Origin of the sequence: Cognatiyoonia koreensis (assembly GCF_900109295.1) — a bacterium.
In the GTDB taxonomy this organism is placed as follows: domain Bacteria; phylum Pseudomonadota; class Alphaproteobacteria; order Rhodobacterales; family Rhodobacteraceae; genus Cognatiyoonia; species Cognatiyoonia koreensis.
Genome location: NZ_FOIZ01000001.1, coordinates 399,223 through 453,475, shown reverse-complemented (window position 1 = coordinate 453,475; position 54,253 = coordinate 399,223). Strand labels below are relative to the sequence as shown.

General features: G+C 60.2%; 63 protein-coding genes (2 of these 63 running past the window's edge). 37 read left to right on the top strand and 26 right to left on the bottom strand.

Annotation, left to right across the window (positions count from 1 at the left end):
* The 6 genes from BMY44_RS02200 to BMY44_RS02175 all read right to left on the bottom strand — a co-directional run.
* A protein-coding gene (locus BMY44_RS02200) for an SPOR domain-containing protein (RefSeq protein ID WP_089989729.1) crosses the window boundary here: on the bottom strand, positions 1-1,439 show its 5' portion. Its footprint begins 7 nt before the window's first position; only the first 1,439 of its 1,446 coding nucleotides appear in the window; the start codon lies at positions 1,437-1,439; the stop codon falls past the left edge of the window.
* Between the two features lie 69 nt (positions 1,440-1,508).
* Positions 1,509-2,141 (bottom strand): uracil phosphoribosyltransferase, encoded by a 633-nt coding sequence (gene upp, locus BMY44_RS02195; protein ID WP_089989726.1) that lies wholly within the window; start codon positions 2,139-2,141, stop codon positions 1,509-1,511.
* Complete coding sequence (locus BMY44_RS02190) at positions 2,138-3,124, bottom strand: adenosine deaminase (RefSeq protein WP_089989722.1); 987 nt, start codon at positions 3,122-3,124, stop codon at positions 2,138-2,140. Before BMY44_RS02190 ends, upp begins: the two co-directional genes overlap by 4 nt.
* Positions 3,121-4,332: a phosphopentomutase gene (locus tag BMY44_RS02185; RefSeq protein WP_089989719.1), complete on the bottom strand. Its 1,212-nt coding sequence runs from the start codon at positions 4,330-4,332 to the stop codon at positions 3,121-3,123. Before BMY44_RS02185 ends, BMY44_RS02190 begins: the two co-directional genes overlap by 4 nt.
* Positions 4,329-5,633, bottom strand: a complete 1,305-nt coding sequence (locus BMY44_RS02180; protein WP_089989716.1) for a thymidine phosphorylase — start codon at positions 5,631-5,633, stop codon at positions 4,329-4,331. The genes BMY44_RS02185 and BMY44_RS02180 overlap by 4 nt, the downstream gene beginning before the upstream one ends.
* Before the next feature lie 3 nt (positions 5,634-5,636).
* Positions 5,637-6,029: a cytidine deaminase gene (locus tag BMY44_RS02175; protein WP_089989714.1), complete on the bottom strand. Its 393-nt coding sequence runs from the start codon at positions 6,027-6,029 to the stop codon at positions 5,637-5,639.
* Between the two features lie 116 nt (positions 6,030-6,145).
* On the opposite strand from BMY44_RS02175, the gene BMY44_RS02170 reads away from it, so the two are divergent.
* A complete protein-coding gene (locus tag BMY44_RS02170; protein ID WP_089989711.1) occupies positions 6,146-6,334 on the top strand; it encodes a DUF3072 domain-containing protein in 189 nt (62 codons plus the stop codon).
* Positions 6,335-6,337: 3 nt separating this feature from the next.
* Here BMY44_RS02170 and BMY44_RS02165 read toward each other — a convergent pair whose 3' ends face one another.
* Entirely contained in the window at positions 6,338-7,417 is a 1,080-nt protein-coding gene (locus tag BMY44_RS02165; protein WP_089989709.1) for a cupin domain-containing protein, read from the bottom strand.
* A gap of 126 nt (positions 7,418-7,543) precedes the next feature.
* On the opposite strand from BMY44_RS02165, the gene BMY44_RS02160 reads away from it, so the two are divergent.
* The 5 genes from BMY44_RS02160 to BMY44_RS02140 all read left to right on the top strand — a co-directional run bounded on the left by BMY44_RS02160 (position 7,544) and on the right by BMY44_RS02140 (position 13,300).
* Complete coding sequence (locus tag BMY44_RS02160) at positions 7,544-9,823, top strand: NADP-dependent malic enzyme (protein WP_089989707.1); 2,280 nt, start codon at positions 7,544-7,546, stop codon at positions 9,821-9,823.
* Between the two features lie 6 nt (positions 9,824-9,829).
* Positions 9,830-10,243 carry a hypothetical protein gene (locus BMY44_RS02155; protein ID WP_089989706.1) on the top strand — a complete coding sequence of 138 codons (414 nt, stop codon included), beginning with the start codon at positions 9,830-9,832 and terminating at the stop codon, positions 10,241-10,243.
* Between the two features lie 98 nt (positions 10,244-10,341).
* Entirely contained in the window at positions 10,342-12,231 is a 1,890-nt protein-coding gene (locus BMY44_RS02150; RefSeq protein ID WP_089989705.1) for a propionyl-CoA synthetase, read from the top strand.
* A gap of 31 nt (positions 12,232-12,262) precedes the next feature.
* Positions 12,263-12,799 (top strand): CIA30 family protein, encoded by a 537-nt coding sequence (locus BMY44_RS02145; protein ID WP_165611767.1) that lies wholly within the window; start codon positions 12,263-12,265, stop codon positions 12,797-12,799.
* Between the two features lie 81 nt (positions 12,800-12,880).
* Positions 12,881-13,300, top strand: a complete 420-nt coding sequence (locus BMY44_RS02140) for a BLUF domain-containing protein (RefSeq protein ID WP_089989701.1) — start codon at positions 12,881-12,883, stop codon at positions 13,298-13,300.
* On the opposite strand, the gene BMY44_RS02135 is transcribed toward BMY44_RS02140, so the two are convergent.
* On the bottom strand, positions 13,278-14,042 hold the full coding sequence (locus tag BMY44_RS02135) for an NAD kinase (protein ID WP_089989699.1): 765 nt from the start codon (positions 14,040-14,042) through the stop codon (positions 13,278-13,280). The genes BMY44_RS02140 and BMY44_RS02135 overlap by 23 nt on opposite strands.
* A gap of 178 nt (positions 14,043-14,220) precedes the next feature.
* On the opposite strand from BMY44_RS02135, the gene glyA reads away from it, so the two are divergent.
* Positions 14,221-15,516 carry a serine hydroxymethyltransferase gene (gene glyA / locus BMY44_RS02130; protein ID WP_089989696.1) on the top strand — a complete coding sequence of 432 codons (1,296 nt, stop codon included), beginning with the start codon at positions 14,221-14,223 and terminating at the stop codon, positions 15,514-15,516.
* Between the two features lie 53 nt (positions 15,517-15,569).
* Here the strand turns inward: glyA and BMY44_RS02125 are convergent, their stop codons facing one another.
* On the bottom strand, positions 15,570-16,481 hold the full coding sequence (locus tag BMY44_RS02125) for a LysR family transcriptional regulator (protein WP_089989693.1): 912 nt from the start codon (positions 16,479-16,481) through the stop codon (positions 15,570-15,572).
* An 86-nt stretch (positions 16,482-16,567) separates the two neighbouring features.
* Here BMY44_RS02125 and BMY44_RS02120 point away from each other — a divergent pair, with 86 nt between their 5' ends.
* The 4 genes from BMY44_RS02120 to BMY44_RS02105 all read left to right on the top strand — a co-directional run bounded on the left by BMY44_RS02120 (position 16,568) and on the right by BMY44_RS02105 (position 19,505).
* A complete protein-coding gene (locus tag BMY44_RS02120; protein WP_165611766.1) occupies positions 16,568-17,188 on the top strand; it encodes a class I SAM-dependent methyltransferase in 621 nt (206 codons plus the stop codon).
* Between the two features lie 107 nt (positions 17,189-17,295).
* Positions 17,296-17,985, top strand: a complete 690-nt coding sequence (locus tag BMY44_RS02115; RefSeq protein WP_089989691.1) for a DUF533 domain-containing protein — start codon at positions 17,296-17,298, stop codon at positions 17,983-17,985.
* Between the two features lie 102 nt (positions 17,986-18,087).
* A complete protein-coding gene (locus BMY44_RS02110; RefSeq protein ID WP_089989690.1) occupies positions 18,088-18,552 on the top strand; it encodes a hypothetical protein in 465 nt (154 codons plus the stop codon).
* Positions 18,553-18,641: 89 nt separating this feature from the next.
* On the top strand, positions 18,642-19,505 hold the full coding sequence (locus BMY44_RS02105; protein WP_089994418.1) for a DUF817 domain-containing protein: 864 nt from the start codon (positions 18,642-18,644) through the stop codon (positions 19,503-19,505).
* On the opposite strand, the gene BMY44_RS02100 is transcribed toward BMY44_RS02105, so the two are convergent.
* Positions 19,453-19,824, bottom strand: a complete 372-nt coding sequence (locus tag BMY44_RS02100) for a hypothetical protein (protein WP_089989687.1) — start codon at positions 19,822-19,824, stop codon at positions 19,453-19,455. The two genes, BMY44_RS02105 and BMY44_RS02100, sit on opposite strands and share 53 nt — an antisense overlap.
* A 78-nt stretch (positions 19,825-19,902) precedes the next feature.
* Here BMY44_RS02100 and BMY44_RS02095 point away from each other — a divergent pair, with 78 nt between their 5' ends.
* A complete protein-coding gene (locus BMY44_RS02095) occupies positions 19,903-20,640 on the top strand; it encodes an alpha/beta fold hydrolase (protein ID WP_089989684.1) in 738 nt (245 codons plus the stop codon).
* Between the two features lie 231 nt (positions 20,641-20,871).
* Positions 20,872-20,982, top strand: coding sequence for an entericidin, EcnA/B family (locus tag BMY44_RS18035; RefSeq protein ID WP_110521946.1), 111 nt, complete (start codon positions 20,872-20,874; stop codon positions 20,980-20,982).
* Between the two features lie 30 nt (positions 20,983-21,012).
* Here BMY44_RS18035 and BMY44_RS02085 read toward each other — a convergent pair whose 3' ends face one another.
* A complete protein-coding gene (locus tag BMY44_RS02085) occupies positions 21,013-21,333 on the bottom strand; it encodes a TraR/DksA family transcriptional regulator (RefSeq protein ID WP_089989678.1) in 321 nt (106 codons plus the stop codon).
* 185 nt (positions 21,334-21,518) lie between these two features.
* On the opposite strand from BMY44_RS02085, the gene BMY44_RS02080 reads away from it, so the two are divergent.
* Positions 21,519-21,944, top strand: coding sequence for a BrnA antitoxin family protein (locus tag BMY44_RS02080; RefSeq protein ID WP_089989675.1), 426 nt, complete (start codon positions 21,519-21,521; stop codon positions 21,942-21,944).
* 662 nt (positions 21,945-22,606) lie between these two features.
* Here BMY44_RS02080 and BMY44_RS02070 read toward each other — a convergent pair.
* Together BMY44_RS02070 and lepA are read right to left on the bottom strand one after the other, a co-directional pair.
* Positions 22,607-23,101 carry a hypothetical protein gene (locus BMY44_RS02070; protein WP_131801557.1) on the bottom strand — a complete coding sequence of 165 codons (495 nt, stop codon included), beginning with the start codon at positions 23,099-23,101 and terminating at the stop codon, positions 22,607-22,609.
* 327 nt (positions 23,102-23,428) lie between these two features.
* Positions 23,429-25,228, bottom strand: a complete 1,800-nt coding sequence (gene lepA, locus BMY44_RS02065; protein WP_089989667.1) for a translation elongation factor 4 — start codon at positions 25,226-25,228, stop codon at positions 23,429-23,431.
* A 108-nt stretch (positions 25,229-25,336) separates the two neighbouring features.
* Here lepA and BMY44_RS18425 point away from each other — a divergent pair, with 108 nt between their 5' ends.
* The 4 genes from BMY44_RS18425 to BMY44_RS02050 all read left to right on the top strand — a co-directional run bounded on the left by BMY44_RS18425 (position 25,337) and on the right by BMY44_RS02050 (position 27,621).
* Positions 25,337-25,462, top strand: a complete 126-nt coding sequence (locus BMY44_RS18425; RefSeq protein ID WP_278246560.1) for a hypothetical protein — start codon at positions 25,337-25,339, stop codon at positions 25,460-25,462.
* A 38-nt stretch (positions 25,463-25,500) separates the two neighbouring features.
* Positions 25,501-26,334, top strand: coding sequence for a class I SAM-dependent methyltransferase (locus tag BMY44_RS02060; protein WP_089994415.1), 834 nt, complete (start codon positions 25,501-25,503; stop codon positions 26,332-26,334).
* A 211-nt stretch (positions 26,335-26,545) separates the two neighbouring features.
* Complete coding sequence (locus tag BMY44_RS02055) at positions 26,546-27,223, top strand: hypothetical protein (protein ID WP_089989664.1); 678 nt, start codon at positions 26,546-26,548, stop codon at positions 27,221-27,223.
* A 95-nt stretch (positions 27,224-27,318) separates the two neighbouring features.
* Positions 27,319-27,621 (top strand): hypothetical protein, encoded by a 303-nt coding sequence (locus BMY44_RS02050; protein ID WP_089989661.1) that lies wholly within the window; start codon positions 27,319-27,321, stop codon positions 27,619-27,621.
* On the opposite strand, the gene BMY44_RS02045 is transcribed toward BMY44_RS02050, so the two are convergent.
* From BMY44_RS02045 to BMY44_RS02035, 3 genes are read right to left on the bottom strand one after another with little or no spacing between them, the layout of a single operon-like run.
* Positions 27,590-28,015: a low molecular weight protein-tyrosine-phosphatase gene (locus BMY44_RS02045; RefSeq protein ID WP_089989658.1), complete on the bottom strand. Its 426-nt coding sequence runs from the start codon at positions 28,013-28,015 to the stop codon at positions 27,590-27,592. The two genes, BMY44_RS02050 and BMY44_RS02045, sit on opposite strands and share 32 nt — an antisense overlap.
* A complete protein-coding gene (locus BMY44_RS02040) occupies positions 28,015-28,443 on the bottom strand; it encodes a hypothetical protein (protein ID WP_089989655.1) in 429 nt (142 codons plus the stop codon). Before BMY44_RS02040 ends, BMY44_RS02045 begins: the two co-directional genes overlap by 1 nt.
* A 58-nt stretch (positions 28,444-28,501) precedes the next feature.
* Complete coding sequence (locus BMY44_RS02035) at positions 28,502-29,206, bottom strand: site-2 protease family protein (protein ID WP_089989652.1); 705 nt, start codon at positions 29,204-29,206, stop codon at positions 28,502-28,504.
* Between the two features lie 62 nt (positions 29,207-29,268).
* Here BMY44_RS02035 and BMY44_RS02030 point away from each other — a divergent pair, with 62 nt between their 5' ends.
* The 6 genes from BMY44_RS02030 (at position 29,269) to BMY44_RS02005 (ending at position 36,086) form a co-directional block, all read left to right on the top strand.
* Positions 29,269-29,958, top strand: coding sequence for an NAD-dependent deacylase (locus BMY44_RS02030; protein WP_089989649.1), 690 nt, complete (start codon positions 29,269-29,271; stop codon positions 29,956-29,958).
* 54 nt (positions 29,959-30,012) lie between these two features.
* Positions 30,013-30,993 (top strand): methylmalonyl Co-A mutase-associated GTPase MeaB, encoded by a 981-nt coding sequence (gene meaB / locus BMY44_RS02025; protein WP_089989646.1) that lies wholly within the window; start codon positions 30,013-30,015, stop codon positions 30,991-30,993.
* A 145-nt stretch (positions 30,994-31,138) separates the two neighbouring features.
* Positions 31,139-31,423: a 50S ribosomal protein L28 gene (gene rpmB / locus BMY44_RS02020; RefSeq protein ID WP_089989643.1), complete on the top strand. Its 285-nt coding sequence runs from the start codon at positions 31,139-31,141 to the stop codon at positions 31,421-31,423.
* A 172-nt stretch (positions 31,424-31,595) separates the two neighbouring features.
* On the top strand, positions 31,596-33,989 hold the full coding sequence (gene hrpB, locus BMY44_RS02015; protein WP_089989640.1) for an ATP-dependent helicase HrpB: 2,394 nt from the start codon (positions 31,596-31,598) through the stop codon (positions 33,987-33,989).
* Between the two features lie 100 nt (positions 33,990-34,089).
* A complete protein-coding gene (locus BMY44_RS02010; RefSeq protein WP_207510471.1) occupies positions 34,090-34,533 on the top strand; it encodes an NUDIX hydrolase in 444 nt (147 codons plus the stop codon).
* An 80-nt stretch (positions 34,534-34,613) separates the two neighbouring features.
* Entirely contained in the window at positions 34,614-36,086 is a 1,473-nt protein-coding gene (locus BMY44_RS02005) for an inorganic phosphate transporter (RefSeq protein ID WP_089989634.1), read from the top strand.
* Between the two features lie 3 nt (positions 36,087-36,089).
* Here the strand turns inward: BMY44_RS02005 and argF are convergent, their stop codons facing one another.
* The 3 genes from argF to BMY44_RS01990 all read right to left on the bottom strand — a co-directional run bounded on the left by argF (position 36,090) and on the right by BMY44_RS01990 (position 38,720).
* Positions 36,090-36,995 (bottom strand): ornithine carbamoyltransferase, encoded by a 906-nt coding sequence (gene argF, locus BMY44_RS02000; protein ID WP_089989631.1) that lies wholly within the window; start codon positions 36,993-36,995, stop codon positions 36,090-36,092.
* Positions 36,996-37,066: 71 nt separating this feature from the next.
* Positions 37,067-37,549: a GNAT family N-acetyltransferase gene (locus BMY44_RS01995; protein ID WP_089989628.1), complete on the bottom strand. Its 483-nt coding sequence runs from the start codon at positions 37,547-37,549 to the stop codon at positions 37,067-37,069.
* A complete protein-coding gene (locus BMY44_RS01990) occupies positions 37,542-38,720 on the bottom strand; it encodes an aspartate aminotransferase family protein (protein ID WP_089989625.1) in 1,179 nt (392 codons plus the stop codon). Before BMY44_RS01990 ends, BMY44_RS01995 begins: the two co-directional genes overlap by 8 nt.
* Before the next feature lie 208 nt (positions 38,721-38,928).
* On the opposite strand from BMY44_RS01990, the gene BMY44_RS01985 reads away from it, so the two are divergent.
* Complete coding sequence (locus tag BMY44_RS01985) at positions 38,929-39,801, top strand: DMT family transporter (protein ID WP_089989622.1); 873 nt, start codon at positions 38,929-38,931, stop codon at positions 39,799-39,801.
* On the opposite strand, the gene BMY44_RS01980 is transcribed toward BMY44_RS01985, so the two are convergent.
* Positions 39,791-40,594 (bottom strand): ABC transporter permease, encoded by an 804-nt coding sequence (locus BMY44_RS01980; RefSeq protein WP_089989619.1) that lies wholly within the window; start codon positions 40,592-40,594, stop codon positions 39,791-39,793. The two genes, BMY44_RS01985 and BMY44_RS01980, sit on opposite strands and share 11 nt — an antisense overlap.
* Positions 40,595-40,767: 173 nt before the next feature.
* On the opposite strand from BMY44_RS01980, the gene BMY44_RS01975 reads away from it, so the two are divergent.
* A complete protein-coding gene (locus BMY44_RS01975; protein ID WP_089989613.1) occupies positions 40,768-41,358 on the top strand; it encodes a GcrA family cell cycle regulator in 591 nt (196 codons plus the stop codon).
* Positions 41,359-41,445: 87 nt separating this feature from the next.
* A complete protein-coding gene (gene rimO / locus BMY44_RS01970) occupies positions 41,446-42,837 on the top strand; it encodes a 30S ribosomal protein S12 methylthiotransferase RimO (protein ID WP_089989610.1) in 1,392 nt (463 codons plus the stop codon).
* A gap of 81 nt (positions 42,838-42,918) precedes the next feature.
* Here the strand turns inward: rimO and BMY44_RS01965 are convergent, their stop codons facing one another.
* Positions 42,919-43,290 (bottom strand): diacylglycerol kinase, encoded by a 372-nt coding sequence (locus BMY44_RS01965; RefSeq protein WP_242650462.1) that lies wholly within the window; start codon positions 43,288-43,290, stop codon positions 42,919-42,921.
* Between the two features lie 128 nt (positions 43,291-43,418).
* Between BMY44_RS01965 and trhA the strand changes: the two genes are divergently transcribed.
* The 5 genes from trhA to BMY44_RS01940 all read left to right on the top strand — a co-directional run bounded on the left by trhA (position 43,419) and on the right by BMY44_RS01940 (position 47,652).
* Complete coding sequence (gene trhA, locus BMY44_RS01960) at positions 43,419-44,075, top strand: PAQR family membrane homeostasis protein TrhA (RefSeq protein WP_242650461.1); 657 nt, start codon at positions 43,419-43,421, stop codon at positions 44,073-44,075.
* Between the two features lie 65 nt (positions 44,076-44,140).
* Complete coding sequence (locus tag BMY44_RS01955; protein WP_089989608.1) at positions 44,141-44,749, top strand: hypothetical protein; 609 nt, start codon at positions 44,141-44,143, stop codon at positions 44,747-44,749.
* A gap of 65 nt (positions 44,750-44,814) precedes the next feature.
* Entirely contained in the window at positions 44,815-46,440 is a 1,626-nt protein-coding gene (locus BMY44_RS01950; RefSeq protein ID WP_089994406.1) for an AMP-binding protein, read from the top strand.
* Positions 46,433-47,203: a crotonase/enoyl-CoA hydratase family protein gene (locus BMY44_RS01945; RefSeq protein ID WP_089989605.1), complete on the top strand. Its 771-nt coding sequence runs from the start codon at positions 46,433-46,435 to the stop codon at positions 47,201-47,203. The genes BMY44_RS01950 and BMY44_RS01945 overlap by 8 nt, the downstream gene beginning before the upstream one ends.
* A 143-nt stretch (positions 47,204-47,346) precedes the next feature.
* On the top strand, positions 47,347-47,652 hold the full coding sequence (locus tag BMY44_RS01940) for a CBU_0592 family membrane protein (protein ID WP_089989602.1): 306 nt from the start codon (positions 47,347-47,349) through the stop codon (positions 47,650-47,652).
* Here BMY44_RS01940 and BMY44_RS01935 read toward each other — a convergent pair.
* The gene (locus BMY44_RS01935) at positions 47,649-48,374 is read right to left on the bottom strand and encodes a M48 family metallopeptidase (protein ID WP_207510470.1); all 726 of its coding nucleotides are present in this window, start codon (positions 48,372-48,374) and stop codon (positions 47,649-47,651) included. The two genes, BMY44_RS01940 and BMY44_RS01935, sit on opposite strands and share 4 nt — an antisense overlap.
* Positions 48,375-48,505: 131 nt before the next feature.
* On the opposite strand from BMY44_RS01935, the gene BMY44_RS01930 reads away from it, so the two are divergent.
* The 4 genes from BMY44_RS01930 to BMY44_RS01915 all read left to right on the top strand — a co-directional run bounded on the left by BMY44_RS01930 (position 48,506) and on the right by BMY44_RS01915 (position 51,286).
* Positions 48,506-48,745, top strand: a complete 240-nt coding sequence (locus BMY44_RS01930) for a hypothetical protein (protein ID WP_089989598.1) — start codon at positions 48,506-48,508, stop codon at positions 48,743-48,745.
* Positions 48,746-48,756: 11 nt separating this feature from the next.
* On the top strand, positions 48,757-49,872 hold the full coding sequence (locus tag BMY44_RS01925) for a class II histone deacetylase (protein ID WP_089989595.1): 1,116 nt from the start codon (positions 48,757-48,759) through the stop codon (positions 49,870-49,872).
* A gap of 143 nt (positions 49,873-50,015) precedes the next feature.
* A complete protein-coding gene (locus BMY44_RS01920) occupies positions 50,016-50,594 on the top strand; it encodes a nitroreductase family protein (RefSeq protein WP_089994401.1) in 579 nt (192 codons plus the stop codon).
* A complete protein-coding gene (locus BMY44_RS01915) occupies positions 50,591-51,286 on the top strand; it encodes an EI24 domain-containing protein (protein WP_089989591.1) in 696 nt (231 codons plus the stop codon). Before BMY44_RS01920 ends, BMY44_RS01915 begins: the two co-directional genes overlap by 4 nt.
* Here the strand turns inward: BMY44_RS01915 and BMY44_RS01910 are convergent.
* Together BMY44_RS01910 and mce are read right to left on the bottom strand one after the other, a co-directional pair.
* Positions 51,246-51,551, bottom strand: coding sequence for a DUF1467 family protein (locus BMY44_RS01910; protein WP_089989588.1), 306 nt, complete (start codon positions 51,549-51,551; stop codon positions 51,246-51,248). The two genes, BMY44_RS01915 and BMY44_RS01910, sit on opposite strands and share 41 nt — an antisense overlap.
* Complete coding sequence (gene mce / locus BMY44_RS01905) at positions 51,551-51,955, bottom strand: methylmalonyl-CoA epimerase (RefSeq protein WP_089989585.1); 405 nt, start codon at positions 51,953-51,955, stop codon at positions 51,551-51,553. Before mce ends, BMY44_RS01910 begins: the two co-directional genes overlap by 1 nt.
* Before the next feature lie 162 nt (positions 51,956-52,117).
* On the opposite strand from mce, the gene BMY44_RS01900 reads away from it, so the two are divergent.
* Complete coding sequence (locus BMY44_RS01900; RefSeq protein WP_089989581.1) at positions 52,118-52,837, top strand: response regulator; 720 nt, start codon at positions 52,118-52,120, stop codon at positions 52,835-52,837.
* 1 nt (position 52,838) lies between these two features.
* On the opposite strand, the gene BMY44_RS01895 is transcribed toward BMY44_RS01900, so the two are convergent.
* Together BMY44_RS01895 and BMY44_RS01890 are read right to left on the bottom strand one after the other, a co-directional pair.
* Positions 52,839-53,549: a GNAT family N-acetyltransferase gene (locus BMY44_RS01895; protein WP_089989579.1), complete on the bottom strand. Its 711-nt coding sequence runs from the start codon at positions 53,547-53,549 to the stop codon at positions 52,839-52,841.
* 104 nt (positions 53,550-53,653) lie between these two features.
* On the bottom strand, positions 53,654-54,253 hold the 3' portion of the coding sequence (locus BMY44_RS01890) for a DUF1501 domain-containing protein (protein WP_089989576.1). Its footprint extends 597 nt past the window's final position; 600 of the gene's 1,197 nt are visible here — the last part of the coding sequence; the start codon falls outside the window, past its right edge; the stop codon is at positions 53,654-53,656.

Here is a 54,253-nt window from a genome sequence, read left to right as displayed (position 1 = left end):
CGCGGGAACGCGTCTCCAAAGCCCATGCCGCGCACGATCTGCATACCGCGTTGGAAATCGGCCTGTGTGCGGAACGGTCCAACCGCGACGATCTTCATCGCGCCGGAACGCCCGGCACCGACCGGCAAGCCCTGCGCACCTAGCCGTTGGATCAAACGATCCGCGTTGGCGTGATCCCCGAAGGACCCGACCTGAATGTAACGGTGTGCCGGACCGGCGACAGATGGCGGTGCCGTCCGGGTCGACACGTGCGCCTCTTGCGTGGCAACCGGTGCGGGCGCTTTTGCCGCCGGAGCGACAACGGCCTGCTGGGGTGGCAGACCACGATGTGCGTTCAGACGCCCATCACCCCAGACGCGCACGTAACCTGCGGGTGGCCGGATCACTTCGCGGCGGGTCACAACAGGGTTTGATGCCGGAACCGGTGTCTGGCGGAAGAAATTCGCAGATGCCGAGGTGCGTGTCTGTGCGGGTACGCTTGCCCGCGCCATCGGTCCGACAGGCTGGCCGTGTGGCGAAATTTCCTGCGGGCCGCAGCGCACTGCGACACCTTCGATCGTCGGGATGTTTGCGCAGGTGGTTGTCACCGCGATCCGTTCCGGCGGTGTCGGCGCGACGGCGGCGACTGGTGCGGACGGTGCCATAGGAGCCATCGGCGCGGCATTCGTCGTGGTGCCTGCAAACAATGTGGTGGCCGCTTGCGGACCGGGGCAGACGATTGGCTCGCCCGTCTGGGCGCTGATATAGCGGAAGCCCGTGGTGCCGATTTCGGCGCACGCCTGTGCAAGCGTGATGCGGCGCGGTTCGTCCACCGGTGCGGGGGCTTCGATCACAAGCGGTGTCGGCGCGGCGGCAACTTGCGGGGCCGGGCCGCAATCGATTGGCTGGCCGGTGCGGTTGCTCACAAAACCAGGCTGAACGCCAAAGCGCCCTTCGCAAACATCCGCGCGTGTCAGCTGCGGCGCTGGTGCCGCGACGGCCTGTGGGGCCGCGGGCGGCGTGATCACCAGTGGCGTGGGCGCGGGCGCGACAGGTGCCGGGATCGAAGCCACGGTTTCGATGGGCTGTGCCTCGCCCCCACCGAAGAGGCCGCGCAGTGTGCCGCGCGGTTGCGGCGGCGGAGAACTGATCTGGATCACTGGCGCGTCAAGCGGGGCAACACGCGGAGCGGCGGCGGCGGGGGCCGGTCCGGATGCGGTGCCAGCAGCAAAGGTCGGCTGGAAATTGCAAAGCTGCGTGCGGCTGCGGCTGACGCGGGGAACCCAGTTCGTCACACCGCCGGTACCGGCACGAATAAAGGCGCAACCCTTGCTGTCAACGAATTGGTTACCTGTGAAGCTTGCGGGTGGGAACTCTGCCGGGATTGCCGCCGACTGTGCCGAAGCGGCATTGCCTGCTGCGATTGCCAGCACCACGGCACCCACAAAACCAAATCGCATAATAGTATCCCCCACAAAATATTGTGTCAGATTGCACGACAGTCCCTATTTTGTAAAGGCATTGTTCCCTTATTTTGTGCCAAACATGCGATCACCCGCATCCCCTAGCCCGGGAACAATATATCCATTGTCGTTCAAGTGACTATCCACTGCAGCTGTGACGATCTGCACATCCGGATGGGCCTCTTTCATCCGCGCGATACCTTCGGGTGCCGCCAGCAGACATAAGAATCGGATATTCTTGGCACCAGCCTCTTTCAGTTTGTCGATTGCCGCAACAGAAGAGTTTCCGGTCGCGAGCATCGGATCGACCGCAATGACCAGTCGGTCCTCAAGTTCGGTGGGCACTTTGAAGTAGTATTCGACCGGCTTCAGCGTTTCCTCGTCACGATAAAGCCCGACAAACCCGACGCGGGCCGAGGGGATCAGTTCGAGGATCCCGTCCAGCAATCCGTTGCCCGCCCGCAGGATCGACACGAGCGCCAGTTTCTTGCCGTCAAGCACTGGCGCGTCCATCGGTTCAAGCGGGGTGTCGATGCGTTCGGTCGTCATGGGCAGTTCACGCGTGACTTCATAAGCCAGCAGCATCGAGATTTCGCGCAGCAACTGGCGGAACACCGCTGTCGATGTGTCGGATTTGCGCATCAGCGTCAGCTTGTGCTGCACCAGCGGGTGTTTGACGTGGGTCAGATGCTCGGTCATGCGGTGTCCAGTCTTGTCTTGATCCTTCGGCGCGTGGCGTCATCGCAGAATGCCGCGTCGATGGCAGTTTCGTTCAGGGCTTTGAAATCGGCGTCGTCCCAGCCGAACGTCCTGTTCAGCATGTCGAATTCATGGGTCATTGTGGTGTGGAAAAAGGGCGGATCGTCCGTCGAGACGGTGACCTTGACGCCCGCGTCGCGCAGCCGCGCAATCGGATGCTGCGCCCAACCGGTAACGGCCTGCAAAACAATGTTGGAACCGGGGCAGACTTCAAGCACGACCCCGTCCTCGGCAAGCCGTTCAACAAGCGCGGGATCCTTGATCGCGTTGATCCCGTGTCCGATACGCGCGACCTTCAGATCGCGGATCGTATCGGCGACCATGTCCGGCCCACCCCATTCGCCTGCGTGGCAGGTCAACTTCAGACCGGCCTCGCGCGCCATGTCAAAGCTGTAGGCGAAATCGCTGGGCCGCCCCATCATTTCCGCGCCAGCCATCCCGAAACCGACCAGATAGTCGCCCGCGGTCTCTGCCGCGCAGCGCGCCGTGACCTTTGCCTGATCCGGCCCAAGGTGGCGCAGGCAGGTGACAACGGTGCGATGGGTGATGCCAAAGCTGCGTTCTGCCTCTTCGGATGCGTCTTTCATCGCGGCAAGGAAATCTCTCCATGCCAGAAGATCGCCACCGCCGCAGAAATCAGGCGATACGAAAGTTTCGCAATAGATCACACCATGCCTTGCAGTTTCTTCCAGCGCGGCGAGTGTCAGCCGCCGGAAGTCTTCCGGCGTTTTCAGCGGCTCGCAGGCGGCATCATAAACCGTCAGGAAATGGTCGAAGTCCCGATAGACATAGTTCCCGTCCGCATCGAATATGCGACTGATGTCGATGTTCTTTTCCTTTGCCAGACCCCGAATGAACGACGGGGGCGCGGCAGCTTCGTGGTGCAGATGCAATTCCACTTTGGGCATGGATCGGTAGCTCATAGAAAGCTGCGCCCCTTGCCCGCATGCTTGATGCCAAGGTGTTGCGCGACCGATGCTGCGACATCGACAAAGGCGCAATGCCCCAGTTCCTTTTTGCCAATGCCATGGACCAGCACGGGCACCCGTTCGCGGGTATGATCCGTGCCCGACCAGGACGGATCATTGCCATGATCGGCTGTCACGATCAGCAGATCGCCGTCGCGCAGGCGCGGCAGCAGATCGCCCAGCGCCGCATCGAACCATTCAAGGTGGCGCGCATAGCCCGCCACATCGCGCCGGTGGCCATATTCGCTGTCAAACTCGACGAAATTGGCAAAGGTCAGCGACCCGTCGGCGGCGTCCGACACCAGCGTTTCAAGGTGAGCCATCAATTCACGGTCGCGCCCTTTGCGCACATCGGTGATTCCTTTCATCGAAAAGATGTCGCCGATCTTGCCAATGGCGTGCACCTCGCGACCGGCGGCCTGCACATCATCACACAGCGTCGGCGCGGGCGGGTCCATCGCGAAATCCTTGCGGTTCGCCGTGCGCTTGAATTGCGATACGTTTTCGCCGGTGAATGGCCGCGCGATGACCCGCCCAACCTTCATCTTGTGCAGCGTCGGGGCGAGGTCCTCGCAAAGCTTCAACAGGCGCTCCAGCCCGAAATGCGTTTCATGCGCGGCAATCTGCAGCACGCTGTCCACCGAGGTATAACAGATCGGCCAGCCAGTTTTCAGATGGCGCGCGCCTTCCTCTTCGATGATGTCGGTTCCCGATGCATGGCGATTGCCCAGCGTGCCGCCCGTGCCTGCCTTTGCGCAAATCTCGACAATCAGGTCTTCGGGAAAGGCCGGGTCGGTGTCGGGAAAGGTGTGCCATTCCCATGGCACGGGCACGCCCGCCAGTTCCCAATGCCCCGATGGCGTGTCCTTGCCGCGCGACACTTCGGTCGCGGCCCCCCATGCGCCGGTCGGCACAGCGTAAAGACCCGGTGCGGACAGGTTCGATGCAAGACGCACCGCCTTGCCCAATCCCAACTTGTCCATCGTCGGCACTTGCAGCGGCCCCTTACGCCCGATGTCGGCATGTCCGTCCGCGCAGACCTGTGCGATATGGCCGACCGTGTTTGCACCGGTGTCCGGCTTTGGTCCGTTGAAGTATTCGTGCGCATCCGGTGCGCCGCCGATCCCGACACTATCAATGACAATCAGAAATGCCCGGCTCATGCGGTGACCCTTTCGTGGATAAGTGGTGGCAGATCGGGCATCTCACCGATGGTGATCCCCGATTGCAGCGCCTTGGCGGCCATGACGGCATCGTCTTCGCTGTCTGCATGGATCGTCGCCAGCGGCTGGCCCCGGCTGACCTTTTCGCCAAGGCTGACCACGTCCGAGAACCCGACCGCATAGTTCAGCTTGTCGCTTTCGACGTTGCGCCCGCCGCCGAGGTCGACAACAGCCAGCCCCAGTGCCTCACCATCCATCGCGGCAATGTACCCGTCGCGCGGCGCGACGACGTCGCCGACGATGCGGGCTTTGGGCAGATGGGTGTGCCAGTCTTCAGCCATATCGGGCGGGCCGCCGAGGGCGGTGATCATGCGCGCAAAACGTTCCATCGCTTCACCTGACGAAAGCGCCGTTTCAAGCTTGGTCCGATGTGCGGCCTCTTCCCCGCCCGACAGCGCCATGAGCGATGCACCCAGTTGCAAGGTCAGTTCACGCAGGCGCGGCGCAGCGGTATCATTCCCGCTCAGCACTTCCATGCAGATCGCGACTTCCAGTCCGTTGCCCAGCGCGGGTGCGAGTGGCTGGCTCATGTCGGTGATCGCGGCCGTGGTCGGGCAGCCTGCCCCGTTTGCCGTGTCCACCAGCGAGCGGGCAAGTTCCATCGCCTCAGCCGGTGTTTTCATGAACGCCCCGCTGCCGACCTTCACGTCAAGGATCAGCCCGCCCAGACCGGCGGCCAGTTTCTTGGCCAGGATGGAGGCGGTAATCAGATCGACACTTTCCACCGTGGCCGTGACGTCGCGAATGGCGTAAAGCCGTTTGTCCGCAGGCGCGATCGACCCGGTCGCCCCGACGATGGCGCAGCCGATCTCATTGGTGATCTTGCGCAAGCGGGCGTCGGTGACGGTCGTTGACAGGCCCGGGATCGCTTCGAGCTTGTCAAGCGTTCCGCCCGTGTGCCCCAGCCCGCGCCCCGAAATCATCGGGACGTAGACATCGCAGGCGGCCAGCATTGGTGCCAGCAGCAGTGAAACGCAATCGCCGACCCCGCCAGTCGAGTGTTTATCAAGGACGGGACCGTCCAGATCCCATTTCAGCACATGGCCGCTGTCGCGCATCCCTTCGGTCAGTGCAACGCGCCCCTCCTGCCCCAACCCATGCAGGCAGACAGCCATTGCAAAGGCACCGGCCTGCGCGTCGCTGACGCCGCCGTCGGCCAACCCTTTGGTAAACCAAAGCAATTCTTCACGTGTGAGCGGTTCGGCGTCGCGTGCCTTGCGGATGATGTGGCGGGCGTCCAAGGATCAGACCTTGGACATATAGGCTTGATCGAAGGCACCTGGCAGCAGGTCACCAACGGTTGTCTTCAGAACAGTGCCATCCAGTGTGGCCAGCGTAACAGGCACGTCGCGCGCGCCGAATTCGGCCAGTTTCTGACGGCAGCCGCCGCAAGGGCTGACGGGCTTGGGGCTGTCGGCGATGACCGCAACCTCGGCGATCTCGCGCTCTCCGGCGGCGACCATTGCAGCGATGGCGCCGGCTTCAGCGCAGGTGCCTTCGGGATAGGCCACGTTTTCCACGTTGCAGCCCTGAAATACGGCACCAGAGGCCGCACGGATCGCGGCACCGACCTTGAAATTGGAATAAGGGGCGTGGGCGTTTTCACGCACCTCGCGGGCAGCATCAATAAGGGACATGGGCAGGCTCCGGGTCTTTGGAGGAGAGTGGCGGCTTGTCGCGCCGGATGCAACCCATTGCGGGAACTCTCGGCCCGCTTGTCAGTTGTTCCTATGAAGCCAAAGGAGAATGCAAAATGATCTCGCCGAAAACCAAAGCCATTGCCCCCGAAACTGCGCGGCTGGATGAAGGTTCTGCTGTCGAACCGATGACATCCCTTCAGGCCGACAAGCTGCGCGCACTTTGCGAAGCGAGTGACGAGCAGTTCAGGGAAAATCTCACGCAAGCCGAGGCTGATGCCGAAATTGAACGGCTTTCTGATTGATCCTTAACCCTGTTGCGTCGCCGGATTGCCCGGCAACGTAACCTCAAGCAGTTCAAGATCATCCGTCGGGTCGCTGTAGCGCGTACGCAGGCCCGGCGGGATGACAAAGGCATCGCCGGGTTCTAGCCGGTAAGGGTCTTTGCCCTCGCCCTCCAGCGTCATGCCGCCTTCCATCACGAACGTGAAATGAATATCCGCGTCATGCGTTGACCATTGCGGCGCACCTTTGCCGCGACGGAGCACCATCACACCGGCGACATCCTGTGTGTTCGTAGCGATCGTCGTATCGCGTGCGATAAAGCCCGGCAGCCGCGCCGTTTCCCATGGCACCTTTGCGCCCTCATTGAACACGAACCGCTGACCTTGCCATTCACGGTCGGGGCGCAGATCTGGCGTGGGCAGCGTCATGTCATGGTCAATCTCGGTGATATGTTCTGCCGGGACGCCGATTTCGATCACCTCGATTCCATCTGACGCTTCGAGCACGCGATGCCGAATTTCGGGCGGCTGAATAAAGCAATCGCCTGTCGTCAGCCGGATCGGCGGGCCTTGATCCTCGTAAACAACGTCAACCCAGCCGCGATAGCAAAAGATCAGCTGAAAACCGACACGGTGGAAATGAACCATGTCCGGCACCGGCCCGCCGTCGGGAATGCGAATATGCGACGCGATGATCGACCCGCCAAGGCGCGACGGAATCAGGTCGCGGTAGTGCATTCCGGCGCGCCCGATGACCCAAGGGGCCTGATCGGCAAGGCGGCGCACGACAAAGGCGTGTTCCGTCGTCGGCAATTCCAGCGGCGGGTGCAGCGGATGGACAGTGACACGGGTGCCGCCGGGGGCTTGCATGTCGGTCTGCTCCATCGGTTCATCGGTCAGCAAACGCAGATGACCGGGGATTCCGTCGCCCTGTTCCAGTCGCACCCGCAGCCCATGCCCCGAGAAGACAGCGACCGACGGATCGTCAGCAGGATAGATCATATCCATACGCATTTTCAGTGTCTTGCCAAAGAATGGCAGGTCAGCGCGCAGGTCTGATGTCGGCAGGACGACCTCGGCCTTGGTCAGGGGTTCATCATTCATGAAGATCACCCTGCTATCCGCATGGAGAATTTGCAAGATCACGAAAAGCACGCTACACGCAAACCATGTTTCCGCAGCGGAAACATAATAGTTTAACGTTAAACTATCTGTTCGGGGAGGAACGTCATGGACACGTCGGATGACAAGGATCTGCGCGACGCCGCGTTGCATTATCACCGCTATCCAAAGCCCGGAAAGCTTGAGATCCGCGCAACCAAGCCGCTTGCCAACGGGCGTGATCTAGCGCGGGCCTATTCCCCCGGCGTCGCCGAAGCCTGCCTTGAAATCAAGGCCAACCCGGACACAGCCCGCGATTACACCGCCCGCGGTAATCTGGTGGCAGTCGTCACGAACGGCACGGCCGTCCTTGGCCTTGGCAATATCGGGGGTCTGGCGTCAAAGCCCGTCATGGAAGGCAAGGCCGTTCTGTTCAAGAAATTCGCGAACATCGACTGCTTCGATATCGAGCTGAACGAACCCGACCCCGAACGACTGGCCGATATCGTCTGCGCGCTGGAACCGACATTCGGCGCAATCAACCTTGAAGACATCAAGGCCCCCGATTGTTTCATCGTCGAGAAACTGTGTCGCGAACGGATGAACATCCCCGTCTTTCATGACGACCAGCACGGGACCGCCATCGTTGTCGGGGCGGCCGCAACGAACGCCTTGCGCGTGGCTGGCAAGTCTTTCGAGGATATCAAGATCGTCTCTACCGGCGGCGGTGCTGCCGGCATCGCCTGTCTGAACATGCTGCTGAAACTGGGGGTCAAACGCGAAAACGTCTGGCTTTGCGACATAGACGGCCTTGTATACAATGGCCGCGAGACTGAAATGTCCCCGCAAAAGGCGGAATACGCACAAGGGACAAAGCCTGCGACACTTGACGATGTGATCGCAGGGGCCGACCTGTTCCTTGGCCTGTCCGGTCCGGGCGTGCTGACGCCGGACATGGTCAAAAAAATGGCCGATGCGCCGGTCATCTTTGCCCTCGCCAATCCGAAGCCAGAAATCGACCCCGCCGCCGCCCGCGCGGCCAACCCAAAGGCGATCATCGCCACGGGCCGCAGCGATTTTCCCAATCAGGTGAACAACGTCCTGTGCTTTCCCTTCATCTTTCGCGGCGCGCTGGATGTCGGGGCAACCGAAATCAACGACGCGATGAAAATCGCCTGTGTCGAAGGCATCGCCGAACTTGCCCGCAAGACGACCAGCGCCGAAGCCGCCGCTGCCTATCGCGGCGAACAACTGACATTTGGTCCCGACTATCTGATCCCGAAACCCTTTGATCCGCGCCTGATCGGTGTCGTCGCAAGTGCGGTCGCCCGCGCGGCCTGCGAAACCGGTGTGGCCACGCGCCCGATCACGGACATGAAGGCCTACAAAGCAAATCTTGACGGATCGGTCTTCAAATCCGCCCTGCTCATGCGCCCCGTGTTCGAAGCCGCACGGTCAGCCGAGCGCAAGATCGTCTTTGCCGAGGGCGAGGACGAACGCGTGCTGCGCTCTTCCCAGGCAATCATCGAGGAAACGACCGACATGCCGATCCTGATCGGCCGCCCCGAAGTGATCGAGCGGCGCTGCGAACGCGCTGGTCTGAAAATCCGCCCCGGCATTGATTTCGAGGTGGTGAACCCCGAGAACGATCCGCGATACCGTGATTACTGGGGCACGTATCACGACGTGATGGCCCGCAAGGGTGTCACCCCCGATCTGGCCAAGGCGATCATGCGCACGAATACGACCGCGATTGGTGCCGTCATGGTGCACCGCGGCGAAGCTGACAGCCTGATATGCGGCACATTCGGGCAGTATCTCTGGCACCTCAATTACATCAGTCAGGTGCTTGGGCAGGCTGGCAACAAACCGATCGCCGCCCTGTCGATGCTGATCCTCGAAGACGGGCCGTTGTTCATCGCGGACACGCAGGTGCACGCCGAACCCACGCCGCAGCAGATCGCCGAAACCGTGATCGGGGCCGCGCGTCACATCCGCCGCTTTGGTCTCAAACCCAATATCGCACTGTGTTCACACAGCCAGTTCGGCAATCTGGATAGCCAGTCCGGCCGCACCATGCGGGCCGCGATGGAGCTGCTAGACAGCGTCCCGCGTGATTTCGATTACGAAGGCGAAATGCATATCGACAGCGCACTTGACCCTGAATTGCGGGCGCGGGTGTTCCCGGCGGCGCATATGGAAGGCACCGCGAATTGCCTTGTGATGGCCAATGCCGACGCTGCATCCGGTGTACGCAACATTCTGAAAATGAAAGGCGACGCGCTTGAGGTCGGACCGATCCTGATGGGCATGGGTAACCGCGCGCATATCGTCACGCCTTCGATCACGGCGCGCGGTCTGCTGAATATGTCCGCGCTCGCCGGAACACCCGTGGCGCACTACGGATAGGTGTCCATGGGCGATCGGATCACTGTCTGGCCGCGGATCGAAACAGCGCAAACCGCGCGTCAGGCGGTGCGCATGGCAGGCTTGCCCGTCTTTTTGTTTGGCCTTGCGACAGCGTTTTCAGGCCTGACGTTTTCAGACCCCGCAACCATGCTGACACAGCTTGGCATCGGCGTGGTGCTGATTGTCTTCGGGTTCGCTTTGCGCAGCCATGTCGCGGGGCTCGCCCCTTTGGCCGCCCTGTTCGTGATCGGATCGTTTGCATGGTCACTTTGGTCGGCTGGCGCGGTGTTATGGCTTGGGTTGCTCTATCTGCCCAGCCTGCTTTTGCTACTGATGATGCTGCTATTCATGGGGGTCTGCACCCTGTTTGTCCTGTCGGGTGTGCGCGGCTGGTGGTGGCTGCGGCAAAGCGGCGACTGAAAATTTTTTGACTCCTGCGGGCGACCCGCGCGACCCCCCGTCTTGCCCGGTCAGGCAAGCGCCCCTAGACATGGCGCCAGATCATGGGGAGGACGATCATGGGCTACAAAGACGTTTACCAGACTTGGCAAAACGACCCTGAAGGGTTCTGGATGGATCAGGCACAGGCCATCGACTGGGTGACGCCACCCAAGAAGGCCCTCGATGACAGCAAGGCACCGCTGTACCGCTGGTTCACCGACGCAGAGGTGAACACCTGCTACAACGCCGTGGACCGCCATGTTGAAAACGGACGCGGCGATCAGACTGCGATCATCTATGACAGCCCCATCACTGATACGAAATCCAAGATTACCTATGCTGAACTGCAGACCCGTGTCGCATCGCTTGCCGGTGCGCTGCGCGCGAAGGGCGTCGCAAAGGGCGACCGCGTCATCATCTACATGCCGATGGTGCCTGAAGCGCTCGAAGCGATGCTGGCCTGTGCGCGCCTTGGGGCGATCCATTCGGTCGTCTTCGGGGGGTTTGCCGCGTCCGAACTGGCCGTTCGCATCGACGACGCCACACCCAAGGCGATCATCGCGGGATCATGCGGTGTCGAACCGGGGCGCATCGTCAAATACAAACCCCTGCTGGACGGCGCGATCGAACAGGCCAAGCACAAGCCCGAGTTCTGCATCATCTTCCAACGCGAACAGGAAACCGCCGACCTGATCGCAGGGCGCGATTTCGACTGGCACGCCGTGCAAAAGGATGTGGCACCTGCCGAATGTGTGCCCGTGAAAGGCGACCATCCGGCCTATATCCTTTACACCTCCGGCACCACGGGTGCGCCCAAAGGCGTCGTGCGTCCGACCGCGGGCCATCTTGTGGCGCTCAACTGGACGATGAAGAACATCTACAACGTTGATCCAGGTGATGTGTTCTGGGCCGCCTCTGACGTGGGTTGGGTCGTCGGGCACAGCTATATCTGCTATGCCCCGCTGATCCACGGCAACACCACAGTCGTGTTCGAAGGCAAACCCATCGGCACACCGGACGCCGGCACTTTCTGGCGCGTGATCGAAGAACACAACGTGCGCAGTTTCTTTACCGCCCCGACCGCCTTTCGCGCCATCAAACGCGAAGACCCAAAGGGCGAGATGATCAAGAACTATGACATTTCTTGCCTGCGCGCACTGTACCTTGCCGGTGAACGCGCCGATCCGGACACGATTGAATGGGCGCAAAAGATCATGGGCGTGCCGGTTTACGATCACTGGTGGCAGACCGAAACGGGCTATACCATCGCCGGCAACCCTGCCGGAATCGAAGCGCTGCCGGTCAAGATCGGCTCACCCACCGTGGCGATGCCCGGCTATGACGTGCAGATTCTGGACGAAGGCGGCAATCCGATGCCAGCAGGCGAACTTGGCGCGATTGCGGTCAAGCTGCCCCTGCCCCCCGGCACGCTTCCGACACTTTGGAACGCAGAAGACCGGTTCGTGAAATCCTACCTGACCACCTTTCCGGGTTATTATGAAACCGGCGATGCGGGGATCATCGACGAGGACGGCTATCTTTACATCATGGCGCGCACTGATGACGTCATCAACGTCGCCGGACACCGCCTGTCGACCGGCGCGATGGAAGAAATTCTGGCCAGCCACCCCGAGGTTGGTGAATGCGCGGTGATCGGTGTAGCGGACGAATTGAAAGGTCAACTGCCCATGGGCTTTGTCTGCCTCAACAATGGGTGCACAATCCCCGAAGACCAGATCAAGGCAGAGATTATCAAGCTGGTGCGCGACAAGATCGGCCCTGTGGCTGCGTTCAAGCTGGTTGCCGTCGTGGACCGTCTGCCCAAGACACGGTCTGGCAAGATTCTCCGGGCGACGATGGTCAAGATTGCGGGCAGCGAAGACTTCAAGATGCCTGCAACGATTGACGATCCGGCCATCCTTGATGAAATTCGCGCGGCGCTAAAGCCGATGGGCTATGCCAAGTAATCGACGTAACGCGTCACCGAAGGCATGCGGCTTGCGCTGGATCATCCCTTTCCTTCTTGCAACGACAGCCGAGGCGAACATGCTTCTTGAAGACTTCTCGGATGGTGCCGAACGCCGTTGGCAATACCTGTCAGACCGCGTCATGGGCGGCGTGTCCGATGGCGGTGCGGTGATCGGCCAGGAAGATGGCGCGCGCTTTGCGCTACTGGCAGGCGATGTCAGCACCGCCAACAACGGCGGTTTCATCCAGCTGCGCCGCGATCTTGTGACCGCCCTGCCCGCCAACAGCACGGGATTGGAGATGACGGTGCGCGGCAGGAACGGCCCCTATTTCGTCCACCTGCGCACACGCGACACGCGGCGACCATGGCAGTTCTATCAAGCGCAATTCCCCACCAGCGAGGGCTGGACAGACGTGGCCCTGACCTGGGCGGACTTCTCGGCGAAAGGTCGCGGGCTAACCGCGACGCTTGCGCCCACGGACATCGTCAGTATCGGTCTTGTCGCATATGGCCGGGATCACGCAGCAGAGGTAGCAATCCGATCCATCACCGTGACGCAAGACTAGACAGGCGCGCGCAAGTGCAGCACAGTAGTTTTGTCCCGCGTTTTCTGGGGTCTGGACACCTCACAAGCTGAGCAGGACCATATGATCCAACTCGTCTATGCCTCGCGTCCACTCGGGTTTGATGCCGCAATACTGTCGTGCATTCTGGTGCAGGCGCGTGCGTTCAATGCCAAGCACGATCTGACCGGGGCGTTGATCTGTCGCAACGATCTTTACCTGCAACTGATCGAGGGACCGCAGGACACCGTGACCTCGCTTTATGAGCGGATCAAGCAAGATGACCGTCACGCCAACATCATAGAACTGGTGCGGCGGCCTGTTCAGTTCCGTCTGTTCCCGGCATGGGCGATGCGCGATGATCCGGTACAAAGCTGGATGTGGTCACGCGAGGATGTCGCGGCCGGTCGGGTCGAAAACGCAGGTGTTGACGAGGTGCTTGCCGTGTTTGTTCGGCTGGCCAACAAGAAGCCGACCGTCGTTACGCAAACTGTTCCCGAATAAGCCGTTCTTCCAGCCCGTGACCGGGATCGAAGAGGATGCGGTGTGACACATCGGGTTCAGATCGGATTTCAACGTTCACGACATTGCGCACGGAATTGCCGTCAGCGTCGGCCATGACGGGGCGTTTGTCGGGGTCAAGTACGTCGATGCGCACGACCGCATTCTTGGGCAGCAAGGCCCCGCGCCAGCGCCGGGGCCGAAACGCCGACATCGCAGTCAGCGCCAGCACGTCAGAGCCGATGGGCAAGATCGGACCGTGGGCTGAATAGTTATAGGCCGTGGACCCCGCCGGTGTGGCGACCAGTGCACCGTCACAGACAAGCTCATCCATCCGCACCTTGCCGTCGATTGTGATGCGCAGCTTTGCCGCCTGCGGCCCGGCACGCAGCAAGGACACCTCGTTGATGGCCAGACCGGTATGGCTTTGCCCATCCACGGACAATGCCGTCATCGTCAACGGGTTGATGATTTCTTCTTCGGCCGCATCAAGGCGGTCGGGTAGATCATCTTCTGAATAGGCGTTCATCAGAAAACCGACCGTGCCGCGGTTCATCCCGTAAACCGGCACATCAATGTCCTGCATGGCGTGAAGGGTTTCCAGCATGAAGCCGTCACCACCCAAAGCCACGATCACGTCGGCCTTTTCGGGGACGACGTTGCCATGCGCACGCGACAATGTCTCGCAGGCGGTCTGGGCGATCGGAACAGGGCTTGCCACAAAGGCGATCCTGGGGCGTGGCATCAGTGCTCTTCCTTTTGTTCCAATAAGTTGTGCGGGGATCGGACCCGAAACGCAAGTGACCGATACGAAACCTCTGCATCGCCTTCATCATCTTGTTGGTCGTTTTGATGCTTTTTGACGCCGCAAACATGGGATATGAGGGCGCAAATCATGCTGCCACCCCGAAAGGACTGCCCCCATGAATGCGACCTTCCGCGACGACGGTTTCTTTACAGAAACGCTTGAAACCCGCGATCCGGCCCTGTTCGCCGCGATGCAGGACGAACTGAAGCGCCAGCGCAAAGAGATCGAATTGATCGCGTCTGAAAACATTGTCTCTGCCGCCGTGATGGAAGCACAGGGCGGCGTGATGACGAACAAGTACGCCGAAGGTTACCCGGGCCGTCGTTACTATGGCGGTTGCCAGCATGTCGATGTCGCCGAAAACCTTGCCATTGACCGTGCGAAAGAATTGTTCGGCTGTGATTTTGCAAACGTGCAGCCCAATTCCGGCAGTCAGGCAAACCAGGGCGTGTTTCAAGCCCTGATCCAGCCCGGCGACACCATTCTGGGCATGTCGCTGGATGCGGGCGGTCACCTGACCCATGGTGCCAAACCGAACCAGTCAGGCAAGATTTACAACGCGATCCAGTATGGTGTGCGCAAGCAGGACAGCCTGCTGGATTACGATCAGGTGCAGGAACTGGCCACCGAACACCAGCCCAAGCTGATCATCGCGGGCGGGTCTGCCATTCCGCGGATCATCGATTTCAAGCGCATGCGCGAGATTGCGGATTCCGTCGGGGCCTACCTGCTGGTCGACATGGCCCACTTTGCCGGGCTGGTCGCGGCGGGCATCTACCCCTCGCCTTTCCCGCACGCCCACGTGGCCACAACCACCACGCACAAGACCCTGCGCGGCCCGCGCGGCGGCATGATCCTGACCAATGACGAAGCGCTGGCGAAAAAGTTCAACTCTGCCATCTTCCCCGGCATTCAGGGTGGTCCGCTGATGCACGTGATCGCCGGCAAGGCTGTCGCCTTTGGCGAGGCCCTGCGCCCCGAATTCAAGGCCTACCAGCAGCAGGTCGTCAAGAACGCGCAGGCGCTGGCCGATCAGTTGATGAAGGGCGGTCTGGATATCGTGTCGGGCGGCACCGACAGCCACCTGATGCTGGTCGATCTGCGTCCCAAGTCCGTGACCGGCAACATCACCGAAGCAGCGCTTGAGCGCGCGCATATCACCTGCAACAAGAACGGCATCCCGTTCGATCCGGAAAAGCCGATGGTGACATCGGGCATCCGGCTTGGGTCGCCTGCCGGGACGACGCGCGGCTTTACGGAAACCGAATTCCGCCAGATTGCCGACTGGATCGTCGAGGTTGTCGACGGGCTGGCCGCGAATGGCGCAGACGGTAATAGCGAGGTCGAGGCAAAGGTGCGCGCAGAGGTCGAAGCGCTTTGCGACCGCTTCCCGATCTATCCTAATCTCTAAAGACTGCAATAAAGTCAGAACACTACGAAAACCCGCCGCAGTCCGGCGGGTTTTTACATGCCCGGTCCCGGCAGTTCCTTGCGCCCCAGCACCGCAACCAAGTGATCAAACACCAGCCTGATCCGTTTGGAGCTGTGCAATTCGCGGTGGACTGTCAGCCAGTACGGCACCGGCACATGCGGCAGGTCAGGCAGCACCATTTCCATATCCGGATAATAGCGCGCCAGATCCACCGACATGGGGACCAGCCCCAACCCCTGCCGCGCCATTTCCCAACCGGCCCCGCCGCTGTCACCAACTGCGCGAATGTTATCAGCGGTGATCGGCAGCCCCCATTCCTGCATGAAACGTAGCATTTCGTCTTCGGTCCCGATGCCGATGAAATCGGCGGTTCTGACGTCGTCAGGCGTGCGGATGGGACCGAACTTTGTCAGGTAGGACCGACTAGCGTAAAGGTGCCCGGTGCTTTCACGCACCTTGCGCGCGATCAGATCGGGCTGTGTCGGGGCGACGTGGCGCACGGCGATATCGGCTTCCCGCCGCTGCAAGTCAGACAGTGCGTTTGATGCCAGCACGCGAATCCGCACCTGCGGGGCTATCCGGCGCAGTTCGGCCACGATGGCAGGCATGGTGTAGATCGCGAAAATATCCGTCACCGATACACAGACATCGCCGGTAACCGATTGTGCACGGCCCGACGCGGTCAGGCTTGCCTTCATCGCGCCGTCACCCATTGCGCGCACATGCTCCAGCATTTCCCGGCCCGCCGGTGTCAGTTCCAGCTTGCGCCCAATGCGTTCAAACAACACGATATCAAGGGCTTGCTCCAATCCGGCCACCTGACGCCCCAGCGTCGGCTGCGTCATGTGCAAGGCACGGGCAGCAGCGGAAAACGACCCGGTTTCCGCCGTCACAAGGAACGCGCGGGCCTGGTTCCAATCAAAAGAGAGCCCCGACCAATTCATGCATATATGCATAACAGACAGGCAAATTTTGGCAATTCCGCGAATCTTCATGCATGGATATGGTAAGGGTAACAGCAAAGGAGACCATGATGTCTGACACAGCTTTCTGGGACCGCGCCGCACCGAAATACGCCAAAGACCCGATCAGCGATCCCGCGGCCTATGCCGCAACGCTCGGGCGGATGCGACACTACCTGCAACCGGACCACAGTGTCCTGGAACTGGGCTGCGGCACGGGATCGACCGCGTTGGAACTGGCCCCGGGCGTAAGGACGTATCTGGGCACCGACGTCTCCAGCGGCATGATCCAGATTGCCAGGGGCAAGCTGACGGATGACATGCCCGCCGATCTGAACTTTGCAGTTGGCCCGGCAAACGAAATCCCTGCCGGTGACTTTGATGCGATCCTTGCGCTGAACCTGTTACACCTGTTGCCAGACCTCGAAGCCGTGGTGGACAAGATATATGCCGCCCTTCCGGCAGGCGGGTTGTTCATCGCCAAGACCGGCCTACTGAAAGACGGGGCATGGTTCCTGCGCCCGCTGATCCCGTTGATGCAGGCGGTCGGGAAAGCCCCCTTTGTGCGGCGGCTGTCCGAACAGGAACTGCGCGACCTGTTGGGTGGTGCTGGATTCGAGATCGTCGAAGACATCGTGCAAACCGGCCTTGCCCCGCGCATGTTCACGGTCGCGCGCAAGCCAGCCTGAGCGCAAGCGGACGTGGGCTGGCCAAACTTGGCTGACAAATTGCCCTTCCCCTAGACGCACTTGGGCAATGCACCCATGATGCTGCGACACTTGTAGGGAGGAAAAACATGTCACTGATGAATACTGTCACGAAACTGGCAATCGGCTTTGCGATGGCCAAGGGAATGGATGCGGTGCAGGAACGCGGCGGCATCGGCAAAGTGATGCAAGGTCTGACGGGCGGCGGGTCCGGTGGCCAAGGCGGCGGGATCGGTGACATGCTTGGATCGCTTGGCGGTGGCAAAGGTGGCCTGCTTGGCCAGCTGACGGGTGGCAGCGGTGGTGGTGCTGGCAGTCTTGCGGGCCTTGGCGGCCTGCTTGGCGGTCTGGGTGCTGCACGTGGCGGAAACGCAGGTGGGCTGGAATCACTGATCAATCAGGACAACCCGGCACAAGAACCGGACGAGGATGAAGTCGCCCAACTCATGCTGCGCGCGATGACACAGGCTGCACGTGCAGACGGCGACATCGACGCGGGCGAAAAAGAACAGTTGATGGCGGTGATCCGTCAGTCCGATCCGGAAAACGTCGCCGTCGTGCAGCAGATGCTACAAGACCCCGTCGATCCGGCGGCACTGGCGTCCGACACGCCGCAGGGGCTGGAAACGCAGGTTTACACCATGGCCGTCAATTCCATCACGCCCGACAATCAGGCAGAGGCACAGTATCTGCACGCGCTGGCCCAAGGGCTGAACATCCAGCCGCAGACGGCAAATGAAATACACGACAACCTTGGGGCACCGCGGCTTTATACCTAGATAACGTTCAGCGCCGGGCGGTCTGTCGTATTTGATACGGCACCGCCCGGATGCAGAACGGTGTCGCTAGGGTCACTCCAGACAATCTATGGAGAAGACCCGATGTTCAAACCCATCCAATCCATCGCAACCGTTTGCGCGGCGCTGTCGCTTGCGGCCTGCATCGAAGTCAGCGTCAGCGATCCCCCGCCCGGCGGCGGCGGAAATAGCGGCAATACCGATCGCTTTGCGCAGACGGTGAATTTCACACGCGCAGGTCAGAATGTCGGACGTTTTGCACAATCGTTCCAACCCGGCGTGGGCCGTGCCGGACTGTCACGTCTTTGCTTTCGCAACAACGGAACGACACCTGTCACCCTTGCCCACGATTCGCCGGGCATCAACCCGATGGCGACCCAGCCCGGTGGACAAAGCTGCGCCAATTTCCCGGCCAACGCACGCGTGAATTTCACGTTGATCGAACTGCTTGGGGTCTTCCCGCAACCAGCGCAGGCGGACCGGCCTTTCGTCTATGCGATGGCACCGTTTGATGGTGGCCTGTTGCAACTGGACTGGCGCAACAACTGACCGCACCTGTGTGCAGCGTGAACGCGCTGCACATTCCCTGCACAAGCATCGCACCTGTGCTGCACGGCCTGCCCGCTAAAAAAACGGGCATGAGACAGACCCAAGCCCTTGAACGCCATCTTGGCGACATCACCCGCCGCCATCTCCCCGTCCCCTTGGCAGAGTTGGTAATGTTCATCCTCAAGCAGGCTTGGGCCTGTCTTTTCGCCATCCTGCTGCTGATCGCAATCATTGGTACCAAGGCGATCTGGCAGCAGGATTGGCCGCTTGCCCGCTATGACGCGCTTGTCATAATCGCGATCAGCATCCAGATCGGGATGCTGTTCTTCAAGCTGGAAACCTGGGACGAAGCGAAAGTCATCCTGCTGTTTCACGTGACCGGAACCGCGATGGAACTTTTCAAGGTCAACGCAGGATCATGGGCCTATCCTGAACCGGGCATCCTGAAAGTCATGGGCGTGCCGTTGTTTTCCGGGTTCATGTATGCCGCTGTCGGATCATTCATGGCGCGGGTGATCCGCCTTTTCGATATGACCTTCGCGCCCTTTCCACCCTTTTGGGCACATATCGCACTGGCCGTTGCGATCTATGTCAATTTCTTCGCGCATCATTTCATCTTTGATACACGCTATGTCCTGTTTGTGCTGACGCTGGTGCTTTATGCCCGCACGAAAATCTGGTTCCGCATCGGAGAAAACTGGTACTGGATGCCCCTGCCGCTGGCCGCATTCCTGTCTTCTGTCTGTCTCTGGATTGCCGAAAACATCGGCACGTCAACGGGCACCTGGATCTATGCAGGCCAGAACATGCTGGAAATGGTGAACATCGCGAAGATGGGGTCGTGGTACCTGTTGCTTTACGTCAGCTTTGCAACGGTAACATTGGTCTTTCGGACCGCGCTTAGACAAGACCCCGTTTCACAGCAACCCACACCAGAACTACAAACAGGATAATGCCAAAGGCCGAGACAGCCCCAAGCCAGCTCAGCACCTGCCCTTTCAACCGATCCTGGGGGTCGATGGTCTTCAAGTACGCGACAACATTGCGCCCCGATTGCGCGATACGTTTCTCATCGACCATCCGCGCAAGTTTCGGATTGCCCTGCACGGCAAGCGCATCGACGACGGATCGTGCATCACTGCGTACTTTCCTAGGCAAGGCACGGCCAGCCTTGTGAACCTGCTGCTCCAACGATCGCCCCTTGATACGCAGGCGTTGTTCGAACAGCGTACGCATCTCGTCTGCAACTTTTGTGATCAGGTCCCCGGACATAAGGCCGCTCTACAACTGGCCCTTGCCCGGCTCAACGCCTAAGGTTGCGCACAAGTCAACTTCGCAAAAGGGCGATGCATGCTGAACACTGTCACTTTCGGGGATGCGCCCGGACCGCCTTTGCTGATCGTGCACGGGCTTTTCGGGTCGGCACGCAACTGGGGCGTTCTGGCGAAACGGTTCTCAGAGACACGGCGGGTGATCACCGTGGACATGCGCAACCACGGGTTTTCCGGCTGGGAGGCAACGAACAGCTATCCCGATATGGCCGGCGATCTGGCAGCGCTCCTTGACGGACCTGCGGACGTGCTGGGGCATTCGATGGGCGGAAAGGCCGCGATGGTGCTGGCGATTACACAGCCCGACCTTGTGAACCGGCTGATCGTCGCGGACATCGCGCCCGTCACCTATCCGCACAGCCAGATGGGGCCGATCAACGCCATGCGACAGGTCGATCTGGCGAGGGTAGCGTCCCGCACTGACGCCAAGGCGCAGCTGTCCGGTCTGGAACCGGGGGTGGACGACTTTCTGCTGCAAAGCCTTGATCTGAAGGAAAAACGCTGGCGGCTGAACCTTGATGTTCTGGCGGCCGACATGGACAAGATCATCGGTTTTCCCGACGTGTCAGGGCAGTTCGACGACCCGACGCTGTTTCTGTCGGGCGGCAATTCCGACTACGTGCAGGCCGACCACAGGGACCAGATCAAGATGCTGTTTCCCGATGCGAAGTTTGCAAAGATACCAGGTGCAGGCCATTGGCTGCATGCCGAAAAGCCACGCGAATTCGCGACGGCGGTTGAAACCTTTCTGGCCTAGAAAACCGCCGAGTTCAGAAACGCCAGCAAGCAAAGCCCGCCAGCCAGCACCAGAAATGCGTGTGGTAGATAGTACGTCATGACAACCTCCATCAGTGTCGATGCAGATTAAACGGCCTTGCGTAAACTTTCTGTCGCAGGGTCGGCGAAAAAAGGCGAATTTCGGCGCAGTCCGGTTGTCCGGATGGGCCGAAACATGCACAATCGCCCGAAAAACAAGGGCACAGGCACAATGCGTATACTACTCCTGATTACGGCGATCACAACCCTGACCGCGTGCGAGACGGTCAAGGGCGTCGGGCGCGATATCACCATCGCCGCCGAAACGGTCGAACGGCTTTAACGCCGCCCCCACACACGGCGAACGCCCGCCCTAGTGGTTCGCTGCACAGGTCTTGCAGAACGGCGTCGCGGGCAACACGGCAAGCCGGGCATCCGATATCTCGTCGCCACAGGTCACGCACACACCATATGTGCCGTCCGCGATGCGGTGCAGCGCTGCCTCGATGCCGCGCAGTTCCTGCAGATCGCTCTCGCCCAACGCCTCCAGCACCTCGTCGCCCTGCCGTTCGCTGGCGCGATCTTCCCAATCCTTGGGCATGGGTTCGTCAAGGTCGTGTTCGATATCCTGCAGGTCGGCCAGCAGCTCTTTGCGGCGGGCAATCAGGACGGTTTTGGCGTGGTGCGGTGTCATTATGCGGGTCTCCACTTGGGTGACACAAGACTAGGGCTGCCCGCGCCTGCGCACCTTGATTTGGGTCAATCAGCCCCTGTGATCTGCGTGCACAGGGCGTACACCACACATGCACCGCGCGATGCGCTGACGGATTGCCAAGAATTTAGCACGACACTGCCCCCGAAACCAGATCGGAGGCCCCCATGACACCCATGAAACTGACCGCCATGGAACAAAAGCGCTATGACAAGCTGTTCGCCGTGCTGCAGGACATGACGCTGGATTTTCTCAATCCCGAAATGGCGCGCAAATACCTGCCCGCCGAATGGCGCGAGATTTCCACAACGCCGATCCCCGAAAAGACGCGGCTGACGCTGCGGATCGATACGGACGTGGCCAAGTTCTTTCGCAAGCTGGGTCCGGGGTATCAGGCGACGGTGAACAACGTGCTGCGCAGCTTCATGCTGGCCAAACTGACCGACATCCTGGGCGAGGAACCGGGCGGTGTCGTCACAGAGGTGATGACGGACGAGATCATGCAGATCGCGATGTCACACGAGATCGACCTGCAGGACAGGATCAACGAGGTGCGGCGGATGCGGCTGGGGTTCGATGCAAATGGGGAGTGAGGGCGTGGCGGGGGCCCGGTGTCTTTGCGACCGCGTCCCGGACGTGATGCGGGACCTCTGGGGGTGGTGTGCGGTGCGGGTTGAGAGGGAGACGCCGGATCAAGTCCGGGGCGTGGCGGGTGCGGGCTGCGGTGTGAAGCAGCGGCGCGCACGGACCTTGGGGAGCGGGTGTTTGGTGCGGGGCGTCGCCACGTGTGTGAGGGTTTGCTGGATTGGGGCGGTGGAAGAAGCGCCCTCCCGATGGGGAAGGTCCGGGCGCTGCCAGATCTTTGATTTGGCAGCGCCTTGTGTTTATTGACCCTTTTTCTCGTCTTGGCTCAAAACCGACGCAGCGAGCTTCTTAGAATCAGCAAGCGTTGGCTTTTTTGCTCCAGATAAGACTTTTGCGGCCAAAGTTGAGGTTTTTGGTGAGGACTGCTTCTTGGGCATTTCCAATCTCCATTGTGCAAAAAAAACAAAAGTGTTAGAGTTTGCCCGCCGGAGCACCATCGAATTCGATGTCAACCGGCGGGACTTCAAATGTCTCTTCTAACCATAGGCTTAACGGCCCTTACCGCTCTCTTTTGAGTGTTGACCTGTCCAATGTTTTCCAGACCCGGATCAGGTGGTTACTAAGGCGGCCCAATGAGGGCCGCCTTACTTATATCAGCAGTACATCTGCCTCACAAGAGCTTTTGCATATAAGTAATCTCAGAGTATGGAAGGGCAAATGTTTCGGATGAGGGGTTTGCAAGACGCCCAGACTTTATAAGCATTTCCAATGACTTACTAAGGTTACTTCCGTAGCTAGTTTTATAGAACGCCTTTGCACTCTTCATCTGATTCAAAATGTCTTGACGACGAAACTCTTCACTACCCGCTGTATGATGTAAGTATGCAGCCGCAGCCATAACTAGATCTGACCCGCTCTTGACACCCATCTTGACCGCAAAGTCAGTGGTCGAGAGTTTAGACGGTACGGGTGGGCTTGAAGCAGGCAAGCCATCAACCTGCGCGCTTGAGGACCCCGCAGCACTAGCTGGTACTAGATTTGGTATCTCCAAGTCTATTATGTCATTAATTAGTATAGATAGCTGCTTACTGACAAACTCTTCGCTCGCCTCACAACTCACATCCAAGTCGCCAATCTTCAGGCTTATTTTTACTGAATTTTCCATGCATCTTGCTCCAAGCTTTAACGCGAAACTGTATACGTGAGCATCACCTATCAATCAAGTAATTTAGGAGTTTTTTCCATTACCCTCACCGTACAACGCAAATTATTAACTACTACAACTCATGATTTGCTTATTAACAACTTGATTTTATGTGATATTTTTTCGTTCACGTACGGATGAACGATCAACTACAAATATGCATAATGTACGAAGGTTGATTAAAGTGGAACTTTATACATCGCAATCCACTGCTCCACCCTCGATAACCCCTTGATTCAAATAAAAAAGCCCGCCGAATGGCAGGCTTACTTAGGCATTTGGGGTATCTTAGCTGTCCATCTTAAGCGCTGATATGAACGCTTCCTGAGGAATATCCACTTTTCCGAACTGCCGCATCTTCTTTTTCCCCGCCTTCTGCTTATCCAGCAGCTTGCGTTTGCGCGTGGCGTCTCCGCCGTAGCACTTGGCCGTCACGTCTTTGCGCAGCGCGGAGAGCGTTTCGCGGGCGATGACTTTGCCGCCGATGGCCGCCTGGATCGGGATTTTGAACATGTGGCGCGGGATCAGGTCCTTGAGCTTTTCAACCATCGCGCGGCCGCGCATTTCGGCGCGGTCCCGGTGCACCATCATCGACAGCGCGTCCACCGGTTCGTCGTTCACCAGTACCGACATTTTCACGAGGTTATCGGTTTGGTAACCCGTCAGCTGGTAGTCAAAGGACGCATAGCCCTTGGTCACGGATTTCAGCCGGTCGTAGAAATCAAACACCACTTCGTTCAGCGGCAGGTCGTAGACCACCATCGCCCGTGACCCCGCATAGGTCAGGTCAAGCTGCACGCCGCGCCGGTCCTGACACAGCTTGAGCACGTCGCCGAGGTATTCGTCAGGCACAAGGATCGTTGCCTTGATCCGCGGCTCTTCCAGGTGGTCCACATGCGTCAGGTCCGGCATGTCCGCCGGGTTGTGCAGCTCGATCATTTCGCCGTCGCGCATGTAGACGTGATAGACAACGCTGGGCGCTGTGGTGATCAACTCGATGTCATATTCACGCTCGATCCGGTCGCGGATGACTTCAAGGTGCAATAGCCCGAGGAAGCCGCAGCGAAACCCGAAGCCCAGCGCGGCAGAGGTTTCCATTTCATAAGAGAAGGACGCATCGTTCAGCGCAAGCTTTTCAATCGCGTCCCGCAGGTCTTCGAACTGCGAGGAATCCACCGGGAACAGCCCGCAGAACACCACCGGTTGCGAGGGTTTGAAGCCGGGCAGCGCCGTTTCCGACCCCTTCTTTTCCGTGGTGATCGTGTCACCCACCCGCGTGTCGCGCACCTGTTTGATCGACGCCGTGATGAACCCGATTTCCCCCGGCCCCAGCACGTCGATATTGGTCATTTGCGGCCGGAAGACGCCAAGTCGATCGATCTGGTGCACTGTCCCGTTCGACATGAACTTGACCCGGTCCTTGAGCCGCATTTCCCCGTCGATCACCCGCACCAGCACAACCACGCCGAGGTAGCTGTCATACCAGGAATCCACCAGCATCGCCTTGAGCGGTGCATCGCGGTCGCCCTTGGGGGCCGGTAGCTTGTGCACGATCGCTTCAAGTGTTTCGACGATCCCGACGCCCGTTTTGGCCGAGACCCGGATCGCTTCGGACGCATCCAGCCCGATCACGTCTTCAATCTGCGTCGCCACCCGGTCACATTCGGAGGCCGGCAGGTCGATCTTGTTGAGCACAGGCACGATTTCGTGGTCCGCGTCCAGCGCGTGATAGACGTTCGCAAGCGTCTGCGCCTCGACCCCTTGGGTGCTGTCCACCACCAGCAACGAGCCTTCGACCGCGCGCATGGAGCGGGAGACTTCGTAGGCGAAATCGACGTGGCCGGGCGTGTCGATCAGGTTGAGGACGTAGTCCTCGCCGTTCAGCGCGGTGTAGTTGATCCGCACCGTGTTGGCCTTGATCGTGATGCCGCGTTCACGCTCGATATCCATCGAGTCGAGCATCTGGGCCTTCATATCCCTGTCGGCGACGGTCTTCGTCTCTTGGATGAGCCGGTCGGCGAGGGTCGATTTCCCGTGGTCGATATGCGCGACGATGGAGAAATTGCGGATGTGCGATAGGTCTGTCATGGACCTGATATGTAAGGGGTTTGCAGGGGTGTCAATGGGGTGTTTTGTGGCAGTATTCAGCCGCAGCTGATCAGCCGCGCCGGCGTCGAAAATCCGAGAGGTTGGCCGATGTCCCTCACAACCGGATCGGGCAAGACCGCCCAGCGTCCGGCGCGCTTCCGGATCAATCCGCAGCTTCCTTGCGTCATGACGACAAAGCGCCCAGTGTTCAACGATCAGGCGTCATGCCTTTGATACGATCTGCCCAGCCGCAGATCGGGAAAGATGAGCCCATGGATTATGCCGAGAAAATTTCGACCCATTACGGACACGGACACCTGCTGGCCGCCATTCGGGCGGGCTTAGAGGCGCAGGGGATCGCACCCGAAAAAGCCAGTATCGCCGACCTTGGGCCTGTCGACGAATTCCACATCGGCGGGCGGGTGGCGAGCGCGCATTTTCTGGACCAGCTTGAGATCACGCCTTCGCAGTTGGTGCTTGATGTCGGCTGCGGCCTTGGCGGTGCTGCACGATTTGGCGCCAAAACCTATGGCGCGCAACTTGTCGGGATTGATCTCACACCAGAGTACGTCACGACGGGTCAGGCGCTTTGCGCTTGGGTTGGTCTGGCCGATCAAGTGACGCTTCATGAAGGCAGCGCGCTTGCGCTTCCGTTTGCGGCGGCGGAATTCGACAGCGCATACATGATGCACGTCGGTATGAATATTCAGGACAAGATGGCCTTGTTTGCCGAGGTGTCGCGCGTGCTGAAACCCGGCGCGCGGTTCGGAGTCTATGACATCATGAAGACCAATGACGAAGACCTGCTTTATCCTGTTCCCTGGGCCACCACGGCCGAGACAAGCTGGCCGGCCGCGCCCGAGAATTATCGCGAAGCTTTCGAGAATAATGGGTTCACGGTTGTGAAAGAAAACAATCGCCGCACGTTCGCCCTTGAGTTCTTTCGCAAGATGAAAGCCGCAGCGGACGCGGGCAAAGGTCCGCCCCCCTTGGGTCTGCATGTGCTCATGCAGCAATCGAGCGCTGAAAAAGTGCCCAACATGGTCGCGAACCTGACCGCAAATCGTATTTCACCTGTCGAGATGATCGGTGTCAAAAACGCCTGACGTTGAAGGTTCGCAACGTGTTTGGTCGTTTGCGCTGGATGTGGTCGCGTCTTTTGCGACGTGCGCTGCGACGGCTTTCGCGCCCATGTGAGCAGGCCGGATCATCGCTCCCACCGCCAATCATCACGGTCAGGATTCCCCCACTTTCCCTAAACGTCACCTTCGTGTCACCGTTTGCGCATTAGCAAAACTTAATTTCAAGGTGGCCGATATGACTTACAGAGCAATTCTGGCCTGTGGCGCGTTCGGGGGCATGTGCCCGTCGATTGCCAAACTTGCCAGCGTCTATTCAACCAATCCAGATGCGCCGATGCCCGTCTTTGGCGCGTATCTTGCAATGGGCCTTTTTGCCTTTCTGGGCGGGGGCATCGCCCTTGGCTTTGGTGCGCGCGAGGTCAAAGCGGCGATCATCGCCGGTATCGCCGCACCCGGCATCGTGACGAACATCGTTTCTGGCGCGGCCGAGCGGCAGGACGAGGACATCCGCACCACCGCGCTGACCCTGTTTGCCACGCCCGCCTATGCGCAGGTGCAAGAGATCAAGCCGATCCTGATCGAAGCAACCGGGCGCGTGCTGACCATCACGCCGCAGATAACCGGTGGCCAGATTGGCGCGAGCGGACTTGAAATCACGTTCGAGAACGCAAGCGGCATGACGTTTCAGGGTACGACCCTTTACAATGCGAAAGCCCCCTTTGTTCAGGTGGTCGTCCCCGATGATGCGACGGTTCTGGTGATCGGCAGCAAGAAGTTCCCGCTGCCAGCCGATGCGTCGGATGCCCAGCTCATGGTCGAAACCTCGCCCACGCTGGGTGGTGATCTTTTGTGGGCCCTTGGCGGGGATCGCAGATATGCCGTCGGCAATATCACGGTGACGTTTGGCCATTAGCGCCTGCAACCAATTGCATCCCGAACGGCCTCTGCTACGATTGGGGAAAGGTCCGCGAAGAAGGACCACCCCATGCAGCAGTTCCCGAGGCCCAGATGCGTATCGTTCTTTTGTTGAGTGTGATTGCCAGCCTTGCGGCATGTGCGCCGCGTGTGAATGGCGAAATAGCCCAAGCCTGTATCGCGTCTGACCGTCGCGCCGCCAATCCGGCCTTGTGCAACTGTATCGGTCAGGTCGCCTCGCAACAGTTGTCACGTGCGGATCAGCGCCAGTTGATCAGCTTTTTCGACGATCCCGAGCGGGCCAATGACATCAAGATCGATGATCGCCCACCGGCAGAAGCATTCTGGGTGCGCTATCGCAATTTCACGAATACCGCAGAGCGTGCCTGTCGATAAGTCGCCGCGCAGCGAATTCGATCATGGTCAGAACACCCTCGAAATCACGGGTATAGTACGGGTCGGGCACGTCCTGATCCGCAAACAGCTGCACCGGCGTATCAGCCCCGTCAGGTCGTAAATTTTCTATATCTGCCAGATTTTGCCCGTCCATTGCGAGGATCAGGTCGTATTTGTGAAAGTCACTGTCGCTGAATTGCGCCGCCCTTAGCCCGGAAAGGTCATAACCTTTCGTCAGCGCCGCCTTTTGCATGGGACCATAGGGCGGATCGCCAACGTGCCAGCCGCCTGTTCCGGCACTTGCGACTGTCCAATCTGGAGCCAGCGTGCGCAACACACCTTCTGCCGCCGGAGAGCGGCAGATGTTGCCGAGGCAGACGCAAATCACCCGCATCAGGTCAGCACACCCTTTGCCGTCATCCACCGTGCATAGATCCACAGCAGGATCAGGATCACCGGAATCGCGATCGTGAAGATCACTGCAACCGTGCCCGACATCGCCAGCGCATTCCCGGCGTCCGAGATCAGGTAGGTGTAGATCGACGCCACGATCAGCCCGATCAGCGACACAAGAAACGTCGGTCCGGCGAAACGCGATTTCAGCAGCAAGAGCAGCGAGCCGAGGATCGAGAACCACACGCCCACCGCCCAGGCCGTATCAAACCAGAGCGGCGCGGTCTCGAGGAACGTCACCTGTTCGGGCGTGAGTTGCGCCAAGTAGTCCGTGTTGCCCGTCTTGGTCATGAAATAGTCGATTCCGCCGCCGGCATTCCACAGCAGTGAAAGCGCGCCGACGATCCAGAGATGTACAGGTGTTTTCATTGTCCCCTCCCCTTATTGGGGAAGAGCTTAGGCCCTTCGGGCCATTCCGCCAACCTGCCTAAAAGGCAGCACGTCCCTGCATCATTGCGAAATGCAGCGGGATCGACGGAAAGAAGAACAGGATGAACCCGAAGGACACGTAGGCAAAGATCGCCGCCGGAATCCAAAGCACCGCGGCCGCAAGCCCGACTGCGCCCGTGATCTGCACCGCCTTGCGCGGGTTCGTCAGCCGCAGCATCAACAGGTGGAACATCTTGCCCCCGTCCAGCGGCTGCACGGGGATCAGGTTGAAGACGAAAAGCAGCAGGTTCAGCCAGCCGAACAGACCGACGTAGTTGATGATCTGGAACATCACCACGTCGCCTTGCGGGCTGCCCGGGTTGGCCAGTGCATAGCGCAGCACCAGATACTGCAACACGCCCGACATCGCCCAGAGCGCCAGATTGACCAGCGGCCCCATGATCACGATCAGTTCCTGTTCGCGCGGTGTCCCGGTGCGCCCGGGAAAGCAAAGCCCGCCGCCGCCGTGCATCAGGATTCGCTGTACCGGTATGCCCTGTACCTTGCATCCCCACGCGTGTCCCAATTCGTGCAGCAGGATCGACACAAACAGCATCGTCACGAAGATGGCCCCGTTCACAAGGCTGGACCCGAGGTTCAGGAACAGGATCAACCCGATCAGGAAGATGATCGACTGACCGATATCAATCCGCACCCCCATGGGACCGGTGAATGAATAGACGACGTTATCGTTTTGCAGCATGCTGTGCCCTGATGCGATTTTCGTGTCGGGTTTGACATAAGAACAGGGCCAAAGCGAGGCAAATGCGGATCGTAATTCTGACAGGTGCGGGTGTTTCCGCCGAGAGCGGGCTTGGCACGTTTCGCGACAAGGATGGGCTGTGGACCCGCTATGATCTGGCCGAAGTCGCCACCCCCGAAGGCTTTGCCCGTGACCCTGCCAAGGTCCATGATTTCTACAATGCCCGCCGCGCCAATGCCCAAAGTGCGACGCATAATGCCGCCCACGCCGCCCTTTGTCGCCTTCAAGCCAGCGCCCACGACGTGATGCTGGTCACGCAGAATGTCGACAGCCTGCACGAACAGGCGGGATCGCGCGATGTGGTCCATATGCATGGGGCCTTGTCCGGTGCGCTTTGTGCGCGTTGCGGCGATCGTTGGACTGCCCCGCTGGCCATGTCCCCGACCGACCTCTGCCCGTCTTGTGCCGCCCCCGCGACCCGCCCGGACATCGTCTGGTTCGGCGAGATGCCCTATCACATGGACGCTATTCACGCAGCGCTGCTGGATGCCGACCTTTTCGTCGCCATCGGCACATCAGGCACAGTCTATCCCGCCGCCGGCTTTGTCGACATCGCGGACGGGGCCGGCGCGGATACGCTTGAGCTGAACCTTGAACCGTCCGAAGCAAGGTCTGCTTTTGCGGACGCACGCTATGGTCCTGCCAGCGAGATTGTCCCCGCGTGGGTCGACGAAATCATTGCGCGTGGATAAGCGGGGCGGATCAGCGGGGCTGGACAGGACGCGCAGCACCGATATGAAGACCACATGACACAAACCGCTGATCTGACAACACTTGCAGAGGGGGTTGGCGCGGGCGATCGCCGCGCGCTGGCCCGCGCGATCACCCTTGTTGAAAGCGGTCGCGCCGATCACCGTGAACAGGCAATGGACCTGCTAGGCCGTCTGCCGCGCGACCGTCAGGCTTTGCGCATCGGGCTGTCGGGCACGCCGGGTGTGGGCAAATCCACATTTATCGAAGGTTTCGGCCTGATGCTGACGGGCATGGGCCTCAGGGTTGCGGTGTTGGCGGTCGATCCGTCCTCGGCCCGGTCCGGCGGGTCGATTCTGGGTGACAAGACCCGGATGGACCAGCTTGCCCGCGACCCGAACGCCTTTATCCGCCCGTCCCCCAGCCAGACCCAGCTTGGCGGCGTTGCCCGCCGCACCCGCGAGGCAATCGCCCTGTGCGAAGCGGCTGGCTATGACATTGTCCTGATCGAGACCGTGGGCGTGGGTCAGTCTGAAACCGTGGTGTCGCAGATGTCCGATCTGTTCGTGTTGCTGCTGGCACCTGCGGGGGGAGACGAATTGCAAGGCGTCAAGCGCGGAATCATGGAAATTGCCGATCTGATTCTGGTCAACAAGGCCGATGGTTCGTTAAAGCCGCAAGCCACCCGCACCTGCGCCGATTACGCAGGGGCCTTGCGCCTGTTGCGCAAGCGCCCGCAGGATCCGGACGGGTTTCCCAAGGCACTGCTTGTCTCGGCACTGGAAGGTGACGGCCTGAAAGAGGCCTGGGCCGAGATCGAAACGTTGATCACATGGCGCAAGGACCATGACATCTGGGATGCGACCCGAAAAGCACAGGCCGGGTACTGGTTTGCCGAAGAAGTGCGGCTTCAGATGATGGAGCGGCTGATGTCAGATCCCGCCCTTGCTGCGCGGATTGCGGATGCCCGCAAGGCTGTCGCGGACGGTGAACTTTTGCCTGCTGCCGCTGCGGCCATGGTCCTGAAAGAAATATGAGCGCATAACGCACTTGACCGGACCGCCGATTCAACTTATCCGGCCCGAATTGAATTCAGGGTCTTGATCACGCAGGGCCCGTCACACTATGGGTGGCAGACCCGCCGCAAGGCCCGGGACGCCCGCATCTGAAAAGGAACATGCCATGTCGCGCCGTTGCGAATTGACCGGAAAAGGCCCGATGTCGGGCAATAACGTAAGCCACGCCAAGAACCGCACCCGTCGCCGGTTCCTGCCAAACCTGCAGGACGTCACGCTGATTTCCGACAGCCTTGGCCGTTCGTTCAAATTCAAGATTTCAAACGCGGCCCTGCGCACCGTTGACCACCGTGGTGGTCTGGATGCGTTCATGGCCAAGGCGAAGGACGCCGAGCTGTCCCCCGCTGCGCTGAAGGTCAAGAAAGAGATTGCGAAGGCAACGACAGCCTAAGCTGCGCGTTTCTGAATGTGATTGCGGGCCCGGATGTGCAAACATCCGGGCCTTTGCTTTTGCATCCCATGCGTTACAACCATTTGGCTCATGTGATCGGCCCGCATCGCGTGCATCATCTGTCGATGCCTCCGGCGGAAGTTTGATTGGACAAAGAAAGAAGGACTGTCACGTGTCTGATCTGCCTGTCGATCTTGTCATCCCCTTGGTCCTGAAGGCCCTTGCCGATCAAGGCACCTGCGTGTTGCAGGCCCCGCCCGGTGCCGGCAAGACCAGCCGTGTCCCGCTGGCCCTGCTTGATCATGTTGTGGGTCGGATCATCATGCTTGAACCCCGCCGCCTTGCCGCCCGCGCGGCCGCCGAACGTCTGGCAGAGCAATGTGGCGAGGCACCCGGCGGTCTGGTGGGTTACCGGATGCGCGGCGACAGCGTGCCCGGATCGCGCATCGAGGTCGTCACCGAAGGCATCCTGACCCGCATGTTGCAAAGTGACCCTGACCTGCCCGGTGTGGGGGCCGTGATTTTTGATGAATTTCATGAACGCTCGCTTCATGCCGATCTGGGTCTTGCCCTGACATGGGAGGTCCGCCAGGCGCTGCGCCCCGATCTGCAGCTGATCGTCATGTCCGCCACCCTTGATGCTGATCCTGTGGCCGCTTTGCTGGATGACGCCCCTGTTGTCACCTCTGACGGGCGGGCCTTTCCGGTCGAAACCCGCTGGCTGGACCGTCCCGCCCCCAAACCGCAACGCCATGGCGCATGGGAACGTCAGGTCGCTGATCTGGTGCTGACAGCGGCGCAGGCCAGTACGGGTGGCATTCTGGTGTTTCTGCCCGGTGCCGGTGAAATCCGCCGCGTCGCGCATATGTTGGCGGGCGCTTTGCCGTCCGATTGCGTGGTGCGCCCGCTTTACGGGGCCATGCCATTCAAGGACCAGCGCGCGGCGATCCGCCCCGAACCGTCAGGCCGCAAGGTTGTTCTATCGACCGCGATCGCCGAAACGTCGCTGACGATCGAGGATATCCGCGTCGTCGTTGATGCAGGTCGCGCCCGCCGGGCCGTCTTTGATCCGCGATCGGGCATGTCGCGACTGATCACGACGCCCGTCAGCCGCGCCGAGGCGACCCAACGTGCGGGCCGCGCGGGCCGTATCGCCCCCGGTGTTGCCTATCGCATGTGGTCCAAGGCCGAAGACGGTGCCTTGCCTGCATTTGCCCCGCCCGAAATCATGGCGGCCGATCTGACCGGTCTTGCGCTGGAACTGGCGCAGTGGGGCAGCTCACCGTGCGATCTGGCGTTCCTGACGCAACCACCTGCGCAGGCACTGGGCGAAGCGCAGGCGTTGTTGCGCACGCTGGGAGCCTTGGACGCGGACAATCGCATTACCGCCCACGGTCGCGCGGTTGCAAGGATGCCGGTTCATCCGCGTATCGGGCATATGCTGCGGCGCGCCGGTCTGGCTGCCGCTCCGATTGCTGCCTTGCTGTCCAGCCGCGACCCGCTGGACACGCGTGACAGCGACCTTGCCTTGCGTCAGCGCGCGCTTCGCGATGCCCGTGGGCCGGGGCTTGCGCAGATCCGCGAAGACGCAAAGCGGATCGCAAAGCTGGTGCCTGTCGGCGACCAGATGTCGTTAGGCGAAACAGTTGCTTTGGCCTATCCTGACCGTATCGGGCAGCGTCGCAAGGGGGATGCCGCCCGGTACGTGTTGTCCGGTGGCAAGGGCGCGTATCTTGATGATGGTGACAGCCTTGCATCCCAGCCGTTCATCGTCGCCTGCGACCTGGACGGAGACACCCGCGAGGCCCGGATCCGCCTTGCTGCTGCGCTGACGGTCGGTGAGTTACGCCGTCTTTTTGCCGATCAGATTGACTGGCACGGCGTTTGTGCGTGGTCGCGCCGTGAAGGGCGCGTTGTGGCGCGTCAGCAGGAACGGTTCGGGGCGCTGGTCTTGCAGGACCGCATCTGGAAAGACGCCGATCCGGACGAGATTTCCCGGGCGATGCTGGACGGCGTGCGACAGTTGGGGCTGCGTCTGTCCCCGGCAGCAGAGCGGTTTCGTGCGCGTGTTGCCTTGATCGACGGTATGCCGGATATGTCGGATGACGCCTTGATGAACGAATTGGCAGATTGGTTGCTTCCCCAAATCACTGACATCCGCAGTGCCGAGGACTGGAAGAAGTTCGACCCGCTGGATGCATTGCGGGCCATGCTGGACTGGGAGCAGATGCAAACGCTTGACCGCCTGGCCCCGGCCCATTTCACCACACCGCTGGGACGCAAAATCCCGATTGATTACAGCGGTGAAGCGCCCGAAGTTCGCCTGAAACTGCAGGAAATGTTCGGGCAGACGACCCATCCCATGATCGGGCGCACGCCGCTGCGGGTCACCCTGTTGTCGCCGGGACAGAAGCCGGTACAGACAACGCAGGATATTCCCGGTTTTTGGGCGTCGTCCTACGCCGATGTCCGACGCGACATGCGCGGGCGTTATCCGCGCCACCCATGGCCCGAAGACCCGACACAGGCGGACCCGACATTGCGCGCTAAACCGCGCGGCACATGACCGTGATTCAACCGTGATTTGTATTTATCCAAAGAATTTGTTAACTTAGCTCCAATATAGAAAAAGAAACGTAGTCGCAGGTTAACCCATGCTTACCTCCATGCGCTCAGTCCTGAGCGAAACAGTCATGCCGTTCTTTCGGCGCCCCCCCGTCCTACAATTGGCAGCGCTTTGCCATCGCCAAACGGCGCGCGGACGCGAAATCCTTTTGATCACGTCCTCTCATGGGCGCTGGATCCTGCCGAAAGGCTGGCCGATTGACGGCAAGACCAGCGGCGAAACCGCGATGAAGGAAGCCTGGGAAGAAGCCGGAATCAAGGAAGGCGACGTGGCCAACGACCCTGTCGGGTCTTTCATGACGCACAAGCGTTATGACGATGGGCGCGCCATTCCTTGCGAAACAGCTGTGTATGCGATCGAAGTCAAGAAAGTCGCAAACAAGTTTCCAGAAGCGGAAAAGCGCGAGCGCAAGTGGGTGTCCGTCGAGGAAGCCACCGACCTTGTCGATGACACCGGATTGCAACGGCTTCTGCAGAAGTTCTAGCGAAAACGACCCGACTGGCGTTGCCTCCTTGGCGATCGCCCGCTACCGATGGTCCGCAAAACGGGCTATCGGGACAAACAATGTCGACACCTCCTAATCAATGGCGCACCCTCGACAAGGATCTGGGCCGCATCGTCAATGTCGAAGCGGCCGCGCAATATGTGTCGCGCCCGATGGTTGGGCTTGGCATTTCACTGGCCTTTATGGTGATCGCCGGGCTTGGTGCCGCCCTTTTCTTTGGCGGCACGCCGACGTCCTACGTTGTTGTTGCTGCAGCGGTTTTCGGGGCCTACATGGCCGTCAACATCGGTGCGAACGATGTCGCGAACAACATGGGACCTGCGGTTGGCGCAAAGGCACTGACCATGGGCGGTGCCATTGTCATCGCGGCCTTGTGCGAAACCGCTGGCGCGCTTCTGGCGGGCGGTGACGTTGTTTCCACGATTTCCAAGGGAATCATTGATCCCGCAAGTGTCGCCGACAGCCGCACCTTTATCTGGGCGATGATGGCCGCGCTGATTTCCTCTGCGCTGTGGGTCAATCTGGCGACCTGGGTCGGCGCGCCTGTGTCCACGACCCATTCTGTTGTGGGTGGCGTTATGGGAGCCGGGATCGCAGCTGCCGGGTTTGCGGCCGTGAACTGGCCGAGCATGGGCGCGATTGCCGCGTCCTGGGTGATTTCGCCTGCTTTGGGCGGGCTGATCGCCGCACTTTTCCTTGCTTTCATCGAACGCAACATCATCCACCAGTCAGACAAAATCGCCGCTGCCCGCGTTTGGGTGCCTGTGCTGGTCGGCATCATGGGCGGCGTTTTTGCCGTTTATCTCGCGATGAAGGGGCTGAAAAAGATCGTGGCCATCGACCTTGGCACAGCCCTGCTGATCGGTGCTGTTGTCGGCGGGATCGTTTATGCAATCACTGCCCCCCTTATCCGCAAGCAATCCGAAGGTTTGGAGAACCGCAACAAATCACTGAAAGTGCTGTTCGGGTTGCCGCTGGTCCTCTCCGCCGCACTGTTGTCGTTTGCGCATGGGGCCAATGATGTCGCCAATGCTGTCGGTCCGCTGGCCGCCATCGTGCACGCGGAATCCTTTGGTGAATTCGCCGGCAAAGTCGCCATTCCTTTGTGGGTCATGGTGATCGGGGCCTTCGGGATTTCCTTTGGCCTGATCCTGTTCGGCCCGAAACTCATCCGCATGGTCGGCAGCCAGATCACGAAACTGAACCCGATGCGCGCCTATTGCGTGGCCCTGTCGGCGGCCATCACGGTCATCGTGGCAAGCTGGCTGGGTCTGCCCGTGTCATCGACCCATATCGCCGTTGGCGGCATTTTCGGGGTCGGTTTTTTCCGGGAATGGGACCACGAACGCCGCTATCGCAAATCCCCTGCCCCCGCCAACGGCCGCAAGATCGCGATGGAGGAACGCCGCCGCCGCAAGCTGGTGCGCCGCTCACACTTTACCACGATTGTCGCCGCATGGGTCGTCACTGTCCCTGCAGCCGCGACGATGTCTGCAGTGATCTTCTTTGGGCTGAGCCTTGTATTTGTCTAGGCGCTAGACTTCGAGGCAGTAGCGCATGATCGCTTTTTGCGCGTGCAGCCTGTTTTCGGCCTCATCGAAGATGACCGAATGCTTGCCATCCATGACAGAGCTGGTCGCTTCGTCGTCGCGGTGTGCGGGCAGGCAATGCATGAACAGGCTGTCTGGTTTGGCCTTTGCCATCAGCGCGTCGTTGACCTGATACCCGCGCAACTGGTTATGCCGCCTCTCGCGCGCAGATTGCGGGTCGTGCATGGACACCCACGTATCCGTCACGACAAGGTCCGCCCCTTGTACCGCTTCGTCCGGGTCGCGCACGATGGTGTAAAGCCCATCAAGCGCCGGTTCAGGATCAAGCGGGGGTGGCCCGGTGAATACCAGATCAAAGTCGAACTGTCTGGCTGCATGCGCGAAGCTGGCAAAGACGTTGTTGCCGTCGCCTGACCAGACAACTTTCTTGCCCTTGATTGGGCCATTGTGTTCTTCGAAGGTCATCACATCGGCCATGATCTGGCAGGGATGGCTGCGGTTTGTCAGCCCGTTGATCACCGGTACGTCGGCGTATTCGGCCATTTCGAGGATCGTGTCTTCCTCAAAAGTCCGCATCATGATCAGATCCACATACCGCGACAGCACCCGCGCGGTGTCGGCGATGGTTTCGCCGTGCCCCAGTTGCATATCCGCCCCGGACAGCACCATCGTCTGCCCGCCCAGTTGCCGCACTCCCACATCAAATGACACGCGCGTGCGGGTCGAGGGTTTTTCGAAGATCAGGGCAACCATGTGGTTGGCCAGCGGCGTTTCCGCGTCCGGCGTGCCTTTGGGCAGGCCCTTGCGCGCGTCTTTCATCGTGCGCGCGGTGTCGATGATCTCCCGCAGGGCGACCGGGTCTGTCTTGTGAATGTCGAGGAAGTGTTTCATGTCTCAATGTCCTTGGCGGGTCCGTGCCGTTTGTCAGGCACTGCTGCGCTGTCGTGTTCTGGGGGTATGGGTCAGGGGTGCACCATGACCTGCACCGGATCGCCGTCTTCGCAGGCTGTGATCTTGGTCGGCCGGAACCCGGCGCGTTGGTAGGTCGCGATCGCGCGCAGGTTTGCGGGGTCAGGATCGACCGCCACAATCGGATAGGTTGCCGCCAATGTCCCAAGGCGCGCGCGCAGGTAGCCTGTCGCGTGCCCCTGACCGAGGTAGGCAGGATCACCGAGGAAGGTATCCAGCGCCCGTGACGTGGCCGGCAGGTCCGCGTATTGCGGGCTGTCGAAGGTGTGGGCGTCGTAATCCTGCACATAGGCGAAGGGCGTGCCGTCGTGTTCGACGATCCGCATGTCCACGCGCGTGCCGCCAAGGTCTTCTTCGATCAGCCGCGCCTCGGTTCCGCCGTCTGCCCACCAGCCCCCGATATGGGGCTGATCGAGCCATGCCTTGAACATCGGCAAATCATCTTTGGTAATAGGCCGGAACGTGTAGTCAGCCATTTGCCACCGCCTTGGCAGCCTTATCGAGCCGCGTCATCGCTTCGTCGATTTCCGCGTCAGTGATGTTCAGTGCTGGCAGCAGCCGGATCACGTTGTCTGCGGCGGGGATGGTGATGACGTCTGCCGCGTATCCGGCGGCGACCACGTCGCTGTTCGTTGCCTTGCATTTGAGGCCAAGCATCATGCCAGAGCCGCGCACTGCCTCGAATACATCGGGGTTGTCTGCCACCAGCCCTTCGAGTTTTTGGCGCAGCAAACCCGCGCGCCGGTTGACGTCTGACAGGAACGCGTCGTCGGCCACGATGTCCATCACCGCGTTTCCGACAGCACACCCGAGCGGGTTGCCACCGTAGGTGGACCCGTGTGTGCCTGCGGTCATGCCGCTGGCCGCGTTTTCCGTTGCCAGCACCGCCCCGAGTGGGAAGCCGCCGCCGATCCCCTTGGCCACCATCATGATGTCAGGTGCAATCCCGGCCCATTCATGTGCAAACAGTTTGCCTGTCCGCCCGACGCCGCATTGTACCTCGTCAAAGATCAGCAGGATGCCGTGTTCATCCGCCAGATCACGCAGCCCCTTGAGGCACTGGTCGGGCACGGGGCGGATGCCCCCTTCGCCCTGCACCGGTTCGATCAGGATCGCCGCGACATTCGGTTCGGCGGCGGCCGAGGTCAGGCCGTCATGGTCGCCGAATTCAAGGTGGACGAAACCCGGCAGCAGCGGACCGAAGCCCTTGGTCATTTTTTCCGACCCTGCCGCAGCAATCCCCGCGGAAGAACGGCCATGGAAAGAGCCCGAGAAGGTGATGATGTCAGTCTTGTCAGGTTGGCCCTTGTCGTAGAAATACTTGCGCGCCATTTTGACGGCAAGTTCGCAGGCCTCTGTCCCCGAGTTCGTGAAAAATACCGTATCGGCGAAGGTTGCATCGACCAGTTTGTCTGCCAGCGTTTTCTGCGCGGGGATGTTATAGAGGTTGGACATGTGCCAGACCTGCCCGGCTTGTTCTGTTAGCGCCGCTGTCAGCCCAGGATGCGCGTGCCCCAGACAGTTCACCGCGATCCCGGCCCCGAGATCCAGAAAGCGTCGCCCGTCCGCCTCGATCAGCCAGGAGCCTTCGCCTTTGACAAAGGTCAGTGGTGCGCGGTTGTAGGTGGGCAGAATGGACGAGATCATGGGATCAGCCTTTGCATAAGTGAAGCCCGAGGAGTGCCAATGGCGGGGCGTCGTGTCAACGATTTTGCGGGGGTTGGATGGCGTGCGGAAACGGCGGACGGGCTTAGCGTCGGCGTCGGATCGTGGATGTAGCACGGGTCATCATGGTGTGTGCATAGCGCGGCGTTTCTGTCTTGGAAAGACGGAAAATTGCAGGCAATGGGGGCGCATGCGCCAAGTCAACCCGCCCCTTGCCATAGTCTTCATGCTGACTGCGACCGCATTTATTGCGGCGACGATGATGCTGGCCAAGCTTTTGGGTGGCGACCATCTGGGTCCTGCCCTGCATCCGCTGCAGATTACCCATGGCCGGTTCGTCTTTGCGTTCATGGCGATTTCCACGGCACTTGCGGTTCTGCGCCCGCGCTTTGGCCCGATCCATTGGAAGTTGCATGCCGGCCGGACCAGTTTCGGGGCCTGCGGGGTGACCTGCATGTTTGCCGCCGTTGCGTTCATTCCCTTGCCCGATGCCACGGCGATCAGTTTCCTGAACCCCGTGTTCGGGATGCTGCTGGCGATCCCGTTTCTGGGCGAACGCGTCGGCCCCTGGCGCGTCTTTGCTGCGCTGATGGCATTTGCAGGTGCCATGATCCTGCTGCGTCCGGGCAGCGGTGTTCTCCAGATCGGCGGCTTGATTGCACTTGGCTCTGCCGCGTTTCTGGGGGCAGAACTGATTTTCATCAAGAAGCTGTCGAACGTCGAAAACCCGCTGCAAATCCTGTTTATCAACAATGCCTTGGGTGTCATGATCGCAAGCCTTGCCGTATTGCCTGTCTGGACCATGCCGACAGCGGAGCAATGGGTTGCGTTGATTGCGCTTGGCGTCCTGATGGCCTGCGCGCAGGCCTGCTTCGTCAACGCAATGGCGCGTGCGGAGGCGTCGTTCGTCACGCCGTTCAGCTACATGACCCTGTTGTTCGCAGCCCTTTACGATCTGCTGGTCTTTGATGTCATTCCGGATGCGGTCAGCTGGTTGGGTGCCGGCGTGATCGTGACAGGCGCGCTGATACTCGCATGGCGCGAACGTCGCACTAGGCCTTGAGCCGGTAGCCCTTGTCCATCCAGCGCCAGCAGATCCCCAGTACCACGATGCAGGCCGCCCCAACCACCGCCAGACCGATCCACGGGCTGCTGTCGCTGACCCCGATCATCCCGTAGCGCACCCCGTCGATGATGTAGAAAAAGGGGTTGGCGTGGGACATGTTCTGCATGATCGGCGGCAATGCCTCGATCGAATAGAAGGTACCGGAGAGGAACGCGAGTGGCGTCACGAGGAAGTTCTGGATTGCTGAAAGCTGATCGAACTTCTGCGCGTAAATCCCTGCGATCAAACCCAAACTTCCCATCATCACGGACCCGAGGAAGACAAAGGTGATGACCCACACGGCGTGCTGCACCCCGACCCCGAGGAAGATCCAAGACCCCAGCGCCATGACCAGCGCCACGATCGCACCGCGCGCCACAGCCCCAAGGATATACCCCGTCACCAGTTCCGCGGCCGACAGCGGCGGCATGAGCGTATCCACGATGTTTCCGCCGACCTTGGCCGATGTGATCGAGGACGACGTATTGGCAAAAGCGTTCTGGATCACGGTCATTGTCAGGATGCCGGGTGCGAGGAACACCATGAAGGGCACCCCCATCACATCGCCCCGCCCCGGTCCGATTGCGATGGTGAAGACCATCAGGAGCAGGCCCGAGTTGATCAGCGGCGCGAGGATCGTCTGTGACCAGACGTTCATAAAGCGCTTGATTTCGCGTTCCACCAGCGTTTGCGTCCCGATCCAGTTCACGTGCCCGAACCGGCGCACACCCATATCGATCTTTTCGGCCATTTTCCGTCCCCTTTGCTGCCCTGACATAAGCGGCCCGGCGCAAATGACCAGCGGCAAAGTCGCATTTTGCGAATCAATCGGTTGTATCCGCTGCTGCCATGATTAGAATAGGGGACTGACAGTTATTCAGGCCCGGTGCGCGCGCACCCCGCCAACAAATCAAAGGAATCCATATGTCCTGGACTGACGAGCGCGTCGAGACGCTCAAAAAGATGTGGGGCGAAGGCCAGTCGGCCAGCCAGATCGCCAAGGAACTGGGCGGGGTCACCCGCAACGCAGTGATCGGCAAGGTGCATCGCCTTGGCCTTTCCAACCGCGCCGGCGGTGGTGGCACCAAAGCTGCAGCCAAGGAAAAGGCCCCCAGCAAGCCATCCGCACCCAAGGCCCCGCCAAAGCCCAAGACGAAGGCCGCCGCGCCCGCAAGCAAGCCACCCAAGGAAGAACCGGAGCTGGACGAGAACGGTATCCCGATTTCCGCCGCCCGCCGCGCGATCATTCCCGCCGGTCAGCCCTTGCCACCGCAGCCGTCGGCGAATGAAATCAGCCCCGAGGCTTTGGCCAAGGTGAGCGAGATCGAAAAATCCGCCAAAAAGATTTCGCTGATGGAATTGACCGAGAAGACCTGCAAATGGCCCGTCGGTGATCCCGCAACCGAGGATTTCTGGTTCTGCGGTCTGCCGGTTCAGTCAGGCAAGCCCTATTGCGAGGCGCATGTCGGCGTGGCCTTCCAGCCGATGTCGTCGCGCCGTGACAGACGCCGCTAAGGCACCTGCCATGCAAGTCAAAGAGCCGCCCCCGTCGGGCGGCTTTTTCATGTGAACTCCCCCAATAATCCAGCTATAGCACCTGACATGACCCAGAACCCGCCGAACCTTCGCCCTGATCTGGCCCGCGCGACGGTCCCTGACACGCCTCGCTCTGGCCAGCCGACCATTGGCATGGTGTCCCTTGGTTGCCCCAAGGCTTTGGTGGATAGTGAGCGTATCCTGACGCGCCTGCGGGCCGAGGGCTATGCCATTTCCCCCGATTATGCGGGTGCCGAGGCGGTGATTGTAAACACTTGCGGGTTTCTGGATAGCGCGAAGGCCGAAAGCCTTGATGCCATTGGCGAGGCGTTGCAGGAAAACGGGAAGGTTATCGTGACGGGCTGTCTGGGGGCAGAGCCGGATTACATTCGCGAACATCACCCGCAGATTCTTGCCGTCACTGGTCCGCATCAATACGAACAGGTGCTGGACGCTGTGCATGCCGCTGTCCCGCCTGCCCCCGACCCGTTTGTCGATCTGCTGCCCGCAACCGGCGTCAGCCTGACCCCGCGCCATTACAGCTATCTGAAAATCTCGGAGGGCTGCAATCACAAGTGCAAATTCTGCATCATCCCGGACATGCGCGGCAAGCTGGCAAGCCGCCCCGCCCACGCCATCCTGCGCGAGGCGGAAAAGCTGGTCACTGCGGGTGTGAAGGAACTGCTGGTCATTTCGCAGGACACATCTGCCTATGGTCTGGATCGCAAATACGATCTGAACCCGTGGAAAGATGGCGAGGTGCGCTCGCATATCACTGATCTGACCCGCGAACTGGGCCAGCTTGGGGCCTGGGTGCGCCTGCACTATGTTTATCCCTACCCGCATGTGCGGGACCTGATCCCGCTGATGGCGGACCCCAAGAACGGCGTGCTGCCCTATCTTGATATCCCGTTCCAGCACGCCCATCCCGAAGTGCTGCGCCGTATGGCCCGCCCTGCTGCCGCCGCGCGCACGCTGGATGAAATCCGCGCCTGGCGGGCCGACTGCCCCGATATCACCCTGCGCTCGACCTTTATCGTCGGCTATCCCGGCGAGACCGAGGCCGAGTTCCAGCATCTGCTTGACTGGCTGGACGAGGCGCAACTGGATCGCGTGGGGTGCTTTCAATACGAGAACGTTGATGGCGCGCGTTCGAACGCCTTGCCAGACCATGTCCCTGCGGACGTCAAACAGGACCGCTGGGACCGCTTCATGGCAAAGGCGCAGGCAATTTCCGAAGCCAAGCTGGCCGCGAAAGTGGGCCAGACGTTAGAGGTGATCGTCGATGATATCGACGAAGATGGCATTGCAACCTGCCGCACCTGGGCTGACGCGCCGGAGATTGATGGGAACCTGTTTATTGATGAAGGCGCCGAGGGCGTGGCCGTCGGGGATGTGGTGAACGTGGTTGTCGAGGAAGCGGGCGAGTATGATTTGTGGGCGCGAATTCATCACTAGCTTTGTTGACGTCGCCGATAGGATTGCCGCAGACGTTCAGTTTGATTGCGCCATTTGAGTTTCGTTTGAAGCGCTGCCCGATCAGAAAATCAGCCCACCAATCACGCAGACCCATGCAACACCGACCGCTATGCCGCTGACGGCGACGGCGGCTGATCCGCAGTCTTTGGCTTGCCGTGCGCGGTCGCGGATTTCGGGCGAGATGTCATCAACCACCCGTTCGATCGCGGTGTTCACGCATTCAGCCGCCAGTACCATGATTCCGCCCATCAGCAGCATGCCCCGCGTCGCCCCGTCGAGCGGCAGAACAAATGCGAGCAGCGCGAAGACAGCATTCGCCGCCAGCCATTGCGAGAGCGATCCTTCGGTGCGGTAGACATGCACGAAGCCCGCCCATGACCAGATCGCCCGCTGCCTGATCCTGACAAGTTGAGTGATGATCGTACGCTGCATTGCCGTCCCCTTAACTATTCCGGGGTCAGATTGTCGGTGGATCACCTTTTGCGCAAGCCGTCACACGCTTGTGTCATGACACCACGTCACAATTGGCAGGTGCAGCGCAAAGCCCTAGCTTGGAAATTATGAGAAAGATCAAAACCATGTATCCCAACTATGCCAGATCGGAACGCATTGCGGACGGGACCATGCATGCCATTGGCGTGACCGGCGCACTGGCCGGTACGATCTGCCTGATGATCTGGACCGTGGGTATGGTCAGTGGCGGGCAGATCGCCGCGCTGGTGATTTACGGCATCGCGTTGATTGCGACTTTCACCGCCTCGGCCTTTTACCACATGACCCCGTGGGAAAATATCCGCCCGCTTTTGCGTCGGATTGATCATGCGGCGATCTATCTGAAAATCGCCGGTACCTACACGCCGCTGGTCGTCATGATCGGCAGCATGTTCGGGTATATCATGCTGGGGATCGTCTGGGCGCTCGCGTTGTTCGGGATGATCCGCAAGCTGTTCTTCTGGGAAAATCCCGGTCGCTTGGGATCCGTTCTTTATCTTGTCATGGGCTGGATGAGCCTTGGTCTGATCTGGGCGCTTGTCCCGATCCTGCCGGGTGTCTCGACCGGGCTGATCGTGGCTGGTGGCCTGCTTTATACCGCCGGTGTCGTCTTTTTCAGTTGGGAAAGCCTGAAGTTCTCGAATGCGATCTGGCACGGGTTTGTTGTTGCCGCATCCGCCTGCTTCTTTGTGGCAATTGCCTACGGGGCTGTCGCCACGGCTTGATTCTGCAGGGCCAATGCTTAGGCTGCGCTGCAAACGAGCAGCATAAAAAAGCAAAGGCACTTCCCATGAAACAGATTTCCATCATTTTTGGACTTGCAGGACTGACGGCATTGTCCGCCTGCGGCGACGGCAGCCCGTTTGCAAATGGCGGCGTTGTGCCTGTCGGCACGGCGGCGGTCGCGGATGATACATTCACCGTGACCCAAGGTGATATCGAAACCATACTTGAGCGTGAGGATTCACTGGCACCACAGGATGGCCAGAACCTTTGGCTTGACGAAAATCTGCGTGCAACGGCGATCCAGAGCGATGATGTCCTGACCATTGGCGGCGTGACGGGCGATGGAACCCCTTTTGCTGGCATCAGTGGCAACGTCGCTGACGCCCCTGACGGCGATGCGACCTTCACCGGCGAATACGTGGTCATCACGCCCGACGCCTATCGCCCCGGTGATCTGACGCTGAACTTCGATTTTGCAACCGGTGCGATCACGAACGACGGCGGCGATCTGACTGTTGATGCCACCGCGAGCGAGGTCAACATCACCGGCACGGTCGAATTCAACGAACAATCCGCCACGCTGGATGGAAACTTTTTCGGTGAGGGCGAACTTGCAGGTGCGTTCACCGGCGCGGGGATGGGCGGCGTAATTTTCACAACCCTGGACGAATAGCGTTTGCATCCCTTTCTTGACATGAAATGAACGAGTGTTCAATTTCATGTCATGGGGGGATGTCCATGCTGCAACAGCGCGCGACTTTGGCCGAAACACGCGACGCGTTCCGCTGGGACGTGCCAAAGCGTTATAATATCGGCGTCGATATCTGTGACCGCATTGCCGCCGCACGCCCTAATGCGCCCGCCATTATCGAGGTCGGTGCCGATGATGCAGCGACCACCACCAGCTTTGCCGCCTTGCGCGACCATTCCAACAAGATCGCCAATGTCCTGGCCATGGTCGCGGATCCCGGCGATCGCATTGCGGTGCTGCTGCCGCAATCCGAAGCGACCGCTGCCGCCCATATCGCCATTACAAAGATGGGCTGCATCGCCTTGCCTCTGTTCACGCAGTTCGGCCCGGATGCGCTGTGTCACCGCTTGCGCGACTCCGGCACCTGCGCCTTGATTACCAACGCCGAGAGCGCTGCCATTGTGTCCGGATTGCGCGATCAGCTGCCGGACTTGCGCACGGTTCTTTCCGTTGACGGGCCGGATGCCAACGCCGCCTGCTTGACGACGGCAACGCACACGGCCTCTGCCGATTTCACGCCCATGGACACATTGGCAGATGATCCTGCCATTCTGATCTATACCTCTGGCACCACCGGCAATCCCAAAGGCGCGCTGCACGCCCACCGCGTCTTGCTGGGCCACTTGCCCGGCGTCGAGATGAGCCATGACTTCTTTCCCCAAGCCGGTGATCTGATCTGGACGCCCGCCGACTGGGCGTGGATTGGGGGTTTGCTGGATGTGTTGATGCCGGCGCTTCATCACGGCGTTCCGGTGCTGGCGCATCGCTTTGCCAAATTCGACGGGCGTGCGGCCTTTGATCTGATGGCATCACACGGTGTGCGCAATGCCTTCTTGCCCCCTACCGCGCTCAAGATCATGCGGCAGGTGGTTGATCCGCCGCGCCTTGCGGTGCGCTCTGTCGCGAGCGGTGGCGAGACATTGGGTGCGGAACTGATCGCGTGGGGGCAAGAGGTGTTCGGCACCACGATCAACGAATTTTACGGGCAGACCGAATGCAACATGATCGTATCGTCCTGCGGCGCGCTGGCCCCTGCTGTGCCCGGTGTCATGGGATTTGCCGTTCCCGGGCATGATGTGCGCATCCTTGACAGCGACGCGCCTTCCTTTGCTCCGGATGGACAGGTGGGCAGGATTGCCGTGCGCGCGCCAGACCCTGTCATGTTCCTGCATTACTGGGGCAATCCAGACGCCACGGCAGAGAGGTATGTGACAATTGACGACATCGACTGGTTGCTGACAGGCGACAACGGTGAAGCCAAGCCGGACGGACGCATCCGCTTTGTCGGGCGCGATGACGACCTGATCAGTTCGGGCGGTTACCGCATCGGCCCTGCCGAGATCGAGGATTGCCTGCTGACCCATCCTGCGGTGCAGATGGCAGGTGTCGTAGGCAAGCCCGACGCGCTGCGTGGTGAGGTCGTCACGGCCTTTGTACAGCTGGTGCCGGGGAAAACCGGATCGGACGCGCTGGCGGCGGAGATTGCCGCCCATGTAAAGGGCCGCCTTGCCGCCTATGAATACCCGCGCGACGTGCGGTTTATCGAAACGATGCCGATGACGACCACCGGCAAGATTATCAGGGCCGAATTGCGGAGGATGTGCCATGCATGAGACAGTATTGATGGAGGTCGCGGACGGGATCGCGGTCGTGACCCTGAACCGCCCGGACCAGCGGAATGCGATCAACATCGCCGTGTGTGACGCGATGCGCGCCGCGTTCGACCGCATCGAAGACGACCCCACCATTCGCGTGGCCGTACTGACAGGGGCTGGCGGTCTGTTTTCGGCAGGCATGGACCTGAAGGCTTTTGCTGCGGGCGACGGCGATGCGATCCTGTTCGGCACGCACGGCTTTGGAGGTTTTGTGAAACGCCACCGCACCAAGCCCGTGATCGCCGCCGTTGAAGGTGCCGCACTGGCCGGCGGGTTCGAGATCATGTTCGCCTGCGAACTGGTGGTAGCGGGTCAAGCGGCGGTCTTTGGCTTGCCTGAACCGCAGCTTGGGCTGTTTGCTGGCGCTGGTGGCGCACTGCGCCTGCCACACCGTATCCCGCGCGTTCTTGCCAACGAAATCCTGCTGACCGGTGGACGCTTTGATGCGGCCAAGGCAAACGAGTTCGGACTGCTGAACCGTGTTGTGCAGGACGGCACCGCGCTGAGCGCTGCGAAATCCATCGCTGCCGAAATCGCGGCGAATGCCCCCCTTGCGATCACCGCCACGATGGAAATCGGGCGCGCGGATTGCGATGATTGGGATGCCAACGACCGGATGATCGCCCAAATCGGCACCACCGAAGACTGCCGTGAAGGTGCGCGCGCCTTCATCGAAAAACGCAAACCTGTCTGGACAGGCAAGCAAGTAGGGGAAACCTGACCCGTTCTTCCCCCTAAGTCAGGTTTGCCTTACCTGACGGAAACCTGACGCAAGCGTATCACTATTCCCAGAGCACGAACGGACCGCAAGCACCATGAACGCAAGCTTGCACCGTGCCGACAGGCGAGATTGGGAGCGTTGCGATGTTTGAGTATTTGAAGGAGGTCCCTGCGGAGGTCTTTGATGCAGTCGGGGTGGCGGGATTTGGTCTTTATGTTTTGAATTACACCATGCTGACATTCAAACGGACCACATCCGAACGGATTGGCTATTTCGTTGTGAACTGGTTGGCGGCAAGCATGGTGCTGATCGGGTTGTTCAATGCGTTCAATCTTGCCTCTGCCCTGATCCAGATATTCTGGATTGCGATTTCGACAGTCGGCATCCTTGTCCGGTTTCGCCGCCCGCGCAAAGCCCCCCCGACATTCAGCACAAGGCGGATCGCCTAAAGCCCGGCGACAACCCGTCTGACGGTGGCGAACCGTTCGGCATTTCCCGGATGCGTCCCGAGAAAACGGTTGCCGGGATCGGGAATGCGCTGGAAGAATTCCGCACCGATCAGAGGATCATAACCCGCCTGCGCCGCAATCAGTGCACCAAGCGCGTCTGCCTCTAACTCGAAATCCTTGGAATAAGCACGGCTACCGAGTGCTGCCCCGAGATTGCGCGCATCACTGCTGCCGAACACCGCCTCGGCCAGCTCTGCGCCAAGTGCTGCGTTGCGTTGCAGCCGGGCAAGATGACCTTCGATGTGATGCGCGGCTTCGTGCGCCATGATGAAGGCAAGTTCATCCTTGTTACGGGCCACGGCGATCAGCGGCACGGTAAATGCGATGATCGGACGGCCCCGCGCATCCACGGTCTGAAAAGCATTCGGCGGCGCGTTCACCGCGTCATCGACCACGATCTGGAAGTCGCAGTTCAACCGCGGCGCACGCTGACGGCAGATCGCCTCGGCAACCGGTTCGATGGTCTGCACGACTTCGACGAAATTGCGCACCGCTGTCCGCCCGTCAAGCCGGTTCGGATCTGGTGCCACTTGGGGGATCACATCGGGCCGCACGACGACTTTCGGACCAGCCGCGCCCGGAGGGGCCTTGTTCGGTATCTGCGGCGCACACCCGGCCACAGCAAGGGCAAGCCCAATCAGCATCATCATCCGGCGGAACATACTGCTTCCTCTGCGCGCGTTTCTTGCGGGCACTGTAGCATTCCGCCGCACAACCGCCACCCTGACCCTACGCACAAATGCGCGAGATTTTGCGTCTTTGCACCCGTTGCCTCGGCGGTTAGGCTGACGTCATGTTTACCATCGAACACGGCTATGACGCCACGACCATCACCCTTGTCGACGAAGATCAGGCCCCGCTGCGCGAGGATGTCATCATCAACGCATTCGAGGATTGCATCACCGTCACCCAGTTCGACCCGCGCACCGACACAGCACAGCAGGTTACGCTTTCGATGACTCAACTGCGCGATCTGTCGGCGGCGCTTGATCTGCCCGAAGGTGTTTACCGTATTCGCCCTGAAGGTTCTTGAAAGGCCCGCCAATGACGACAGCGTTTTTGTGGGATGAAACCTGCTTTTGGCATGGCGGCGGCAATTATGCCGGGTTGTTGCCGGTGGGTGGGCTGGTTCAGCCGTCCGACACCCCGGGTCTGCCGGAAAGCCCGAACACCAAGCGCCGCTTGAAGAACTTGATGGAAGTCACTGGACTAGCGAAAGAATTGGTGATGGGTGGTGCTGACCCTGCCACCAAGGACGACCTGCTGCGCATCCATCCTGACTCCTATCTGTCGCAATTCAAGGCACTGTCAGATGCCGGTGGCGGTGAACTGGGACGCCGCACGCCGTTCGGGCCGGGTGGTTACGAGATTGCGGCGCAATCCGCAGGGCTCGCCAAGGCCGCTTTGACAAGCGTTTTGAAGGGCTTGCACCGCAATGCTTACGCGCTTTCGCGCCCGCCGGGGCATCATTGCCTGCCGGATTATCCCAACGGCTTTTGTCTGCTTAACAACATCGGCATTGCGATCGAAGCGGCGCGTGCCGCAGGGCTGGCCAACCGCTTTGCCGTGCTGGATTGGGACGTGCATCATGGCAACGGGACTGAGGCTGTGTTCTATGACCGCGCCGATGTACTGACCGTGTCCATCCATCAGGACCGCAACTATCCGATGGATACCGGTGCATTCACGGATCGTGGCACAGGTGAAGGCGCGGGTTTTAATCTGAATATCCCGCTGCCGCCCGGTGTCGGGCACACCGGCTATCTGGCCGCGATGGACCGGCTGGCCCTGCCTGCACTTCGTGCGTTCAAACCCGATGTGCTGATCATCGCCTGCGGCTTTGATGCCGCTGCGAATGATCCGCTGGGTCGCATGCTGGCTACTGCCGAGACCTTCGCGATGATGACCGATCGGGCGATGGCGCTGGCGGATGAGGTCTGCGGTGGCAAGCTCGTCATGGTGCATGAGGGCGGTTATTCGGAAACCTACGTCCCCTTTTGCGGTCACGCCGTGTTGGAACGGATGAGCGGGTCAACGATTCATGCGCCTGATCCCTTTGGAGAGGTGTTTCCGCTGCGCCAGCCGGACGCCGCATTTGACGCCTTTGTGGATAGGCTGCTGGCAGAGATGTCTGACGCGCTGCAGTCAAACGCAGGTTAGCGGCGCATCGCAAGTGTACGTTTCGCAACACTTTCCTGACGCCGCCCAGCCAAGGCACATGGCGAAGAAAACGCCACATCTTATTGCGACGACTGCGCGCGCACCCTATGTCGGGACTGAACTTGCTTTCATGGACTTCATTGATGCCCACGCCGAACCCTGCCGCCCTTAAATTTCTTCAAACGCGGCGGTCCCGCCCCGCCAAGACGCTGACAACACCGGTGCCTGACGATGCAACGGTGCAGATGCTGCTGACCACCGCGTCGCGCAGCCCCGATCATGGCAAGCTGGAACCATGGCGTTTCATCGTTTTGCGCAAACCCGCGCTGACCCGCCTGGCCGATGCGGTTGCAAAGTTTGGCGCGCTCAAAGGCGTGGAGGCCGACAAGATCGACAAAAGCGTCGCACAATTCGGAAATGCCGATCTGGCCGTTGCCGTGATCAACAGCCCAAAGATTTCCGACAAGATCCCGACGATCGAACAAACCTATGCCGCCGGCGGTGTCTGCCTTGCCTTGCTGAACGCGGCACTTGCCGCCGGTTGGGGGGCGAACTGGCTGTCCGGCTGGGCCAGCCATGATCCAGCGTTCGTACAGCCCCATCTTGGACTGACACCACATGAAAGCGTCGCAGGGTTCATCCATCTTGGCACCGAAACAAGCGCACCGCCCGAACGGCCCCGTCCGGATGTGGCAGCGATGACCACATGGGTGGACTCATGATTCTGAGCAGTTTTTTCAAGGCGATCGGGCAACTGACGGACCCACGCTTTCAACGTGTGCTTTGGCTTGGGCTGGGTTTGACGATTGCGCTGCTGATCCTGATCTACGCCGTCATTCTTGGCCTGATCAACGGGTTTACCGCCGACAGTTTTTCGCTGCCACTGGTTGGCGAAGTCACCTGGGTCGATGATTTGTTGGGATGGGGATCGTTTTTCCTGATCCTGATTTCATCCTTCTTCCTGATGGTCCCGGTCGCCTCGGCCATCACCTCGCTTTTCCTCGAAGATGTTGCCGAAGCGGTAGAGGCCAAGCATTACCCGCACCTGCCAAGCGTGCCGCGCACCGGCTTTTATGACGGGCTGCGCGATAGCGTGAATTTTCTGGGCCTTCTGATCATCGGGAACATCATCGCCCTGATCCTGATCTTTGTCCTGACCCTGCCCGGTGTCATTATCTTTTATGCGCTGAACGGGTTTTTGCTGGGCCGGGAATATATTCAGGTCACCGCAATGCGCCGACTGGGGCGCGAGGGTGCCAAGAAGATGTGGCGCGATAACATCGGAACGGTCTGGCTGGCCGGTTGCCTGATGGCTGTGCCGCTGACCTTTCCAATCATCAACCTATTCGTGCCGATCCTTGGCGCGGCGACCTTTACCCATCTGTTCCATCGGTTGTCTGGCTCTCTTCGATAGGCGTCATGCGGTCAAACCAGTCGATGTCGCGCACGCTGATCAATCCCGACCAGATGATCGTTGCCAGAACAACCCAGATGCCGAGCGCCCAGATGCTTGTGGTTTTCACCTTCTTCTTCATCTGAAGGTTCGCAGGCGCACCTGCGTGCGTGCCGGGCACGACTTCGCCCACGTCGCCTTGGGTTTCAAGCCGCAGTGGCAGGACGATGAAGAACACCATGAACCAGACCACGGCGAACAGAACGATGGCGGACATCGGACCCATTACACTTGCTCCAGTTCGACAAGACAGCCGTTGAAGTCCTTGGGATGCAGGAACAGCACAGGCTTGCCATGCGCCCCGATCTTTGGCTCGCCTGTTCCGAGAACTCGCGCACCTTCGGCCCGTAACTTGTCGCGCGCGGCAAGGATGTCATCGACTTCATAGCAGATGTGATGGATGCCGCCTGACGGGTTCTTTTCCAGAAAGCCCTTGATCGGGCTGTCATCCCCAAGCGGGTAAAGCAGTTCGATCTTGGTGTTGGGCAGTTCGATGAAGATCACCGTGACCCCGTGGTCAGGTTCATCCTGCGGTTCCCCGACATGCGCGCCAAGCGCTGTGCGGTATTGCGCGGCGGCAGCGTCAAGATCAGGGACAGCGATTGCGACGTGGTTGAGGCGGCCGATCATGGGGGCAACTCCTTTGGCATTTGGTTTCTATATGTCCCGCCGCGGATGAATCGGCAAGGCAGAGCGGACAAAGCGCCGCGTCTTAACTTCGGATTCACTACTTTTATGGTTTTGTGCGCATGGCCTTGGTGAACGGGGCAACAGCCGAAAAAGGGGACCACAATGGACAGCATCGACAATTTCATGGTCACACGCCAGCCGACTGCACTGCGACCACTTCTTGGCCTGACCGTGCTGCTGATCGAAGACAGCCGCTTTGCTTGCGAGGCGGTGCGCCTGCTGTGTATCCGGTCCGGCGCACGCATCCGCCGCGCTGACAGTCTGACCAATGCCAAACGCCACCTCGCCGTTTACCGCCCCTCTGTCATGATCGTTGATGTCGGGTTGCCTGATGGCAGTGGGATCAACCTGATCGAAGCGGTGGCGCATGGCAGTCCGCGTATCAGCGTGATTCTTGGCACCAGCGGCGATCCGACGATGGCCGGTCCCGTCATGGCGGCGGGCGCGAATGGTTTTCTCGACAAACCGATCGCCAGCCTGTCAGCCTTTCAATCCGCGATTCTTGCACATCTGCCCGCCGACAGGCAGCCGCCGGGTCCGCGCCTGCTTAGCGATGAGGTTGTCAGCCCTGACCGGGTCGCTTTTCATGACGACCTGTCGCATGTGGCAGAGGTGCTTGACGAGCGGACGGACACGAATGGCACAGTCGATTATGTCACGAACTTTCTGCATGGCGTCGCGCAAAGTGCTGCAGACATTGATCTGGAACGGGCCGCCGCACGGCTTGCACAGCTCAAATCCAAAGGGGCACCGTTGGAAGGCAGTCTGCGCGACCTGAGCGCACTGGTGCAGGATCGTCTGCGCGAAAGCGGCCCGATCTGATCTACAACGTCGGATCGGCCTGAAACAGATGCGGACGCGTGAGATCGCCAAGCGATGTGCGTTGCTGCCCTGCCCCGTCGAAATTGTCCGGATCAAGCCAGCGGTCATAGGCCGGGCGCATTTGCCGCCAGTCCGCATCCGTCATCGCAAACCACGCAGTATCGCGGTTGCGGCCTTTGACAACAAGGTGCTGGCGAAAGACACCTTCGTATGAAAACCCAAGCCGCTGTGCCGCCCGCCGCGATGGCCGATTCAGCGCGTTGCATTTCCATTCAACACGCCGATAGCCGTGCGCGAAGGCCCAATCGATCATGAGAAAGAACGCCTCGGTCGCTGCCGGTGTTCTTTGCAGCGCCGGTGACAGGTTCACGTTCCCGATTTCTGTAGTTCCGGTAGCCGGCGCGTTCGTCCAGAAACAGGCATAGCCAAGCGGTGTAGGCGCATCGCGCACCCGGATGACAAGACACGGGTGATCGCGCGACCCTTCAAGATGGGCGATGCTGTTTTGGAAGGCCGCGAAATCGGCGGGCGCTTCTTCGTAAAGGTAATCCCAAAGCCACGGTGCGTTCTTCATGGTTTCCCAAAGACCGGGCGCATCTGCCTTGAGATCAAGCGGAGTCAGGGTAGCGTACCGCCCCGATAGCGACACCCCATCGGGTGCAGCAGCGGGCTGCCAATGCGCGACGATGGGGCCAAGGGGACGATTGGTCATGGATCGGTGCTTTGCGGCTATGAAATGCGACACTTTTCGCGAAGCGACAGCATGCTTGTCAAAGCAAACTTTGTATCGGCTTTAATTCGATGGACGCAAGCCACCTACAACAGCAGGCCCGGATCGTCACCAAGATCAAGCCCGGGAAACACCGATCGTTCCAGCACCGCGCGGTCAACACCGAACAGCCCGCGCATCGTCCAAGCGGCCATGGCCCGCACGTCCGCTGTCGGCATGATATCGCGGCGGTCATAAAGATCGGCCTCTGACAGCCCCGGCCAATGCCCGATGGCTTGCCCGCCCCGCATGGCACCACCGGCGTAGAGCATTGCGCCCGCCGTACCGTGATCTGTGCCTTTCGTGCCGTTCTGCCGCGCCGTGCGTCCGAATTCCGTCAGGCACAACACACCCGTCTTGCCCCATGTGTCGCCCAGACCGGCCCGCAGCGTCAGGATAGTGTCCGACAGGCGACCCAGTGCGCGGCTGATGCCACTGGCCTGGTTCTGGTGCGTATCCCAACCGTTGATCGAAAAGCTTGCGATCCGCGTTGATCCGCGCAACCGCGCGGCGGCGAATTGCGCCAGTTTGATATGCGCCCCATTGCTTGCCACCGTCTGCATCATGGGATCGTCAGCCATCGATTCCATCATCGCATCCTCTGTTTCCGTATCCAGAGACAGCTGTGTGGCGATATCAATCGCCTG

Bases quoted from the DNA above. Each gene is read 5' to 3' on its own strand.
- meaB (WP_089989646.1), top strand. From the start codon at position 30,013: ATGACACAAACCGCTGATCTGACAACACTTGCAGAGGGGGTTGGCGCG.
- BMY44_RS02125 (WP_089989693.1), bottom strand. From the start codon at position 16,481: ATGAATTGGTCGGGGCTCTCTTTTGATTGGAACCAGGCCCGCGCGTTC.
- trhA (WP_242650461.1), top strand. From the start codon at position 43,419: ATGAGAAAGATCAAAACCATGTATCCCAACTATGCCAGATCGGAACGC.
- BMY44_RS01955 (WP_089989608.1), top strand. From the start codon at position 44,141: ATGAAACAGATTTCCATCATTTTTGGACTTGCAGGACTGACGGCATTG.
- BMY44_RS01910 (WP_089989588.1), bottom strand. From the start codon at position 51,551: ATGGGTCCGATGTCCGCCATCGTTCTGTTCGCCGTGGTCTGGTTCATG.
- BMY44_RS02095 (WP_089989684.1), top strand. From the start codon at position 19,903: ATGCTGAACACTGTCACTTTCGGGGATGCGCCCGGACCGCCTTTGCTG.
- BMY44_RS02115 (WP_089989691.1), top strand. From the start codon at position 17,296: ATGTCACTGATGAATACTGTCACGAAACTGGCAATCGGCTTTGCGATG.
- mce (WP_089989585.1), bottom strand. From the start codon at position 51,955: ATGATCGGCCGCCTCAACCACGTCGCAATCGCTGTCCCTGATCTTGAC.
- BMY44_RS02135 (WP_089989699.1), bottom strand. From the start codon at position 14,042: ATGCCACGCCCCAGGATCGCCTTTGTGGCAAGCCCTGTTCCGATCGCC.
- BMY44_RS18425 (WP_278246560.1), top strand. From the start codon at position 25,337: ATGTCCCTCACAACCGGATCGGGCAAGACCGCCCAGCGTCCGGCGCGC.
- BMY44_RS01925 (WP_089989595.1), top strand. From the start codon at position 48,757: ATGACGACAGCGTTTTTGTGGGATGAAACCTGCTTTTGGCATGGCGGC.
- BMY44_RS01935 (WP_207510470.1), bottom strand. From the start codon at position 48,374: ATGTTCCGCCGGATGATGATGCTGATTGGGCTTGCCCTTGCTGTGGCC.
- BMY44_RS02175 (WP_089989714.1), bottom strand. From the start codon at position 6,029: ATGTCCCTTATTGATGCTGCCCGCGAGGTGCGTGAAAACGCCCACGCC.
- BMY44_RS02010 (WP_207510471.1), top strand. From the start codon at position 34,090: ATGCGCTCAGTCCTGAGCGAAACAGTCATGCCGTTCTTTCGGCGCCCC.
- BMY44_RS02120 (WP_165611766.1), top strand. From the start codon at position 16,568: ATGATGTCTGACACAGCTTTCTGGGACCGCGCCGCACCGAAATACGCC.
- BMY44_RS02005 (WP_089989634.1), top strand. From the start codon at position 34,614: ATGTCGACACCTCCTAATCAATGGCGCACCCTCGACAAGGATCTGGGC.
- glyA (WP_089989696.1), top strand. From the start codon at position 14,221: ATGAATGCGACCTTCCGCGACGACGGTTTCTTTACAGAAACGCTTGAA.
- rpmB (WP_089989643.1), top strand. From the start codon at position 31,139: ATGTCGCGCCGTTGCGAATTGACCGGAAAAGGCCCGATGTCGGGCAAT.
- BMY44_RS02040 (WP_089989655.1), bottom strand. From the start codon at position 28,443: ATGAAAACACCTGTACATCTCTGGATCGTCGGCGCGCTTTCACTGCTG.
- BMY44_RS02155 (WP_089989706.1), top strand. From the start codon at position 9,830: ATGGGCGATCGGATCACTGTCTGGCCGCGGATCGAAACAGCGCAAACC.
- BMY44_RS01945 (WP_089989605.1), top strand. From the start codon at position 46,433: ATGCATGAGACAGTATTGATGGAGGTCGCGGACGGGATCGCGGTCGTG.
- BMY44_RS01995 (WP_089989628.1), bottom strand. From the start codon at position 37,549: ATGGCTGACTACACGTTCCGGCCTATTACCAAAGATGATTTGCCGATG.
- BMY44_RS01915 (WP_089989591.1), top strand. From the start codon at position 50,591: ATGATTCTGAGCAGTTTTTTCAAGGCGATCGGGCAACTGACGGACCCA.
- lepA (WP_089989667.1), bottom strand. From the start codon at position 25,228: ATGACAGACCTATCGCACATCCGCAATTTCTCCATCGTCGCGCATATC.
- BMY44_RS02030 (WP_089989649.1), top strand. From the start codon at position 29,269: ATGCGGATCGTAATTCTGACAGGTGCGGGTGTTTCCGCCGAGAGCGGG.
- BMY44_RS02045 (WP_089989658.1), bottom strand. From the start codon at position 28,015: ATGCGGGTGATTTGCGTCTGCCTCGGCAACATCTGCCGCTCTCCGGCG.
- BMY44_RS02110 (WP_089989690.1), top strand. From the start codon at position 18,088: ATGTTCAAACCCATCCAATCCATCGCAACCGTTTGCGCGGCGCTGTCG.
- BMY44_RS01965 (WP_242650462.1), bottom strand. From the start codon at position 43,290: ATGCAGCGTACGATCATCACTCAACTTGTCAGGATCAGGCAGCGGGCG.
- BMY44_RS18035 (WP_110521946.1), top strand. From the start codon at position 20,872: ATGCGTATACTACTCCTGATTACGGCGATCACAACCCTGACCGCGTGC.
- BMY44_RS02190 (WP_089989722.1), bottom strand. From the start codon at position 3,124: ATGAGCTACCGATCCATGCCCAAAGTGGAATTGCATCTGCACCACGAA.
- BMY44_RS02035 (WP_089989652.1), bottom strand. From the start codon at position 29,206: ATGCTGCAAAACGATAACGTCGTCTATTCATTCACCGGTCCCATGGGG.
- BMY44_RS02185 (WP_089989719.1), bottom strand. From the start codon at position 4,332: ATGAGCCGGGCATTTCTGATTGTCATTGATAGTGTCGGGATCGGCGGC.
- BMY44_RS02050 (WP_089989661.1), top strand. From the start codon at position 27,319: ATGCGTATCGTTCTTTTGTTGAGTGTGATTGCCAGCCTTGCGGCATGT.
- BMY44_RS01895 (WP_089989579.1), bottom strand. From the start codon at position 53,549: ATGACCAATCGTCCCCTTGGCCCCATCGTCGCGCATTGGCAGCCCGCT.
- BMY44_RS01920 (WP_089994401.1), top strand. From the start codon at position 50,016: ATGCCCACGCCGAACCCTGCCGCCCTTAAATTTCTTCAAACGCGGCGG.
- BMY44_RS01900 (WP_089989581.1), top strand. From the start codon at position 52,118: ATGGACAGCATCGACAATTTCATGGTCACACGCCAGCCGACTGCACTG.
- BMY44_RS01985 (WP_089989622.1), top strand. From the start codon at position 38,929: ATGCGCCAAGTCAACCCGCCCCTTGCCATAGTCTTCATGCTGACTGCG.
- BMY44_RS02070 (WP_131801557.1), bottom strand. From the start codon at position 23,101: ATGGAAAATTCAGTAAAAATAAGCCTGAAGATTGGCGACTTGGATGTG.
- upp (WP_089989726.1), bottom strand. From the start codon at position 2,141: ATGACCGAGCATCTGACCCACGTCAAACACCCGCTGGTGCAGCACAAG.
- BMY44_RS02100 (WP_089989687.1), bottom strand. From the start codon at position 19,824: ATGTCCGGGGACCTGATCACAAAAGTTGCAGACGAGATGCGTACGCTG.
- BMY44_RS01950 (WP_089994406.1), top strand. From the start codon at position 44,815: ATGCTGCAACAGCGCGCGACTTTGGCCGAAACACGCGACGCGTTCCGC.
- BMY44_RS01990 (WP_089989625.1), bottom strand. From the start codon at position 38,720: ATGATCTCGTCCATTCTGCCCACCTACAACCGCGCACCACTGACCTTT.
- BMY44_RS02165 (WP_089989709.1), bottom strand. From the start codon at position 7,417: ATGAATGATGAACCCCTGACCAAGGCCGAGGTCGTCCTGCCGACATCA.
- BMY44_RS02085 (WP_089989678.1), bottom strand. From the start codon at position 21,333: ATGACACCGCACCACGCCAAAACCGTCCTGATTGCCCGCCGCAAAGAG.
- BMY44_RS02060 (WP_089994415.1), top strand. From the start codon at position 25,501: ATGGATTATGCCGAGAAAATTTCGACCCATTACGGACACGGACACCTG.
- BMY44_RS02170 (WP_089989711.1), top strand. From the start codon at position 6,146: ATGATCTCGCCGAAAACCAAAGCCATTGCCCCCGAAACTGCGCGGCTG.
- BMY44_RS02140 (WP_089989701.1), top strand. From the start codon at position 12,881: ATGATCCAACTCGTCTATGCCTCGCGTCCACTCGGGTTTGATGCCGCA.
- BMY44_RS02160 (WP_089989707.1), top strand. From the start codon at position 7,544: ATGGACACGTCGGATGACAAGGATCTGCGCGACGCCGCGTTGCATTAT.
- BMY44_RS01980 (WP_089989619.1), bottom strand. From the start codon at position 40,594: ATGGCCGAAAAGATCGATATGGGTGTGCGCCGGTTCGGGCACGTGAAC.
- BMY44_RS01930 (WP_089989598.1), top strand. From the start codon at position 48,506: ATGTTTACCATCGAACACGGCTATGACGCCACGACCATCACCCTTGTC.
- argF (WP_089989631.1), bottom strand. From the start codon at position 36,995: ATGAAACACTTCCTCGACATTCACAAGACAGACCCGGTCGCCCTGCGG.
- BMY44_RS02055 (WP_089989664.1), top strand. From the start codon at position 26,546: ATGACTTACAGAGCAATTCTGGCCTGTGGCGCGTTCGGGGGCATGTGC.
- BMY44_RS02105 (WP_089994418.1), top strand. From the start codon at position 18,642: ATGAGACAGACCCAAGCCCTTGAACGCCATCTTGGCGACATCACCCGC.
- BMY44_RS02080 (WP_089989675.1), top strand. From the start codon at position 21,519: ATGACACCCATGAAACTGACCGCCATGGAACAAAAGCGCTATGACAAG.
- BMY44_RS01975 (WP_089989613.1), top strand. From the start codon at position 40,768: ATGTCCTGGACTGACGAGCGCGTCGAGACGCTCAAAAAGATGTGGGGC.
- BMY44_RS01940 (WP_089989602.1), top strand. From the start codon at position 47,347: ATGTTTGAGTATTTGAAGGAGGTCCCTGCGGAGGTCTTTGATGCAGTC.
- BMY44_RS02150 (WP_089989705.1), top strand. From the start codon at position 10,342: ATGGGCTACAAAGACGTTTACCAGACTTGGCAAAACGACCCTGAAGGG.
- rimO (WP_089989610.1), top strand. From the start codon at position 41,446: ATGACCCAGAACCCGCCGAACCTTCGCCCTGATCTGGCCCGCGCGACG.